Annotated in this window: 48 protein-coding genes (1 of these 48 only partly in view); 15 read left to right on the plus strand and 33 right to left on the minus strand. The window is 61.7% G+C overall.

The genetic code is table 11. The annotated features are described in order from the left end of the window. Positions 1-381: the 5' end (the start) of an ABC transporter permease gene (locus tag HY067_08020; GenBank protein ID MBI3527901.1), read on the minus strand. 420 nt of this gene lie to the left of the window's left edge; 381 of the gene's 801 nt are visible here — the first part of the coding sequence; the start codon lies at positions 379-381; the stop codon falls past the left edge of the window. Next, on the minus strand, positions 378-1175 hold the full coding sequence (locus tag HY067_08025; GenBank protein ID MBI3527902.1) for an aldolase: 798 nt from the start codon (positions 1173-1175) through the stop codon (positions 378-380). The genes HY067_08020 and HY067_08025 overlap by 4 nt, the downstream gene beginning before the upstream one ends. Before the next feature lie 609 nt (positions 1176-1784). Here HY067_08025 and HY067_08030 point away from each other — a divergent pair. The 5 genes from HY067_08030 (at position 1785) to HY067_08050 (ending at position 6727) form a co-directional block, all read left to right on the plus strand. Next, the gene (locus HY067_08030; GenBank protein ID MBI3527903.1) at positions 1785-2783 is read left to right on the plus strand and encodes a Gfo/Idh/MocA family oxidoreductase; all 999 of its coding nucleotides are present in this window, start codon (positions 1785-1787) and stop codon (positions 2781-2783) included. Between the two features lie 12 nt (positions 2784-2795). Beyond that, positions 2796-3185 (plus strand): cupin domain-containing protein, encoded by a 390-nt coding sequence (locus HY067_08035; GenBank protein ID MBI3527904.1) that lies wholly within the window; start codon positions 2796-2798, stop codon positions 3183-3185. A gap of 3 nt (positions 3186-3188) precedes the next feature. Further along, entirely contained in the window at positions 3189-4172 is a 984-nt protein-coding gene (locus tag HY067_08040; GenBank protein MBI3527905.1) for a tripartite tricarboxylate transporter substrate binding protein, read from the plus strand. A 10-nt stretch (positions 4173-4182) separates the two neighbouring features. Beyond that, positions 4183-5370, plus strand: a complete 1188-nt coding sequence (locus HY067_08045; GenBank protein MBI3527906.1) for a CoA transferase — start codon at positions 4183-4185, stop codon at positions 5368-5370. A gap of 196 nt (positions 5371-5566) precedes the next feature. Further along, positions 5567-6727 (plus strand): acyl-CoA/acyl-ACP dehydrogenase, encoded by a 1161-nt coding sequence (locus HY067_08050; protein MBI3527907.1) that lies wholly within the window; start codon positions 5567-5569, stop codon positions 6725-6727. A gap of 43 nt (positions 6728-6770) precedes the next feature. Here HY067_08050 and HY067_08055 read toward each other — a convergent pair whose 3' ends face one another. Then, positions 6771-7400: a hypothetical protein gene (locus HY067_08055; protein MBI3527908.1), complete on the minus strand. Its 630-nt coding sequence runs from the start codon at positions 7398-7400 to the stop codon at positions 6771-6773. Positions 7401-7590: 190 nt separating this feature from the next. On the opposite strand from HY067_08055, the gene HY067_08060 reads away from it, so the two are divergent. Further along, on the plus strand, positions 7591-8283 hold the full coding sequence (locus HY067_08060; protein MBI3527909.1) for an RraA family protein: 693 nt from the start codon (positions 7591-7593) through the stop codon (positions 8281-8283). A gap of 255 nt (positions 8284-8538) precedes the next feature. Here HY067_08060 and HY067_08065 read toward each other — a convergent pair whose 3' ends face one another. The 4 genes from HY067_08065 to HY067_08080 all read right to left on the minus strand — a co-directional run bounded on the left by HY067_08065 (position 8539) and on the right by HY067_08080 (position 12653). Beyond that, on the minus strand, positions 8539-11067 hold the full coding sequence (locus tag HY067_08065; GenBank protein MBI3527910.1) for a glycogen/starch/alpha-glucan phosphorylase: 2529 nt from the start codon (positions 11065-11067) through the stop codon (positions 8539-8541). A 305-nt stretch (positions 11068-11372) separates the two neighbouring features. After that, positions 11373-11789, minus strand: a complete 417-nt coding sequence (locus HY067_08070) for a VOC family protein (protein MBI3527911.1) — start codon at positions 11787-11789, stop codon at positions 11373-11375. Between the two features lie 120 nt (positions 11790-11909). Next, positions 11910-12257: a hypothetical protein gene (locus HY067_08075; protein MBI3527912.1), complete on the minus strand. Its 348-nt coding sequence runs from the start codon at positions 12255-12257 to the stop codon at positions 11910-11912. Between the two features lie 9 nt (positions 12258-12266). Beyond that, positions 12267-12653: a hypothetical protein gene (locus HY067_08080; GenBank protein ID MBI3527913.1), complete on the minus strand. Its 387-nt coding sequence runs from the start codon at positions 12651-12653 to the stop codon at positions 12267-12269. 164 nt (positions 12654-12817) lie between these two features. Here HY067_08080 and HY067_08085 point away from each other — a divergent pair, with 164 nt between their 5' ends. From HY067_08085 to HY067_08110, 6 genes are all read left to right on the plus strand, one after another. Continuing rightward, positions 12818-14668: a diguanylate cyclase gene (locus tag HY067_08085; GenBank protein MBI3527914.1), complete on the plus strand. Its 1851-nt coding sequence runs from the start codon at positions 12818-12820 to the stop codon at positions 14666-14668. Between the two features lie 145 nt (positions 14669-14813). After that, entirely contained in the window at positions 14814-15569 is a 756-nt protein-coding gene (locus tag HY067_08090; protein ID MBI3527915.1) for an SDR family oxidoreductase, read from the plus strand. Between the two features lie 10 nt (positions 15570-15579). Next, a complete protein-coding gene (locus HY067_08095; GenBank protein ID MBI3527916.1) occupies positions 15580-16497 on the plus strand; it encodes a DMT family transporter in 918 nt (305 codons plus the stop codon). A 41-nt stretch (positions 16498-16538) separates the two neighbouring features. After that, positions 16539-16847 carry an antibiotic biosynthesis monooxygenase gene (locus tag HY067_08100; GenBank protein ID MBI3527917.1) on the plus strand — a complete coding sequence of 103 codons (309 nt, stop codon included), beginning with the start codon at positions 16539-16541 and terminating at the stop codon, positions 16845-16847. Between the two features lie 21 nt (positions 16848-16868). Beyond that, complete coding sequence (locus tag HY067_08105) at positions 16869-17807, plus strand: LysR family transcriptional regulator (GenBank protein MBI3527918.1); 939 nt, start codon at positions 16869-16871, stop codon at positions 17805-17807. A 176-nt stretch (positions 17808-17983) separates the two neighbouring features. Next, a complete protein-coding gene (locus tag HY067_08110) occupies positions 17984-19075 on the plus strand; it encodes a galactose mutarotase (GenBank protein ID MBI3527919.1) in 1092 nt (363 codons plus the stop codon). A 42-nt stretch (positions 19076-19117) separates the two neighbouring features. On the opposite strand, the gene HY067_08115 is transcribed toward HY067_08110, so the two are convergent. The 9 genes from HY067_08115 to kdpF form a co-directional block, all read right to left on the minus strand. Further along, a complete protein-coding gene (locus HY067_08115) occupies positions 19118-20332 on the minus strand; it encodes a sugar ABC transporter permease (protein ID MBI3527920.1) in 1215 nt (404 codons plus the stop codon). 14 nt (positions 20333-20346) lie between these two features. Next, positions 20347-21879, minus strand: a complete 1533-nt coding sequence (locus HY067_08120) for an ATP-binding cassette domain-containing protein (GenBank protein MBI3527921.1) — start codon at positions 21877-21879, stop codon at positions 20347-20349. Positions 21880-21961: 82 nt separating this feature from the next. After that, positions 21962-23026: a sugar-binding protein gene (locus HY067_08125; protein ID MBI3527922.1), complete on the minus strand. Its 1065-nt coding sequence runs from the start codon at positions 23024-23026 to the stop codon at positions 21962-21964. Between the two features lie 237 nt (positions 23027-23263). Then, positions 23264-23956 (minus strand): two-component system response regulator KdpE, encoded by a 693-nt coding sequence (gene kdpE / locus HY067_08130; GenBank protein MBI3527923.1) that lies wholly within the window; start codon positions 23954-23956, stop codon positions 23264-23266. Then, positions 23953-26676, minus strand: coding sequence for a two-component system sensor histidine kinase KdbD (kdbD, locus tag HY067_08135; GenBank protein MBI3527924.1), 2724 nt, complete (start codon positions 26674-26676; stop codon positions 23953-23955). The genes kdpE and kdbD overlap by 4 nt, the downstream gene beginning before the upstream one ends. 45 nt (positions 26677-26721) lie before the next feature. Further along, positions 26722-27291, minus strand: coding sequence for a potassium-transporting ATPase subunit KdpC (gene kdpC, locus HY067_08140; GenBank protein MBI3527925.1), 570 nt, complete (start codon positions 27289-27291; stop codon positions 26722-26724). A gap of 22 nt (positions 27292-27313) precedes the next feature. Continuing rightward, on the minus strand, positions 27314-29404 hold the full coding sequence (kdpB, locus tag HY067_08145; protein MBI3527926.1) for a potassium-transporting ATPase subunit KdpB: 2091 nt from the start codon (positions 29402-29404) through the stop codon (positions 27314-27316). Positions 29405-29449: 45 nt separating this feature from the next. Next, complete coding sequence (kdpA, locus tag HY067_08150; protein ID MBI3527927.1) at positions 29450-31258, minus strand: potassium-transporting ATPase subunit KdpA; 1809 nt, start codon at positions 31256-31258, stop codon at positions 29450-29452. Beyond that, on the minus strand, positions 31258-31347 hold the full coding sequence (gene kdpF / locus HY067_08155; GenBank protein MBI3527928.1) for a K(+)-transporting ATPase subunit F: 90 nt from the start codon (positions 31345-31347) through the stop codon (positions 31258-31260). The genes kdpA and kdpF overlap by 1 nt, the downstream gene beginning before the upstream one ends. Before the next feature lie 489 nt (positions 31348-31836). Between kdpF and HY067_08160 the strand changes: the two genes are divergently transcribed. After that, a complete protein-coding gene (locus tag HY067_08160; GenBank protein MBI3527929.1) occupies positions 31837-32511 on the plus strand; it encodes a hypothetical protein in 675 nt (224 codons plus the stop codon). A gap of 77 nt (positions 32512-32588) precedes the next feature. On the opposite strand, the gene ettA is transcribed toward HY067_08160, so the two are convergent. Further along, positions 32589-34250 carry an energy-dependent translational throttle protein EttA gene (gene ettA / locus HY067_08165; protein ID MBI3527930.1) on the minus strand — a complete coding sequence of 554 codons (1662 nt, stop codon included), beginning with the start codon at positions 34248-34250 and terminating at the stop codon, positions 32589-32591. Positions 34251-34728: 478 nt separating this feature from the next. Between ettA and HY067_08170 the strand changes: the two genes are divergently transcribed. Continuing rightward, the gene (locus tag HY067_08170) at positions 34729-35607 is read left to right on the plus strand and encodes an HDOD domain-containing protein (GenBank protein MBI3527931.1); all 879 of its coding nucleotides are present in this window, start codon (positions 34729-34731) and stop codon (positions 35605-35607) included. A 79-nt stretch (positions 35608-35686) separates the two neighbouring features. Continuing rightward, positions 35687-36448, plus strand: a complete 762-nt coding sequence (locus HY067_08175) for a transporter (GenBank protein MBI3527932.1) — start codon at positions 35687-35689, stop codon at positions 36446-36448. Here HY067_08175 and HY067_08180 read toward each other — a convergent pair. The 16 genes from HY067_08180 to HY067_08255 form a co-directional block, all read right to left on the minus strand. Then, on the minus strand, positions 36442-36582 hold the full coding sequence (locus HY067_08180; protein ID MBI3527933.1) for a hypothetical protein: 141 nt from the start codon (positions 36580-36582) through the stop codon (positions 36442-36444). The two genes, HY067_08175 and HY067_08180, sit on opposite strands and share 7 nt — an antisense overlap. 79 nt (positions 36583-36661) lie before the next feature. After that, a complete protein-coding gene (locus HY067_08185) occupies positions 36662-37027 on the minus strand; it encodes a cupin domain-containing protein (protein MBI3527934.1) in 366 nt (121 codons plus the stop codon). A gap of 160 nt (positions 37028-37187) precedes the next feature. Continuing rightward, positions 37188-37604, minus strand: a complete 417-nt coding sequence (locus HY067_08190) for a PaaI family thioesterase (protein ID MBI3527935.1) — start codon at positions 37602-37604, stop codon at positions 37188-37190. A gap of 74 nt (positions 37605-37678) precedes the next feature. Further along, a complete protein-coding gene (locus HY067_08195; protein ID MBI3527936.1) occupies positions 37679-38101 on the minus strand; it encodes a DUF2784 domain-containing protein in 423 nt (140 codons plus the stop codon). 19 nt (positions 38102-38120) lie between these two features. Next, the gene (locus HY067_08200) at positions 38121-39227 is read right to left on the minus strand and encodes an enterochelin esterase (protein ID MBI3527937.1); all 1107 of its coding nucleotides are present in this window, start codon (positions 39225-39227) and stop codon (positions 38121-38123) included. Positions 39228-39285: 58 nt separating this feature from the next. Next, complete coding sequence (locus HY067_08205) at positions 39286-39702, minus strand: PIN domain-containing protein (protein ID MBI3527938.1); 417 nt, start codon at positions 39700-39702, stop codon at positions 39286-39288. After that, a complete protein-coding gene (locus tag HY067_08210; protein ID MBI3527939.1) occupies positions 39695-39940 on the minus strand; it encodes a hypothetical protein in 246 nt (81 codons plus the stop codon). Before HY067_08210 ends, HY067_08205 begins: the two co-directional genes overlap by 8 nt. Before the next feature lie 101 nt (positions 39941-40041). Next, the gene (locus HY067_08215; GenBank protein ID MBI3527940.1) at positions 40042-40626 is read right to left on the minus strand and encodes a phytanoyl-CoA dioxygenase family protein; all 585 of its coding nucleotides are present in this window, start codon (positions 40624-40626) and stop codon (positions 40042-40044) included. Continuing rightward, on the minus strand, positions 40593-41099 hold the full coding sequence (locus HY067_08220) for a hypothetical protein (protein ID MBI3527941.1): 507 nt from the start codon (positions 41097-41099) through the stop codon (positions 40593-40595). The genes HY067_08215 and HY067_08220 overlap by 34 nt, the downstream gene beginning before the upstream one ends. Positions 41100-41211: 112 nt before the next feature. Next, positions 41212-41556 carry a hypothetical protein gene (locus HY067_08225; protein ID MBI3527942.1) on the minus strand — a complete coding sequence of 115 codons (345 nt, stop codon included), beginning with the start codon at positions 41554-41556 and terminating at the stop codon, positions 41212-41214. An 89-nt stretch (positions 41557-41645) separates the two neighbouring features. Next, positions 41646-42779: an ABC transporter substrate-binding protein gene (locus HY067_08230; GenBank protein MBI3527943.1), complete on the minus strand. Its 1134-nt coding sequence runs from the start codon at positions 42777-42779 to the stop codon at positions 41646-41648. A 383-nt stretch (positions 42780-43162) separates the two neighbouring features. Next, a complete protein-coding gene (locus HY067_08235; GenBank protein MBI3527944.1) occupies positions 43163-43921 on the minus strand; it encodes a Sir2 family NAD-dependent protein deacetylase in 759 nt (252 codons plus the stop codon). Between the two features lie 116 nt (positions 43922-44037). Beyond that, positions 44038-44388 carry a helix-turn-helix transcriptional regulator gene (locus HY067_08240; protein MBI3527945.1) on the minus strand — a complete coding sequence of 117 codons (351 nt, stop codon included), beginning with the start codon at positions 44386-44388 and terminating at the stop codon, positions 44038-44040. Further along, a complete protein-coding gene (locus HY067_08245; protein MBI3527946.1) occupies positions 44381-44707 on the minus strand; it encodes a type II toxin-antitoxin system RelE/ParE family toxin in 327 nt (108 codons plus the stop codon). The genes HY067_08240 and HY067_08245 overlap by 8 nt, the downstream gene beginning before the upstream one ends. A 233-nt stretch (positions 44708-44940) precedes the next feature. Next, positions 44941-46020: a hypothetical protein gene (locus HY067_08250; protein ID MBI3527947.1), complete on the minus strand. Its 1080-nt coding sequence runs from the start codon at positions 46018-46020 to the stop codon at positions 44941-44943. 215 nt (positions 46021-46235) lie between these two features. After that, positions 46236-46547 carry a hypothetical protein gene (locus HY067_08255; protein MBI3527948.1) on the minus strand — a complete coding sequence of 104 codons (312 nt, stop codon included), beginning with the start codon at positions 46545-46547 and terminating at the stop codon, positions 46236-46238. Positions 46548-46688 lie beyond the last annotated feature (141 nt).

Consider the following 46688-nt stretch of genomic DNA (forward strand, 5'->3'; position numbering starts at 1 on the left):
GGCGACCTCGGTATTGATCGCGGCGCCAGTGCGCAGCGCGATGAACAGCGCGGTCATCAGCGGCAGGATCTCGATCACCAGGATGCGCACGATCAGTTCGAGCGCATATTCGTACAAACCGTACTTGCGCGCAGTCGTGCCGACGATTTCGATGATCAGAAAACTGAACAGCGCCGCGAACGCGGCGAAACCGGGCAGGATCTCCCAGGCGGTGAAATAGATCTGCTTCTGGACGACCAGCCGCGTCGCCTTGTTGTACGTGGACGGCGACAGCACACCGATGAGAGCGGTCACGGCGAACCGGAATACACGCACCCAGGCATTCAGCCGCTCGGAGAAGCCCTGCCCGCGCAGGGTCAGCCAGGTGTGCAACGCATTCATTGCCGCGGCGCTCCACCAAGTCCACGCACGAACTTCGCCTGTTCCTGCGCGGCGCTGTGCAGCAGGCTGATGTCGTTGCCGGCCAGCACCATGCGAAATCCGAGGCCGAGATAACGCGTGAGCAGTTCCCTGCCGTAGATGCCGCCGAGCGCCGGGATCTTGCCGTGCTTTTTGCACGCGCTCAGCACCGCGTCAAAGGCGGCTTTCACGCGCTCGTGGTCCAACTGGCCGGGGATGCCCATCTCGAGGCAGAGATCGTTGGTGCCGATGAGAAGAACATCCAGGCCCGGAACGGCGGCGATCCGATCGGCGTTTTCGACCGCGCGCGGCGTTTCGATCATCGCGACCACCAGCGTCGCGTTGTCGAGGCCGCCGACCACTTCGTCAACCGGGCGCGAAGCAAAACCGAAATGCGGATAGGCGCCGCCGATCGAGCGATGTCCCAGCGGCGGAAAGCGGAACGCATCGACCATCGCGCGCGCCTGTTCCGGGGTATCGACATGGGGGATGACGACGCCCAGCGCCCCGCCGTCGAGGCAGCGGGCGCCGAGTGCCAGTTCTCCCGCGGGAACGCGCACGAGCGGTGCGATACCCGCATCCAGCGCGGCCACCGATATCTGATAAGCAGTCTCGACCGAAGCCGACCCATGCTCCAGATCGATGAACAGCCAGTCGAACCCGGCGGACTTCATCAGGCGCGCGACCTCCACACCGCGCAGGCCGCGCACGCCCATCCCGATTGCAAGCTCCCCTTTGTCCAGGCGTTCTTTGGCCGGGTTCGTCAGTCGCTGCATTGCCTCTCCCCATAGTTGCCCCGGGCCGTGTGCCCGGGAGCAAGGATGGCAACGATAGCAGAACAGGCTGGCGGCCGGCATCCCACGCATCAGGGGCGTGGCGGTTTATTGAATCGCAGGGGGATCTGTAATACAGGGATCTGCTCTGCGCTAACCTCCGAACAATCGCCAGCCATGGCCAAAGCAATCGGGGCAAACCTGACTTCCGAGCCAGCCGGTCCCTTCACAACCCCGACAGAGATCCCAGACGAACGACAAGTCGCTGCGGAAAGTCCCTGCGCACCGCCTGCCGTTCACTGTTTTACTGCAACGCTGATTGACACTTTGCTTGGGGTCGATCACTGCACGGCAAACGGTACAGACTGCCAAAGGTTTCGGTTTTCTGGGATGCCGCATGGATTGCGCTTCGTCGAGGGTGGTACCTGCCGTTGACCCGGCCTGATGGGTTGTCCCGGTTCCGGGCGGGTACACCACACTACACCGCCTTTCGGGTGGGCGGTCGATTACTTCGACAGCAGAAATGCTGCGGATATCCCTGGTTTGTCCGTTCTTCGAGAATGAGCCCCGTCCAAGGTACACTCTCGGGAAATTTCGCACTCGGGAGAGATGATGAAAAAAGTCGTCTGGGGCGTGCTGAGCACGGCGAAGATCGGACTGCAACGCGTGCTGCCCGGAATGCAGAAAAGTGCCTGTTGCGATATTCGGGCCATCGCATCGCGATCGGCCGATTCGGCACGCAGGGCGGCCAGTGCGCTCGGCATCCCGAAGGCTTACGGAACGTACGAGGAATTGCTGGCTGATCCGGAAATCGAGGCGATCTACAATCCGCTGCCCAACCATCTGCATGTCCCGCTGACGTTGCAGGCCGCGGCTGCCGGTAAACATGTGTTGTGCGAAAAACCGATCGCGCTGAACGCGCAGGAGGCACGGCAGTTGCAAGCGGCCGCGGGAAAAGTGCTGATCATGGAGGCCTTCATGGTGCGCTTCCACCCGCAGTGGCTGCGGGCGCGTGAGCTGGTGCGTAGCGGCGACATCGGACCATTGCGTGCCGTCCAGTTTTTGTTCTGCTATTCCAATTCCGACCCCGCGAACATCCGCAACAAGGCGGATATCGGCGGCGGCGCACTCTACGACATCGGCTGTTATCCGATCACGGCCGGCCGCTTCTTCTTTGAAGCCGAACCGCAGCGGGGCATTGCGCTGATCGATCGCGATCCGGATTTCCGTACGGACCGGCTGACCAGTGCGCTGGTGGATTTCGGCTCCGGCCGCCATCTCGACTTCACGGTGTCGACGCAATGCGCGCCTTATCAGCGCGTGCACTTGTGCGGGACCAAGGGCCGCATCGAAATCCAGATACCGGTGAATGCGCCGCAGGGCGCAAAGACCACCCTGTTCATCGACGACGGTTCATCGCTGGCCGGCGCAGGTATTCGCACGGAGATTTTGCCGGAAAGCGACCAGTACATGTTGCAGGGTGAAGCGTTTTCGCGCGCGGTGCGCGGCGAGATCAGTTTGCCTTACGGCATCGAGAACGCGATCCACGGCATGCGCGTGATCGATGCGCTGTTCCGTTCCGAGCGCAGCCAGCGCTGGGAAGCCGTCTGACGGGAGACTCATATGCCGACTTTCGCGCGCTCGCGCTACTTTGTCCTCGCAACCGATGTGAAGCCCTACAGTCCGGCGAACCACACCGGCACCGTGAACCGCCGGCTGATCGGCCAGGAGAATGTCGGCGCCCGGCAGGTCGAAGTCGTGCTGGGGATGATCGAGAAGGGTCGCGGCGCGTTGCCGCACTCGCATCCCGGGATCGAACAGGTGTGCTACCTCCTTGAGGGCCGGGCTCGCGCCGAGGTCGGCGGGGAGACCTGCGAGATGGAACCCGGCGACTGCTGCTTCTTTCCGCCGGATATGCCGCATGTCTTTACCGCCATCGGCGATCAGCCCGCGAAAGTGTTGGTGATCTATTCGCCGCCGTACGGCGAAGACCCGGACAAGGTGAGGCGCTGACCGATGCCGCACGCACGACGGGACATCGGGTCGCGGATCGCCGCGCTGGTTTTCGCAACCTGGGTGGGGTGCATTCCGTCCCTGTTCGCCGCCGAGAAATATCCTTCCAAGCCGATCCGGCTGGTCATCCCGTTTGCCGCGGGCAGCGCCACCGATGCCGCGGGCCGGATCCTGGCGCAAGCATTGTCGCAACGCCTCGGGCAAAGCGTGATCGTCGACAATCGCGCCGGCGCCAATGGGCAGATCGCCGCCATGCTGGTTTCGCAAAGCCCGGCCGATGGCTATACGCTGTTCATGACCACGAATTCGACGCACAGTGCGAATCCGCATCTTTACAAAAGCCTCCCCTACGATCCGGTCAAGGATTTCGAGCCGATCGCGCGCGTCGGCACGCTTGCATTCATGCTGGTGGTGAACCCCGATCTGCCGGTCGGCAATACCAGGGAACTCATCGCCTACGCCATCGCGCATCCCGGGCAGCTTTCCTATGGCACGGCAAGCACTGCTTCGCTCGTCGGCGCGGAAACCATCAACGCGATGGCTCATACGGAACTCGTCGGCGTCGGCTACAAGGCGAGCCCGCAGGCGATTCTCGACCTGGTCGCGGGACGGCTGCAGCTCATGGTCGCCGACTTCGCCACCGCGATGCCGCAGGTCAGGACCGGCAAGCTCAGGGTGCTGGCAGTCACGACCGCAAAACGCTCGGCCCTGCTCCCCGGCGTGCCGCCCATCGCGGAGACGTTGAAGGGTTTCGACATGACCTCATGGAACGGGCTGTTCGCCCCGGCCGGCACACCGCAGCCGATCGTGGCTCGGCTGGTGCACGAAACCCTGGCCAGTCTCGCGCAATCCGACGTAAAGGACCGACTCGCCGCGATCGGATTCGAAGTGGACCCGCTGGATTCGGTTGCGTTCGGCCGCTACGTGCGCGAGCAGCTCGATACCTGGGGTAAACTCATTCGCGCCGCAAAAATCCAACCCGAATAACACCACGCAAATGCCAGGTCCATTGGAAGGGGTGAAGGTTCTCGACCTCACCACCGTCGTCATGGGTCCGTACGCGACCCAGATCCTCGCCGAACTCGGCGCCGACGTCATCAAAATCGAATCCCACGAAGGCGATAACATGCGCCATCCCGGTCCGATGAAGAATCCGGGCATGGGCTACATGTTTCTCGGCCTGAACCGCGGCAAGCGCGGCATCGTGCTCGATCTGAAAAAACCGGAAGGTCGCGCGGCGCTGCTGCGCCTGATTGCGGATGCCGATGTGCTGATCTACAACGTGCGCCCGCAGGCAATGGCCCGCCTCGGACTTTCCTACGAGGAAGTCGGCAAGCTGAATCCGCGCATCCTTTACGTCGGCGCTTACGGCTATTCGCAGAAAGGTCCGTACGCGGCAAAGGCGGCTTACGATGATCTGATCCAGGGCATCTCGGGCGTGCCCTGGCTGGTGTCGCAGACCGGCGCGAATCCGAACTACGCGCCGGTGAACCTCGCCGACCGGCTGACCGGCCTCCACGCGGTCTACACCGTCACCGCGGCGCTGTTCCAGCGCAGCCGCACTGGCCGCGGCCAGTCGATCGAAGTGCCGATGTTCGAATCCGTCGCGCACTTCGTGCTTGGCGATCATCTCGCCGGATTTTCATGGGATCCGCCGGATGGTGCCGGCGGCTACCAGCGCCTGCTCGCGCGGCGGCCGTATCCGACCAGCGACGGTTACCTGTGCGTGCTGGTCTACAACGACAGGCAATGGAAGAGTTTCCTCGGCGCCATCGGTCGCCCGGAACTGATGCAGGACCCGCGCTACGCCACGCAGGCAAATCGCGCGGCGAATATCCGCGACATCTACGCGTTTCTGGCCGACTTGTTCAGGACGCGCACCACCGCGGAGTGGATGGCATTGCTGGAAAGCATCGACATTCCGGTCGCGCGCATGAACTCGATCGAAGACGTGGTGAACGATCCTCACCTTTCGCAGAGCGGATTTTTCGTGACCGAAGATCATCCAAGCGAAGGGCGGCTCCGCGCGATGCGCACGCCCACGAACTGGTCGGAATCGCAGCCGGGTTCGCCGCGGCACGCGCCGCGACTCGGCGAACACTCCGCCGAAGTGTTGCGCGAGGCGGGTTACAGCGATGGTGAAATTGCGGAACTGGCAAGAAAGGGCGTCACAAAATTGATGTGATGGTCAAGTTTATGCAACGGAGAAAACTCGAGAACCACAAATCTCACCACGAAGAAACGAAGAACACAAAGGAACACGAAGAAATGCGAGATCAGATAGTAGGTTCTCTTCGTGAATCTTCGTGCTCTTCGTTTCTTCGTGGTGAGTCTTTCGATTGGAAGCAGCCCCTGTTCAGGGTCCACTAGCCGCCACCTCGATGGATTTTTCTTTTACTTCCGAACAACTGGCCATCACAGACGCAATTGCGAAGCTGTGCAGGAAATTTGACGCGCAGTACTGGCTGGAGCGCGACCGCAACGGCGGTTTTCCGGAGGACTTTTACCGTGCGGTCGCCGAGGCTGGCTGGCTCGGCGTCGCGATGCCGCAGCAGTACGGCGGCGCCGGACTGGGCATCACCGAAGCTGCGCTGATGATGCAGGCCATCAGCGAATCGGGTGCCGGCTTTTCCGGCGCGTCGGCCGTGCACATGAACATCTTCGGCCTCAATCCCGTGGTGGTGTTCGGAACCGAACAGCAGAAGAGCCGCTGGTTGCCGGCACTGATCCGAGGCGAGCAGAAAGCCTGCTTCGCCGTGACGGAACCCAATGCGGGACTCAATACCGCGAAGATCGCGACCACGGCGCGCCGCGACGGCGAGCACTATATTCTGCGCGGACAGAAAATCTGGATTTCCACCGCGCAGGTCGCGGACAAGATGCTGGTGCTGGCGCGCACCGCCGTAACCAGCGGGAAGCCGACCGACGGCCTGTCGCTGTTCTATACCGATCTGGACCGGCGCTTCGTCGAGGCGCGCGAGATCGACAAGATGGGGCGCAAGGCCGTCGACTCGAACCTGCTGTTCATCGAGGACCTGCCGGTGCCGGCGGACGATCGCGTCGGCGAGGAAGGCAAGGGTTTCGATTACATCCTGCACGGGCTGAACCCCGAGCGCATCCTGATCGCAGCCGAAGCGATCGGCCTGGGCCGCGCCGCACTGCGGCGCGCGGTCGCCTATGCGAAGGAGCGCGTGGTCTTCGATCGGCCGATCGGCCAGAACCAGGCCATCCAGCACCCGTTGGCGCGCTGCTGGATGGAACTGGAAGCCGCGAATCTGATGGTGTTCAAGGCGGCGTCGCTGCATGACCGCGGTGAACCATGCGGGGCGGAATCGAATGGGGCGAAATATCTGGCCGCGGAAGCCTGCTTCCATTCCTGCGAGCAGGCAATGCTGACGCACGGCGGCATGGGCTATGCGAAGGAGTACCACATCGAACGTTACCTGCGGGAAGCGATGATCCCGCGGCTCGCGCCGGTCAGCCCGCAACTCATTCTCTGTTTCATCGCCGAGAAGGTGCTCGGCCTGCCACGATCTTATTGAACGCCCGAGCCCTATTAGACGCCCCGGCCATACTAGAGCGAAATCAGCGGTGACCGAGCAGAACGATCGCCGAATTGATGGACAGGATCAATGCCGCGACCGCAAGGATCCAGCCGGCGGTACGCGGAGAGGACTCGAACCAGCGATCGAGCGGCACGTGCATTTTATCGGCGCCTTTGGCGATCTGCCGCGACGAATACCAGCGGTTTGCGCGCATTTCGAGAGCGCCGAGCGCTCGCGGAAAAAATCCGAGAATGATGCCGATCGCTATCGCCAGTACGCTGCCGACGATTAGCAACGTTGCAAGGCTTTGAATGCCCCAGTGTCCGATGACAGAAAAACGCCTGGCGCCAAATACCGAAGCCACGGCGGCGGCGTCTACCTTCACCACCAGCATGACTATCGAGAATGTCCCGCCGATGATGAAGAGGGCGCCGAACCAGCGCCGGTACTTGTAGACGAACGGTTCGATTTCATGCCGCGCTTCCATCGGCTCGAGCTTCTTCCGCGCCGAGACCCAGCGATTCATCGGACCGAACAGACGGAAAACCCGGACCCGGAAAACGATCAATCCGATTCCCATGCCGACGCCGAAAATGCCCGAAACCAGAAAGAACAGGAAAACGACCGGAACCAGAAGCTGGTCGACCAGGTAATTGTTGAGAAGCGGCATGAGGCCTCCACTCTTGAGGGCAAAACCGTTAACCGTCGACATGGTCCTGCCGCGGGCCACTGACCCGGAGGTCGATCTCTCGGCGCCCGGTCGCGTGCCAAGCGGCAATTCCGCTGGCCGCACTATAAACCAAACTGTTTGTAATAAACTGGCGAGGCCGAATAGCCCGTTTCGTGAGAATTCAATCCAAATGGACACACCTTCCCTTTTTGCGCATCTGCGCCGGTTCGACACCCCTACCATCGCCAACGCGCTGGAGATCGCGCAGGGAAAACGCTCCACCAGCGGTTTTACGCAGCAAACCTACCTGTGCGCGTTTCCGAAACTGCCGGCCATCGTCGGGTTCGCCAGAACTGCAACCATCCGCTGCTCCACGCCGTATGACCCCGCGGTGCGCAGAAAAAACCAGATCGCCTATTACGACTATGTGGCGCAGGGAGAGCAGCCGACGATCGCGGTAATTCAGGACATCGACAGCCAGCCGGGACTCGGGGCGTTCTGGGGAGAAGTCAATACCCATGTCCATTGGGGACTGGGTTGCGTGGGGTCGCTGACCAACGGATCGATGCGCGACCTCGACGCGATGCACCCGCAGTTCCAGTGCTTCGCCGCGACGCTGTCGCCCAGTCATGCCTGGGTGCAGGTCGTCGATGTCGGCAAGCCGGTGGAAGTGCTGGGCCTGGCGGTAGGCAATGGCGACATAGTGCACGCCGACCGGCACGGTGCGATCATCATTCCACGCGACGTACTGGACAAGCTGCCGGCGGCGATCGATCTGATGGCCCGCCGCGAGAAAGTCATTCTCGACGCCGCGCGCAAACCCGGTTTCGGCGTCGCGGCTCTGCGCGAAGCCTTCGCCGCTTCCGACCAGATCAAGCAGTAAAGCTGATAGGCGTGAACCGCAAAGGCGCGAAGGCGCAAAGGAAGGCGAAAGGAAGGATTTCGGGAGTTGGTCTGCCATCCTTCAGAAATTTGACAGCGTTTGGAACGACTTCCGTTATGCATTTTCCAATTCTGTCGCCATGACGGACTGACCAGCGATCAACCCACGCACTTCATTAAGTGTCCCCTGCTTTTCTTTGCGTTTCCTTTGCGCCTTCGCGCCTTTGCGGTTAGTGCCTTGTTAAGGTAGAACCCGCTACTGCAGGAATTTCCCCTTCACATCGTCGCGCGAGAGCATCTTGATCGGCACCTGTTTGGCGTGCCAGATCTGCTCGCAATATTCGCGGATCGTGCGGTCGGAAGAGAATTTTCCGGAGCGCGCCGTGTTCAGGATGGACATGTGCGACCAGCGCTCGCGGTCGGCATAGGCGAGCCCCGCCTCGTGCTGGCAGTCGACATACGAGCGGAAGTCTGCGAGCACGAGGTAGGGATCGTGCAGCAGCAGATTGTCGACCAGCGGACGAAACAGCTCCGCGTCGCCGCGCGAGAAGAATCCCGTGCGAATCAGGTCGATGACTTCGCGCAATTCGGCATCGGCCTCGTAGCGCTCCGACGGACGGTAACCGCCGGCCCACAACTGCGCGACCTCCGGCGCAGTCAAGCCGAACAGAAAAAAGTTTTCCGCGCCCACTTCCTGGCGGATCTCGATATTGGCGCCATCCAGCGTACCGACGGTGAGCGCCCCGTTCATCTGGAACTTCATGTTGCCGGTGCCGGACGCTTCCTTGCCGGCCGTCGAGATCTGCTCGGACAGGTCCGCCGCCGGATAGACACGCTGGCCGCTGCTGACATTGAAATTCGGCAGGAACACCACCCGCATGCGGTCACGCACTGCCGGGTCGCGATTCAGCACGTCTCCCACCGCGTTGATCAGTCGGATGATCAGTTTCGCCATGAAATAGCCCGGCGCCGCCTTTCCGCCGAAGACGAACGTGCGCGGCGGCCCATCGCCGGCGCGGCCGGTCTTCAATCTCAGGTAGTGCGCGATGACGTTCAGAACATTCAGGTGCTGGCGCTTGTATTCGTGGATGCGCTTGACCTGCACGTCGAACATCGAATCGGGGTCGACCACGATGCCGGTCTTGCCCTGCACCAATGCGGCGAACTGGCGTTTGTTATCGTGCTTGATGTCGCGCCACAGCCCGCGGAATCCGCTGTCGCCGGCAAGGGGCTCGAGTTCCCGGAGTCTGCCGAGATCCTTGACCCAGCTCTCACCGATCGTGTCGGTGATCAGTTGCGCGAGCTTCGGATTGGACAGCGCCATCCAGCGGCGTGGCGTGACGCCGTTGGTCTTGTTGCTGAACTTTTCCGGCCACAGCGCATGGAAGTCGGCCAGTACGTCCTGTTTCAGCAGCTCGGAATGCAGATCGGCCACGCCATTGATCGCATGGCTGCCGACGCAGGCGAGATTCGCCATGCGCACATAACGCTCGCCGCTTTCGTCGATGAGGGACAAGCGCGCAATGCGCGCGTCGTCGCCGAAGAAACAGATGCGGGCTTCGTCGAGAAAACGCGCGTTGATTTCATAGATGATCTCGAGATGCCGCGGCAGCAGCTTGCCGAACAATCCGAGCGGCCAGCGTTCCAGCGCTTCCGGCAGCAAGGTGTGGTTGGTATACGCAAAGGTCTTGCGTGTCACCGTCCAGGCCTGGTTCCATTCCATGCCGTTCTCGTCCACCAGCAAGCGCATGAGTTCGGCCACGGCGATCGCCGGATGGGTGTCGTTCAACTGCACCGCGAATTTTTCGTGAAATCGCTCCAGAGGAATCTTCTGTCCGCGCATGATGCGCAGCATGTCCTGCAGCGAGCAGGAGACAAAGAAATACTGCTGTTCGAGCCGCAGTTCCTTGCCCTTCACCGCTTCGTCGTTCGGATAGAGCACTTTCGTAATGTTTTCCGAGACGATCTTGCGGTCGACGGCGCCGTAATAGTCGCCGCGGTTGAACACGGCGAAATCGAAGGATTCGGGCGCTTCGGCGCGCCACAGCCGCAGCGTGTTGGCGGTGTTGGTGTGATAGCCGAGGATGGGGGTGTCGTAAGGGATGCCGATCACGGTCTGCGAAGGCAGCCAGCGAGAACGGAAACGGCCTTGCTCGTCGACGTACGACTCGGTGCGTCCGCCGAGCCTGATCTCCACCGCCCACTCCGGCCGCGGAATGTCCCACGGCGTGCCGAAGCGCAACCATTTGTCGGTCTTTTCCACCTGGCTGCCGTCGACGATTTCCTGCTCGAAAATGCCGAACTCGTAACGGATGCCGTAGCCCATCGTCGGAATCTCGAGTGTGGCCATCGAATCGAGGAAGCAAGCCGCCAGCCGGCCGAGACCGCCATTGCCCAGCCCGGGTTCCTCTTCCTGCTGCAACAATTCGTCGAGGTCCAGACCCAGTTCGGCGACCGCCTGCTCCACTTGTCCGTAGATGCCGAGATTGACGAGATTGTTGCCCAGATGGGGGCCCATCAGGAATTCGGCGGAGAGATAGGCGACGGTGCGCGATTGCTGCCGCGTGTAAGCTTCGGCGGTGCTGACCCAGCGATGCAGCAGTTGATCGCGCACCATGTAAGCGAGCGCCATGTAGTAGTCGCGCCGGGTGGCGAGCGCGGGGAATTTGCCTTGCATATAGAACAGGCTGTCGAGAAATTCCCTCTTCAGCGTTTCCTTGGCTGGCGCGGACCGTTCCTCTGCGATCGCGACTGCTGCCCCTATTTTCGTGACGCCGGCTTGCATCTTTTCTCCATGGATGGAATCGCCCTGTATCGCATCGACAGCCGCAAAAAGCGTGCGCACGCGTCGATGCGGTGCGTGGACTTTTGAAGATTGCCGACCAAGGCGAAGTCCGCGCCGGCGGCGGGTTTGCGGCGAAGAGCCGGAATCACCCCCGGCAATCCGGGGTGGGAGTATGCACCACCGGCGCACAAGGCGTCGGATAGATGCACAGGTACGGTGCATTCCTGCGCCAGGGAAACAACCGATGCGGGAGACGATGTAAGGTTGCGAATCCGCCTAAATAAAAAGTGCTGGCCTCGCAAATGTCATTTCGCGAACAGCATGGCCGGATTTTCGAACGACTTGAACTCGATCGCGTTGCCGCAGGGATCGAGGAAAAACATCGTCGCCTGTTCGCCAGCCTGACCCTTGAAGCGGATGTGCGGCTCGATGATGAACTCGATGCCGGCCGCTTTGAGCCTGTCGGCGAGTTTCTGCCAGGCATTCATCGGCAGCACCAGTCCGAAGTGACGCACCGGTACATTGTCGCCGTCGACCAGGTTGGTGTCCCGAGGGCCGCCATCCGGCGAAAGATGCGCAACGATCTGGTGGCCGTGGAAATCGAAATCGACCCACTCCGGGGATGACCGCCCCTCCGGACAGCCGAGCAATCCGCCGTAAAAAGCGCGCGCCTTGTCCAGGCTGGTGACGGGAAACGCGAGGTGGAATGGCATGACCGGCATGGTGTTGCTCCCGATAAAAACGCAGGGCGCAGTTTACACGCAGAAACTCGCCGCGAGATCCGCCGGCAGGCAAACATCGAGTACGCCGGCGGGTCAGTAACCGCACAACTCAGCGGCTCCTTATCTGGACTCCGGTTTTCGCCGGCGGTAGGCTTCGACATACGGTTCGACATCGCCCGCCTGCACTGCTTGCACGGCTTCGGCGGCGGTACGGTCGATGCGCTGGGTGATGACCTCGATGCCCTGGATGGCCAGCATCTTGGTGTACTTGATGCCCGGATCCTCCCCAGCGAAGCGGATCACATCCGGATAGCGCGTAAAGTCCCGCACCCGGAACGGCTCGCGCGCCCACCAGACCTCCTGCAGATGCGCGATCTCGCGTTCCGCCCCCTTGATGCGGTAGTCGAGCCGGTCGGTGAAGGTGTAGTTGGCGAGCATGGTTTCGCCGATCAGCAGCAGCTCGACCACGACACGTTGTTAGCCGCCGCCTTCGGTAGCAAAGTGCGTGGCGATCTCGTCCGCCTCTTCGGCGTTCAGGACGTCGGCGGCCGCGCCGCCCAATCCTTCACGAAACCAGGCCGGGTCTTCGAGCCTGACGGCGATCAAATCGTCGACAAGTTCCGCGAGTTGTCCTTCCGCGGCCTGCCACTCGGGCGCCGCCGGATTCCAGTCCGGACCCAGCCCCCGGGCGAGCCCGCGGTCGGCGAGCATCGCGCGGATCGCCTTCAGTCCGGCCTGTTTGATGACCACGCAGCCGATCGCGATCGGAATTTCGGGGTCGTGGCTCGCCGCCAGCCGGGCAACGGCCTGGCCCTTCGCATCGTCCGCCAGCGCGGGCATCCCGGCCAGGTGCAGGGAAATCATCAACAGCAAGGTCCCCCGGCAAAGACCGGGTAAAAGCACTCGAATTTTCATGGCTGCAAAGTTTAACGGCATTTGGCCGACAAGTTCGACTTGCCACGAACGGCCAATATCCGCTTAGAATTGCGCCGGGTCGCGTCGCAAACAATATTCGGGTTCCAAACCCCATGCCCTGCCACCTTCTGGTCGCCGTTCTGCTCTCGAGTGTCCTGGCGATACCAGTCCAGGCTGCGATAGCCATCGGCTCCGGTCAGCAGCAGCTTCCGCTGGCGGGCAAGCTGGAGGTCCTCGAGGATCCGTCCCGCAAGCTGACGCGCGAAGACGCGGCCTCCCCCGAGGCATCATCGCGCTTCCACAAGCTGGAGGTCGCAACCGACCTGAATCTCGGCTATTCCTCTTCCGCCTACTGGCTGCGTTTCTCGGTCCTGCCCGCGCAGGATGCCCCGAGAAAATGGCTGCTGGAGATCGCTTACCCTTCGCTGGACAGCGTTGAAGTGTTTGCGCCGGATGAATCCGGGGCCTATGTCCGCAGCGAAGCGGGGGATCATCAGCGTTTCGGTGCGCGCCCGTTCCAGCATCGCAACCTGGTATTTCCGCTGTCGTTCGCATCGGGACAGACGCAGACCATCTACACCCGGGTGGTATCGGACGGCAACCTGACGCTTCCGGTAACGTTGTGGACACCGGAGGAATTGCACCGCAGCGACCAACGCACCTACACGCTGCTGGCCTTGTATTACGGCGCGCTGATTGCGCTGGCGGCCTACAACCTGTTGCTGTATTTCAGTATCCGCGACCGCCGCTATATCGAATACGTGGCATTCGCGCTGTCGATGGCCGTCGGCCAGGCTTCGCTGAACGGCTTGGCCAATCAGTTTCTGTGGCCGGACTTGCCGGTGTGGGGAAACGCCGTCTTCCCCGCCGGGATGGCCGCCACCGGTTTTTTCGGCGCCATGTTCACCCGCAGTTTCCTGGAAACGCGGCGCATCGCGCCCGGACTGGACCGGATCATCCTGATCTGGGTGGTTCTGTTCGCGATCTGCGCTGTCGCGCCGTTCGTGTTGCCCTATCGTTTCGCGGCGGTCATGGTGTCATTGGGCGGCATTACTTTCTCGGCCATTGCGGTCGCGGCCGGCGTGCTGTGCTGGAAGCGCCGCTGTCCCGGTGCGACTTATTTTCTGGTGGCATGGACGCTGCTGCTGCTGGGCGTGGCGGTGACCGGATTGCGCAACTTCGGCTGGCTGCCCACCACCGACCTGACCTCCTACGCTATGCAGATTGGCTCGGCACTGGAAATGCTGCTGTTGTCCTCGGCGCTCGCCAATCGCATCAACGACATGCGCAGGGAAAAAGAAAAGGCGCAGGCGGAGGCCCTGGGCGCGCACCAAGAAGTCGTCCAGACGATGCAGCGCACTGAGCAGGAGCTTGAAGGGCGCGTCTCCGCGCGCACGCGCGAACTTGCCGACTCCAATGCGCGCCTGCAGGAAAGCCAGCAGGCGTTGCACCAGCTCGCCTATCACGACAACCTTACGGGGCTCGCCAATCGCGCGCTGATGGATGACCGCATTGCGCAAGCCATCGAGCGAGCGCGGCGCAATTTATCGATGGTCGCGATCCTGCTGGTGGACCTGGATCGATTCAAGCCCATCAACGACTCGTACGGACACGCAATCGGCGATGAGGTACTCAAGTCGATCGCCATGCGTCTGAAGGAATGCGTGCGCAGTTCGGATACGGTGGCGCGCATAGGTGGCGACGAATTTGTGGTCGTGCTCGATATCCTGCGCTCGACGGACCACGCCGATCGCGTGGGCGCTTCGATCGCCGCATCGCTGGCCAAACCCTTCCCTGTCGGCGGCGAGCAGATCATGATCAGCGCCAGCGTCGGTCTCGCGCTTTATCCGGTGCACGGCATGGACGCGCAGTCGCTCATCAAGAAAGCCGACCAGGCCATGTACCAGGCCAAGATCGCCAGCCGCGAAAAAAGCCAGGCGGGCGGACGCTCCTTCGCAGCCTAGTTCCCGGAAAGTTTTCCCTGCAGTCCGAGCCCCGGTCCGAAGCGGCGCACACGACCCGGCGGGTACCGTGCGGTATCATCTTCCCTCCCGGCAGGTGGTTCGCAGCCCGTCGGCACTTATCAGAACAATTCGAGGAGATCGGGCAATGGCCATACAAAACAAGGTCGCGATCGTTACCGGTGCCGGCAGCGGCATAGGCAAGGCGGCAGCGCTGGCGCTTCTGAAAGCGGGATACAGCGTGGCGCTGGCGGGCCGCCGCAACGACGTGCTGGAACAGGCGGTAAAGGAATCCGGCGCTGGATCGCGGGCTCTGGCGGTGCAGACTGACGTGAGCGACCCCCAATCGGTGAAAGCGCTGTTCGCGAAAGCGAAATCTTCTTTCGGCCGGGTCGACGTGCTGTTCAACAACGCCGGCGTCAACGCGCCGGGTGTCCCGCTCGAGGAACTGACCTTCGAGCAGTGGAAGAACGTGGTCGACATCAACCTGACCGGCATGTTCCTGTGCATCCAGGAAGCATTCCGGATCATGAAGGACCAGAATCCGCGCGGCGGTCGCATCATCAACAACGGTTCGATTTCGGCGCACGCGCCGCGCCCGAACTCGGCTCCTTACACCTCGACCAAGCACGGCGTGACCGGGCTGACAAAATCCGCATCCCTCGACGGACGCAAGTACGACATCGCCTGCTCGCAGATCGACATCGGCAACGCGCTGACCGAAATGGCGGCGAAAATGACCAAGGGTGTGCCGCAGGCCAACGGCGAAATCAAGGTCGAGCCGACGATCGACGTGAACCGCGTCGGCGAAGCCGTGCTCTACATGGCGAAGCAGCCGCTGGACACCAACATCCAGTTCCTCACCATCATGGCCACCAAGATGCCGTTCGTCGGCCGCGGCTGACGCGCCGGACTTGGCCTACCCCGGCTGGTTGTGGATCCCGGTCACCCTGTGGGCGGCCTTTGCGCAGACGTTGCGCAACGCCGCCCAGCGCCAGTTGACGGGCGAACTGGGGACCCTTGGCGCGACATTGGTCCGCTTCCTGTACGGCCTGCCGTTCGCCGCGCTTTGGCTGCTCGCCGTGCACACGGTCGGCCAATACGACTTGCCCGCCGGCAATCTGTCCTTCCTGGGCTGGGTGCTGCTGGGTGCAGTCAGCCAGATCGCCGCTACGGCGCTGTTGCTGCGCGTCATGGCCGAGCGCAATTTCACGCTCGGCGTGGCCTACTCCAAGAGCGAGATCATCCAGGTCGCCGTCTTCGGCTTCGTTTTTCTCGGCGACAGGATCAACATGATCGTGGCATTCGCCATCGCGCTGGGAACGGCCGGCGTGCTGATGCTGGCGCCCGCCGACCGCGAACATCCGCTGCGCGCGTTGCTGACCGGTTGGACGTCGCGCCTCGCACTGCTCGGGCTCGCGTCGGGCACCGGCTTCGCACTGTCGGCGGTGGGATTTCGCGGCGCCGCGCTCGCATTGCAGGGCACGCCTTTCCTGATGGCCGCGGCCTGCACATTGCTGGTCGCGCAGTTCGTGCAGACGCTGTTGCTCGGCGGCTGGCTGTTATTGCGCCACCGGGATGTCGCGATGCGCGTGTTGCGGGCATGGCGCGCGTCGCTGTTCGCGGGATTCATGGGCGCGGCGGCGTCGGCGGGCTGGTTCACCGCCATGGCGATCGAGCCGGTCGCGCACGTGCGCACGCTCGGCCTGACTGAATTGCTGTTCAGCTACGTCGTGTCGCGGCGCGTGTTCCGCGAACATCTGGCGCGCCGTGAATTGATCGGCATCGCGCTGCTCACGCTCGGTCTGATCGTCGTTACGCTGGGCTATTGATCCGCCTTGTTACTTTTCTTTCAACCAGACAGGAACGCCATATGATCCACGTCATCGCCACCGTCGAACTCGCGCCCGGAACACGTGACAAATTTCTCGCCGAGTTTCGCAAGGTCATCCCCGATGTGCTGGCGGAAGCCGGCTGCATCGAATACGGCCCGGCGATCGACGCCGTAACCGACATCCCGATCCAGTTCAAAGTCGGCGCGGATCGCGTGGTGGTCATCGAAAAATGGGAAACCGTCGCCGCGCTCAAGGCTCACGGGGTCGCGCCGCACATGCAGGCTTATCGCGCACGGGTAAAGGATTACGTGCGCGGCATGGAGTTGCGCGTGCTGTCGCCGGCCTGACGCCAGGATCGGCGCAACCGCATGCCGTCCCGCCAGGACGCCTGGTTCATCCGGGTACGCCTTAAACCGCGGCAACTGCTGTTGCTGGTGGCCATCGACGAGCTCGGCAACATCCACAAGGCCGCCGACGAACTCGGCATGACGCAACCCGCGGCCTCCAAACTCCTGAAGGAATTGGAAAGCGCGCTGGAAGTCACGCTGTTCGACCGGCTGCCGCGCGGCATGCGCCCGACCTGGTACGGCGAGATCATGATTCGCCATGCCAGGATGACGCTGGCCAATCTCGGGATTGCGTACGACGAAATCACGGCACTCAAGGCGGGCTTGAGCGGACAGGTGGCAGTGGGATGCATCATGCCCGCCGGCACCGCTTTGTTTCCGCTCACCATCGCCAGGCTGAAATCCCATTACCCGCTGCTGCAGATACGTGTGGAATTGGATTCAAGCGATGCCCTGCTCGCGCAACTTACGGACAGCAAGCTCGACATCGTGGTCGCACGGCTGTTCGAGCATCACGACAAATCGGCATTCAATTTCGAACCTCTCGCGGAAGAGTCGATATGCGTCGCCGCCAGACGCGGGCATCCGCTTACGCGAAAAAGAAAGCTGCAGTTAAGGGATCTCGCAGACCTCAGCTGGATCCTGCCGACCGGGAAAGTGATACGGCACCGTTTCGACATGGTGTTTCGCGGCCTCGGGCTCGCTCCCCCGCAGAACATTGTGATCACGCCCGCATTGCCAGTGACCATCAGCCTGCTTCAACATGCCGATATGGTGGCCGCCGTGCCGAATGAAGTCGTACAACACTACCGCGAACATGGCATGCTGGATCGGGTGCCGATCGATTTTCCGCTCAAGATGGACGCTTACGGAATCATCACGCGGCGCAACCGCCTGCTCTCGCCAGCAGCGCAGATCATGTTGAAAACGCTTCGCGCCACGGCTTCCGAGCTCTACTGAAAATGCCATCCGGCTCTGCCGGCGCATATACCGGATTAGGCATCCCAACGGCCGAATCTTTCATTGGACGGCCATGATCCGCGCTCCTATGATCGGTCCGGCAACAAGTCGCGGCCCGAAATTTCGGAAAGCAACAAGTTCCGATGCGCGCGATTCCAATACCGGACCACAACAACATGGCAATTCGCACCGCGCCGGCAGTCGGCCGCCGCGATCCCGGCATCGACAAGACGCCCTACGGCATGCTCGCAAGCGGCGAGCGTACCGATCTCTTCACGCTTCGCAACGGCAACGGCATCGAGGTGAAAATCACAAACTACGGCGGCATCGTCGTTTCGCTCACCGCTCCGGATCGTCATGGCGACCTTGCCGACGTCGTGCTCGGTTTCGACAGTCTCGACGGCTTCATAGGCAATCGTCCCTACTTCGGCGCCGTGATCGGCCGCTACGCCAACCGTATCGCCGGCGGGCGGTTCATCCTGGGCAACCACAACTACACGCTGTCGACCAATGATGGCGGCAACCACTTGCACGGCGGCTTGCGGGGATTCGACAAAGAACTCTGGAGCACGCGCACTGTGCGACGCAAGGCCGATGTCACGCTGGTACTGCGTTACCTCAGCGTTGACGGCGAGGAAAGCTATCCGGGCAACCTGGAAGTCGAGGTGGCCTATACGCTCACCCGCGACAATGCCCTGAAGATCGAATATCGCGCCAGTACGGACCAGCCCACGCCAGTCAATCTGACCAACCACACTTACTTCAACCTGGGCAGCGGTCCGGACATTCTCGATCACGAACTGAAGCTGTACGCGGATCGCTTTACACCGGTCGATGCCGGCCTGATTCCCACCGGCGAGTTGCGTCCTGTCGGCGGTACGCCCTTCGATTTCAGGACACAGGGACGGATCGGCGCGCGCATCGCAGATGACGACGAGCAGTTGAAGCGGGCGGGAGGCTACGACCACAATTTCATTCTCGCCGGGCAAGCGGGCCGGCTGGGCGTTGCGGCGGAAGTCTACGAAAGGAAAAGCGGACGGGCGCTCAGGGTGCTGACGACCGAGCCGGGGCTGCAGTTCTACTCCGGAAATTTCCTGGACGGCAGCATCGTCGGCAAGAATCGCAAGGCATACGGCCGCCGATCGGGCTTCTGTCTCGAAGCCCAGCATTTTCCGGATTCGCCGAACCAGCCGCACTTCCCCTCGACCATCCTGATGCCGGGTGCGAAGTATCGCCAGACCACGATCTATCAGTTCGCAACGCTGTAGTTCGTCGCTGCAGACGAACGTACTTGCGGCGGCGCCTCCCGGTCACTTGTTCTTGTTGTAGACGTCGATGACGACGGCTGCCAGCAACACCAGTCCCTTGATGACCTGCTGGTAGTCGATGCCCACACCGAGAATCGACATGCCGTTGTTCATGACGCCCATGACGAATGCACCGATCACCGCGCCGAGGACCTTGCCGACGCCGCCGGAGGCTGAAGCGCCGCCGATGAAACAGGCGGCGATGACATCCAGCTCGAAGCCGAGTCCCGCCTTGGGCGTAGCGGTGTTCAGGCGGGCGGCGAAGACCAGGCCGGCCAGCGCGGCGAGGACACCCATGTTGACGAAGGTGTAGAACGACAATCGCTCGGTGTTGATGCCGGACAATCGCGCCGCCTTCTCGTTGCCGCCGAGCGCATAGATGCGCCGCCCGACGGTCGAACGCCGCGTGATGAAGTCGTAGCCGACTATCAGCACCACCATCACGACCAGCACATTGGGCAGACCCTTGTACGACGACAGCGCCCACGCGAAGTAGACGATTCCCGCGGCGAACGCCAGTTGCGTGAGCGCGAAGACCATCAGTGGCTCGGTCTGCATGCCGTGCCTGGCCTGCGCCGCGCGGCCTCGCACCTTGAGTATCACCATCGCCAGCGCGGCGACGATGCCCAACAGCAGCGAGGTCAGGCGCAGGTTCTCGCCGGCCAGCGGGTCGGCGATGAAGCCCGAGCTCAGGCGCTGGAACGTCTCCGGGAACGGCCCGACCGACTGCCCCTGCAGCAGGGCGAGCGCGAGGCCCTTGAACACCAGCATGCCCGCGAGCGTGACGATGAACGACGGGATACGGAAGTACGCCACCCATACGCCCTGCGCAGCGCCGATGAGCGCCCCCGCCGCCAGGCAGACGAGTGTGGCCGGCACATAGTGCCATCCCCAGCTCACCATCAGCACGGCCGCCAGCGCGCCGATGAAGCCGCTGACCGAGCCCACCGACAGGTCGATATATCCGGCGACGATCACCAGCAGCATGCCCAGCGCCATGATGACGATGTAGCTGTTCTGCAGCACCAGGTTGGTCAGGTTCAGCGGCTGCATCAAGGTGCCGTCGGTCATGACCTGGAAGAACACCATGATCGCGACCAGCGACAGGAGCAGGCCGTACTCGCGCAGGTGGCCGCGCAGCCACCCGGTCCCCGGGGCGGCGGAGTCGTGTTTCGATTCTGGCGTTGCGTCCGGCGCGGCGGCGGCTTCGGTTTGCATGGCGTCTCGATGCGTCAGTTGAGTTGATCCCGGACGATGGCCTGCATGATCTTCTCCTGCGTCGCGTCGCCGCGGTCGAACTCGGCGACGAAGCGGCCGTTGTTCATCACGGCGATGCGATCGCACATGCCCAGCAGCTCGGGCATCTCCGATGAGATCATGATAATGCACTTGCCTTCGTCCGCGAGGGCGTTGATCAGCGTGTAGATTTCGTACTTGGCGCCGACGTCGATGCCGCGCGTGGGTTCGTCCAGGATCAGCACCTCAGGGTCGGCGAACAGCCACTTGCTTAACACGACTTTCTGCTGGTTGCCACCCGAGAGATTGACCACCGGCTGGAAAACGCTGGCGCAGCGGATGCGCAGCCGATCGCGGTAGTCTCCGGCCACGGCGTACTCGCGGCCGTCGTCGATCACCCCGGCGGTGGCTACGGCCGCCAGGTTGGCCAGCGTCACGTTGCGCCGTACCTCTCCGCCGAGAACCAGACCCAGCGCCTTGCGATCTTCGGTGACATAGGCCAGGCCCGCTTCGACCGCGCGCGCCACTGAACTGACGTCGATCTCGCGGCCATGCAAACGCACGCGGCCGCTGATGCCGCGGCCCCAGGCGCCGCCGAACAGGCTCATCGCAAACTCGGTTCGTCCGGCGCCCATCAGGCCCGCGATGCCCAGGATTTCGCCGCGCCGCACTGCCAGCGACACGCCCTTGATGACCTCGCGCTCCCGGTGGATCGGGTGGTGCGCACGCCAGTCCTCGACCTCGAAAACGACCGCGCCGATTTTCGGCGTGCGCGGCGGAAAGCGCTCATCCATCTCGCGGCCCACCATCGCGCGGATCATGCGGCTCTCGCTCGCCGAGCCCTGCCGGCAGTCGATGGTCTCGATGGTCGAGCCGTCGCGCAACACGGTGATCGAGTCCGCCACCCTCGCCACTTCATTGAGCTTGTGCGAAATCAGGATGCAGCTGATGCCGTGCGACTTCAGCTCCCGCAGCAGTTCAAGCAGCGCGTCCGAGTCGGTCTCGTTCAGGCTCGCCGTGGGCTCGTCCAGGATCAGCAGCTTGACTTCCTTTGACAGCGCCTTGGCGATCTCGACAAGCTGCTGCTTGCCCACGCCGAGGTCGGTGACGCGCGTTGCGGGCGACTCGTCGAGGCCTACCTTGGCCAGCAACTCGCGCGTACGCGTGAAAGCCCGGCTCCAGTCGATGACGCCGAAATGCGCCGGCTCGTTGCCGAGGAAGATGTTCTCCGCTATCGACAGCAGCGGCACCAGCGCGAGTTCCTGGTGAATGATGATGATGCCGAGCTTTTCGCTGTCGTGGATGCCCTTGAAGCGCCGTTCCCGGCCCTGGAAGATGATCCGGCCGCTGTACTCGGGATACGGGTAGACCCCGGACAATACCTTCATCAGCGTCGACTTGCCGGCGCCGTTTTCGCCGACCACGCCATGGATCTCGCCGCTGTTCACGACCAGATTGACGTTGGCCAGCGCATGGACGCCGGGAAACGTCTTGCCGATGCCGCGCATCTCGAGGATCGTTTCGGACATGATCGGCTGCGATTGTAGTCCCGGACAATACCAAGCCGGCCGGCGCCCCACGGCGCCGGCCGGATAGTCCTGAAGAACGCCGTTACTTTACCTGCGCTTCGGTGTAGTAGCCGCTGCCAATCAGGATCTGCTTCCAGTTGCTCTTGTCCACCGCCACCGGTTTGAGCAGATACGAGGGCACCACCTTGATGCCGTTGTTATAAGTCTTGGTGTCGTTGATCTGCGGCTTCTTGCCGGCGAGCACGTCGTCGACCAGCGCCACCGTCACCTTGGCGAGTTCGCGCGTATCCTTGAATACGGTCGAGTACTGTTCGCCACGCAGCATCGACTTCACCGAGGGGACCTCGGCGTCCTGGCCGCTGACCACGGGACACGGCTGCTGCGCGGTGCAATAGCCCACGCCCTTGAGCGACGACAGGATGCCGATCGACAGTCCGTCGTAAGGCGACAGCACCGCGTGCACTTTCTCCTTGCCGTAGAAAGCCGACAGCAGGTTGTCCATGCGCGCCTGCGCAACGGCGCCGTCCCAGCGTAGCGTGCCGACCTTGTCCATCCCCATCTGCTTGCTGCGCACCACGAGCTTGCCCGAGTCGATATAGGGCTTGAGAACCGACATCGCGCCATCGTAGAAGAAGAAGGCATTGTTGTCGTCCGGCGAACCGCCGAACAATTCAATGTTGAACGGACCTTTGCCGCTCTTGAGGCCCAGCGCGTCGACGATCGAGCCCGCCTGCAGCACGCCGACCTGGAAGTTGTCGAAAGTGGTGTAGTAGTCCACGTTCTTCGAGCCGCGGATCAGCCGGTCGTAGGCAATGACCTTGATTCCAGCGTCGGCCGCTTTCTGCAGCGCACCCGACAGCGTGGTTCCGTCAATCGCGGCGATCACCAGGACCTTTGATCCCTTGGTGATCATGTTCTCGATCTGCGCCAGCTGGTTGGGGATGTCGTCTTCGGCGTATTGCAGGTCGGGAGCGTAACCTTTTTCCTTGAAGTACTTGACCATGCTGGCGCCGTCGGAAATCCAGCGCGCCGAGGACTTGGTCGGCATCGAGATGCCGATGGTGCCTTTGTCCGCGGCTTGTGCCTGCGGCAGGACGACAGCCAGCCCGAGGGCCAGGCCCGCAATCACGGATAGTAGTTTCTTCACGAAATGTCTCCTCTAGTCGATATTGTTTTGCTATGGATTGTTTTGCTACGGTCGCCAGCGATGTCCGCACCACCCTGCCCTTTCGGAGCCGAATGCCCGTGGAACGCGGGAGCGTAAGCGGCCTGATACTAAAGACCTTCAGGATAACGATCTAATGAAATTTTCGGCGTTTGGGATGCTGCTTTTGACATGCCTGAGGGGATTAGCAGCCGTGAATGATCGAACGCAAAAACCAGGTCACTCGCCGGCCAGCCGGTAGCCGACGCCGGTTTCGGTCAGCAGATGGCGCGGCCGCGCGGGATCGTCTTCCAGCTTGTGGCGCAGTTGCGCCATGTAGATGCGCAAGTAATGCGAATGTTCCACATGTGAGGGTCCCCATACTTCCCGCAGCAACTGGCGATGCGTGGTGACCTTGCCCGCGTTGCTCGCAAGCACCGACAGCAGCCGGAATTCGATCGGGGTGAGATGGATCTGCGTGCCGGCCCGGACCACGCTGCGATTGGCGAGATCCACGCGAACGGCGCCGAATGTCACCATGGCTTCACCTTTCGCGCCCGTCGCGCGGCGCCGCAATGAGGCGCGCACCCGCGCCAGCAGCTCGCCAACTCCGAAGGGCTTGGTGAGATAGTCGTCGGCCCCGGCGTCCAGCGCCTCGATTTTGTCCACTTCGTCGGTGCGTGCCGACAGCACGATGACCGGCAACGCGGACCAGGTGCGCAGTTCGCGGATGAAGTCCACGCCATCGAAATCCGGCAGTCCGAGATCGAGGATCACCAGATCCGGCTTGCGGGTGGCGGCCTCGGTCAGACCCTGGCGTCCGGTTTCGGCTTCGAACATGCGGATGCCCTCCGATTCCAGCGCGGTGCGCACGAAGCGCCGGATCTGCTTTTCGTCCTCGACCATGACGACGACCGGCGCGGGCTCCGTCATGTCGTCTCAGCGGGCGACGGGGAAACCGGCTGTTCTTCCGGCGGGCGCGACATTTCCGGCGGCGTGCCCAGCGGCAGCGCAACCACGAAACGCGCGCCGCCGGCGGGAATATTTTCCGCCCAGATCCTGCCACGATGGGCCTCGACAATGGCGCGGCTGATGGTCAGACCCAGGCCGACGCCCGGAGTCGCGGATTCGCGCGGGCCGCGCGCGAACTTCTCGAATATCGTTTCCTCGCTGCCGGGCGCCAGGCCGGGTCCGTTGTCCGCCACGCTGATATGCAGTTCGGCGCCCTGTGATCTTGCCTCGATGCGGATTTCGCTCTGCGCCAGCGTGTATTTGGCGGCGTTTTCGAGCAAGTTGCACAGCACGCGCTCGATCAGCACCGCGTCGAATTCCACCAGAGGCAGATCTTCCGGCAGATCGATGCGTATCGCATGAGAGGCAAGCAGATGTTCACGCGCTTTCACCGCGCTGCCCACCACTTCCTCCAGCGGCTGCCACTGGCGATTGAGCCGCACTTCGCCGGCCTGCAGCCGCGCCATGTCGAGCAGGTTGTTCACCAGGGCGTTCATTCTCACGGCCTCATCGCGGATCGCGCTGGCGATTTCGAGCTGGTTGCCCGAGAGTCCGGGACGCGTCAGCGTCAGCGATTCGGCCAGACCTAGCAGCGCGGTCAGAGGCGTGCGCAAGTCGTGCGACAGTGCGCTCAGGATCGAATTGCGCAGCCGTTCCGATTCGATTTTGACCAGGGCGTCCTGCGCGACCAGTACGTAATGCACGCGCTCCAGCGCGATTGCGATCAGCGCGGCGAACGTCTCCAGCAGGCGCCGCTGTTCCGGGATGAGCAGCAACCTTGCCATCGCCGGCTCCAGCGCAAGAACACCGCGCGTGCGCATCGGCGCGGGCAACGGCGCATAGTGGATGCGGGTGCCGGGCAGGGTGTCGGTAGCGAAGCCGGCCGGCTTGCCGTTGTCGTACACCCACTGGGCAATCGCCAGATCTATGACCGGGGATTCCGCAGCTTCGCCGGCCGCCGGCTCGCGCAAGTGGTCGTGCTCGTCCGGCAGCAGGATCACGGCCTTGGCATGGAAGATTGCCTCGATGTGCCGGTCGCTGATCTGCAGGACTTGTTCCTGCATCAGCACGCCGGACAATTCCCGCGAGAGTTCGTAGAGCGCGCGAGCACGCGTCTCGCGGTGACCGGCCACGCGCGCCTGATAACGCAGTCCGGACGTCAGGTGTCCAATGATCAGCGCCACCGCCAGCATCACGCCGAACACGATCAGGTATTGCGCGTCGGAGACGGCCATGCTGAAACGCGGCGGCACGAAGAAAAAATCGAACGCGCCGACGCTGAGAAATGCCGCCAGGACAGCCGGGCCGCGACCGAAGCGCACAGCGACCAACACCACGGCCAGCAGGAACAGCATCACGATGTTGGCGAGATCCAGATACGGCTGCAACGGCAGCGCAGCCAGCGTGGCGAGCACGCAGGCTGCAGCGGACCACGCGTAGCCTGCGTACAGACCGGAGCGCGCCGCGCCGCCGTCCTCGTCGGCGGCGGACCCGGCAGGACGCGGCGCGGCACCCTCGCCGAGACCGACCTGGACCACTTCGAGGTCGGAGCCCAGCGCGGCGATCCGGTCGGAGAAGGTCCTGGCGAAGGGCAGCGGGCGGCTGCGGCCGATCACCACGCGCGCGAGATTGTGGCGGCGGGCGTACGCGACAATTTCCGCGGCCGGGGACTGGCCGGGAATCGTCGCCGTTTGCGCGCCCAGTTCCTGCGCCAGCTTGAGCACACGCAGGATGCGTTCGCGCTGCGCCTCCGGCAACCGCTGCAGCCGCGGCGTCTCGACGTACACGGCATGCCATTCGACTTCGAGCTGCTTCGCGAGCCGCGCGGTGCTGCGCACCAGTTTCTCCGCGCCCGGTTCGGGTCCGACGCAGGCAAGCAGCGATTCGCGCGTGTGCCAGACGGTGCGGATCGCCTCGTCATGGCGGTAGGCGAGCATCTGGTCGTCTACGCGATCGGCGGTGCGTCGCAGCGCGAGTTCGCGCAATGCGATCAGATTTCCTTTGCGGAAGAAATTGCGGATGGCGCGTTCGGCCTGGGCCGGCATGTAGACCTTGCCCTGCTGCAGCCGCTGCAGCAGTTCATCGGGCGGCAGATCCACCAGCGTGACTTCGTCGGCGCGGTCGAATATCTGATCCGGTACGGTTTCCCAGACCTTGATGCCGGTGATGCCGCCGATCACATCGTTCAGGCTTTCCAGATGCTGAACGTTGACCGTGGTGTAGACGTTGATGCCGGCCGACAGCAGTTCCTCGACATCCTGACAGCGCTTCGGATGACGCGAGCCGGCGGCGTTGTTGTGCGCGAGTTCGTCCACCAGGATGACCGCAGGATGGCGCGCGAGCGCGCCGTCGAGATCGAATTCCGCGAGCCGGGTGCCGCGGTATTCGACAAATCGAGAAGGCAATACTTCGAGTCCATCGAGCAGCGCCGCGGTGTCCTTGCGGCCGTGGGTTTCCACGATGCCGGCCACGACGTCCACCGACTGGGCACGCAACTCGTGCGCCGCGAACAGCATCGCGTAGGTCTTGCCGACGCCGGCCGATGCGCCAAAAAAAATCTTCAGCCGGCCGCGCCTGGCGCGGTCTTCCTCGCGTCGGATCTTTGCGAGCAGTTCGTCGGGATCCTGCCGGTTTTCCGTCATCACATTCCGCCTGCTCCCTATTGTAGAGAGCGGCGGCGGCGCGCACTACCGTATCGCATCGAGCGCGAGATTCAGCCTGAGCACATTCACCCGCGGTTCGCCCAGGAAACCCAGTTGCCTGCCTTCCGTGGATTCCGCGACCAGGGTTCTGACTATTTCCGGATCCAGCTTACGCGCCCTGGCGACACGATTGACCTGATACTCGGCGGCGGCGGGACTGATGTGCGGATCGAGCCCGCTCGCGGACGCCGTCACCAGATCGACCGGCACCGGCGCGGCGTTGTCCGGGTCGGCGTCGCGCAGCGCCTTGATCCGCCCGGCCACGGCATCGGTGAGCGCCGGATTGAGCGGCCCCAGGTTCGAACCGCCGGAGGACGCGGCGTTGTATGGATAGGGCGCGGTAGCGGACGGACGGCTCCAGAAATATTTCGGATCGCCAAACGGTTGTCCAATCAGCGTCGAACCGACTGGCTTGCCGTCGTGCTCGATCAGGCTGCCGGCCGCCTTGCCGCGAAATGCAGCCTGGCCTATCGCGGTCACGAGCAAGGGATAGGCGACGCCGGTGATCAGCGTCATCACTGCCAGCATCGTGACCGCTCGTCGGATATCGCTCAACATGGTATTTCCCTTCGGTTCGTCACGTGGCTCCCAGACCTACCAGGATCAAGTCGATCAGCTTGATGCCGATGAACGGCACGATGATGCCGCCGACACCGTAGATCAGGGTGTTGTCGCGCAACAGGACCGCCGCGCCGACAGGCCGGTAGCGCACACCCTTCAACGCCAGCGGGATCAGCGCAATGATGATGAGGGCGTTGAAGATCACCGCTGAAAGGATGGCACTCGCGGGACTGGCCAGCCCCATCACGTTGAGCGCGTTCAACTGCGGATAGGTGGTGGCGAATGCCGCCGGAATGATGGCGAAGTACTTGGCAACGTCGTTGGCGATTGAAAACGTGGTCAACGCGCCGCGCGTCATCAGCAGTTGCTTGCCGATTTCGACGATCTCGATCAGCTTGGTCGGGTTGGAATCGAGATCCACCATGTTCCCAGCTTCCTTGGCGGCCTGCGTGCCGGTGTTCATCGCCACCGCGACGTCCGCCTGCGCCAGAGCCGGTGCATCGTTGGTACCGTCGCCTGTCATCGCCACCAGCCTTCCGGTCGCCTGATGGTCGCGGATCAGCTTCAGCTTCGCTTCGGGTGTGGCCTCCGACAGGAACTCGTCCACCCCCGCTTCGGCCGCGATCGATGCCGCGGTCAGGCGGTTGTCGCCGGTGATCATCACGGTCTTGATGCCCATGCCGCGCAACTCGGCGAAGCGCTCCTTGATGCCGCCCTTGACGATGTCCTTGAGTTCGATCACGCCCAGAACCTTGGATCCATCGGACACGACGAGGGGCGTCGATCCGTTGCGGGCAATCCGGTCCACTGCTTCACCCACCTCGCGGGAAACCGAACCCCCTTTCAACTCCACCCAAGCGCGGATCGCGTCCGCGGAACCCTTGCGGATTTCGCGCCCTTCGATGTTTACGCCGCTCATTCTGGTATGAGCGGAGAACGGGACAAATGTCGCGCCGAGATTCGCAATATCGCGGCTGCGCACATTGAACTTCTGTTTGGCCAGGACGACGATGCTGCGCCCTTCCGGCGTCTCGTCGGCCAGCGAGGCGAGCTGGGCAGTATCGGCCAGATCCCGCTCACTGACCCCGGCCGCCGGAATGAACGCCGCGGCCTGCCGGTTTCCCAGCGTGATAGTGCCGGTCTTGTCGAGCAGCAGCACGTCGACATCGCCCGCCGCTTCCACTGCGCGGCCGGACGTGGCAATGACGTTGGCCCGCAGCATGCGCCCGATGCCGGCCAGGCCGATCGCGGACAGCAGGCCGCCGATCGTGGTCGGGATCAGGCACACCAGCAGAGCGACCAGCACGGTAATGGTGACCGGATTGCCGGACTTCGCGAGTTCAACACCGTAGATCGAGAACGGCAGCAGCGTCACGGTGGCCAGCAGGAAGATGATCGTCATCTTCACGAGGAGAATGGTGAGTGCGATTTCGTTGGGCGTCTTGTGGCGGCGCGCGCCTTCCACCATCGCAATCATCCGGTCGAGGAACGCCTCGCCAGGATTGACGCTGACGCGCACGATCAGCCAATCGGACAGCACACGGGTGCCGCCGGTGACCGAGGAGAAGTCGCCGCCCGATTCCCGGATCACCGGCGCCGATTCGCCGGTAATGGCCGATTCGTCCACCGATGCCACGCCCTCGATGACTTCGCCGTCAGCCGCGATAGTGTCGCCCGCCTCGATCAGGATGATGTGGCCTTTGCGCAGGTCGGAAGAGGGGGTCCACGTCACCGTCGCGTCGCGCTTCGGCGCGTCGAGCTTCTTGGCGAAGGCGTCGCGCTTGACCGCCCGCAACGCCGCCGCCTGCGCCTTGCTGCGGCCTTCCGCGACCGCTTCCGCAAAATTGGCGAACAGCACGGTAAACCACAGCCAGACCGTCACCGCCAGGATGAAGCCCGCCGGCGCCTCGCCGTGTCCGCCGAGCGCCTGGATGAACAGAATGGTGGTAAGGATGCTGCCGACGTACACCACGAACATCACCGGGTTTCTCCACTGATGTTGCGGCAGCAACTTCACCAGCGAGGCGACCAGTGCCTCCTCAATGATGCTCCTCGTGACGAGAGAGCGGCGCGGCACTTGCCCGGGGGATATCGCTTGGGTTGTCATATCGGATCGACTCCTGTTTCTTTCAGATTCGGCGGCCGGGCGGGACTATTTGCCGCCGTACAGCACGAGGTGCTCGACGATCGGTCCGAGCGCGAGCGCCGGGAAAAAGGTCAGTGCCCCGATCACGACCACTACGCCGATGAGGAAGAAAATAAACAGCGGCGCATGCGTGGGTAGCGTGCCGGCACCGGCCGGGACCTTCTTCTTCGCCACTAGCGAGCCGGCCAGCGCGAGCACAGGCACAATGATCCAGAAACGCGCGAAGAACATGACGATGCCGAGCGCCGTGTTGTAGAACGGCGTGTTGGCCGAGAGACCAGCGAACGCACTGCCGTTGTTGCCGCTCACTGAGGAGAACGCGTACAGGATTTCGGAGAAGCCGTGCATGCCGGGGTTGGCCACGCCCGCTTTGCCCGCCTCCAGCAAGACCGCGACAGCGGTTCCGAACAGGGCGGTGAACAACGGCACCAACACGCCGATCGCGGCCATCTTGACATCGAAGGCCTCGATTTTCTTGCCGAGGTATTCGGGCGTGCGGCCGATCATGAGGCCCGCGACGAACACGGCGACCACGGCCAGCAGCAGCATGCCGTACAGGCCGGAGCCCACCCCGCCGAAGATCACCTCGCCGATCTGGATCAGCCACATCGGCACCAGTCCACCCAGCGGCGTGAAGGAGTCGTGCATCGCGTTCACCGAGCCGTTCGACGCCGCGGTGGTCGCGGTGGCCCAGAGCGCCGAGTTGACGACGCCGAAGCGCGTCTCCTTGCCTTCCATGTTCCCTCCTGCCTGCAGGGGGGACGCCACCTGGTCGACGCCAAGCTTGTCGAGCGCCGGGTTGCCGACCTGTTCGGCGCCGACGCACACCGCGAGCAGCGCCACAAACACGACGGTCATCGCGGCGAGGATGGCCCATCCCTGGCGCGTGTCTCCCACCATCTTGCCGAACGTGTAGCAAAGTGCCGCCGGGATCAGCAGGATGGCGAGCAGCTCGAGAAAATTCGACAGCGGCGTCGGGTTCTCGAACAGATGCGCCGAGTTGGCATTGAAAAAGCCGCCGCCGTTTGTGCCGAGCTGCTTGATGGCGACCTGCGAGGCAACCGGGCCCACCGCGATCGACTGCTCCTTCTGCGTCGCCTTCTCGGTGACCGGGTTGCCCTTGTCGTCTTTGAGCGGCTGGCCGGCGGCGTCGAGCTTGGGATTGTCGTACTCCACCGACTCGACCAGCGGCACCGTCGCGTAAGCCGAGAAGGTCTGCGGCATGCCCTGCCACACCAGCACGAGCGCGAAGACGAGCGACAGCGGCAGGAGGATGTAGAGCGTGCTGCGCGTCAGATCGACCCAGAAATTGCCGATTGCCTGGGCATTCTGGCGCGCGAAGCCGCGGATAAGCGCGACGAGCACCGCCATGCCGGTCGCCGCGGACACGAAGTTCTGCACCGTGAGTCCGAGCATCTGGGTGAGATAACTCATCGTCGACTCGCCGCCGTAACCCTGCCAGTTGGTGTTGGTGATGAAACTGATGGCGGTGTTGAACGACGAATCGGGCGACACGGCCGCCATGTTCTGTGGATTGAGCGGCAGGGAGAGCTGCAGCCGCTGCAGCGCATAGACGGCAAAAAAGCCCAGCACGTTGAAGATGAGTGTCGCCACGGCGTACTGCGTCCAGCGCATTTCCTGCGCGGGGTTCACGCCGCACACGCGGTAAATCAGGTTCTCGACCGGCGCGCCGATGCGATTGAGAAACGCCGGTTGGCCTTCGTAGATGCGCGCCATGTAGGCGCCGAGCGGCTTCGCCAGTGCGATCAGCACGGCGACGTAGAAAGCAAGCTGCAGATAACCGTTGGCAGTCATCAGAATTTCTCCGGCCAAAGCAGGGCGACAAAGAGATAAACCAGGATCGCAACTGCGACCAGTCCGCTCAGGATGTATATCCCGCTCATTTCGGTCTCCTCATCAATTTTTCACAGCCGTGCACGAGCGCAATGCTCAGGGCCACGAAAGCGACAGCGAGTCCGATGTACAGAATGTCCATGTTCACCTCACACACAATTCCCGGATCAGCGTGGCCCGATGCCCGCCCCCGATGGCAGCGGGATACCTTGACGGAGATCAATCCCGGTCATGGCTGCCCCATGAATTTCGGTTGCCATATTAGGAAACGCGGCGTAAAGAAGGCGTAAAGATTCGCCGCGCTGCGCTCAAGAGGGCGTAAGTCCGCTGGAATATCAGTAACGACATGCCGGCCGTCAGCACCGGAAGCGTCCGCCTCCGGCATTCGGCGCATCTTGCCCATTGCCGTGACATTCCAATGCGGGGTGCCCTCATGTCAGAATGAAAAGATGCATTCCACTGAGCATGGCATTTTCAGCGAATGCACACTGGGCACCGAACGTCGAATCACGCCAATGAAGGAAAACGGAGGTTTCGTCATGAAGAGGAACAATCTGGTTGCGGTACTTGCGGCAGTTTGGGCGATTCTCGCTTCCCCGGTATCCCTCGCGGATACGAGCCTCGGACTCCGTGTCGGAACGCTGGGCGGCGGCGTCGAGCTGGCGCATGCATTCACCGAAAAGCTGGGATTCCGCGTCTCTGTCAATGGCCTGAACTACAACACTTCCGAGACCCATGAGTCCGTCGACTATGACGCCAAATTGAAACTGGAATCCGGCCAACTGCTCCTCGACTGGTTTCCGTTCTCCAACAACTTTCGCCTGAGCGCGGGCGCCATGTACAACGGCAACAAGTTCACGCTGGACGGCAAACCTTCCGCGGGCGGAACCTTCACGATTAACGGCACCACGTACAGTTCGTCCAACGTCGGTTCGCTGAACGGCAAGTTCGATTTCAGGAAGGCGGCACCCTACGTCGGCCTGGGGTATGGCCGCCCGATCGGCAAAGGGCTGTCGCTCGCCGCCGATCTGGGCGTGTTGTTCCAGGGCTCACCGCGCTCGACCCTTTCCGCCACTTGCGGGGCGGCAACGCCTGCAGGGCTCTGCTCGCAAATCCAGGGCGACGTCGCGGCGGAGCAGGACAAGCTCGACGACGACATGCACAAGTACCGGTATTACCCGGTGGTATCGATTGGACTTGCCTACGTGTTCTGAAGCGGATTTTTACAATGGATGAAAAACAAACAGGCCCGACGGGCCTGTTTGTTTTTGAAGCACGAGCTTGAGGCCGGCTATTGCAGCGGCTTGAAGCGGATGCGCTTGGGCTTGGCGCCTTCTTCGCCGAGGCGCTTCTTCTTGTCGGCTTCGTATTCCTGGTAATTTCCCGGGAAGAAGGTCCACTGGGATTCGCCTTCGCAGGCGAGGATGTGCGTGGCGATGCGGTCGAGGAACCAGCGGTCGTGCGAGATCACCAGCACCGACCCGGCGAACTCCAGCAATGCGTCTTCCAGTGCGCGCAACGTTTCCACGTCGAGATCGTTGGAAGGCTCGTCGAGCAACAGCACATTGCCGCCGGAGATCAGCGTGGTCGCCAGGTGCAGCCGCCCGCGTTCACCGCCGGATAGATTGCCGACCACTTTCTGCTGGTCGGCACCCTTGAAGTTGAATCGGCCGGCGTACGCGCGCGAAGGCATTTCGAACTTGCCGACGGTGAGGATGTCCTGGCCGTGCGAGATCGCTTCCCACACGGTCTTCTTGTTCTCGAGCGCGTCGCGGCTCTGGTCGACGAACGCAAGTTGCACGGTGGAACCGATGACAACTTCGCCGCTGTCCGGCTTTTCCTTGCCGGTGATCATGCGGAACAGCGTCGACTTGCCGGCGCCATTCGGGCCGATGATGCCGACAATCGCCCCGGGTGGAACGCTGAACGAGAGCTTGTCGATCAGCAGGCGGTCGCCATAACCCTTCGACACTTCCTTGAACTCGATCACGCTGTCGCCCAGGCGCTCGGCCACCGGAATGAAAATTTCCTGGGTTTCATTCTGCTTCTGGTGCTCGTGGGACGATAATTCCTCGAAACGCGCGATGCGCGCCTTGCTCTTGGCCTGGCGCGCCTTGGGATTGGAACGCACCCACTCGAGTTCCTTCTGCATCGCCTTGATGCGCGCCGATTCCTGCTTGGCTTCGACCTCAAGGCGTTGTTCCTTCTGTTCCAGCCAGGAACTGTAGTTGCCTTTCCACGGAATGCCGCGGCCGCGGTCAAGTTCCAGAATCCACTCGGCCGCGTTGTCGAGGAAGTAGCGGTCGTGGGTAACCGCCACCACGGTGCCGGGGAATTTCTGCAGGAACTGCTCCAGCCAGTCGACGCTTTCCGCGTCGAGGTGGTTGGTCGGCTCGTCGAGCAGCAGCATGTCGGGCTTCGACAGCAGCAGCCGGCACAGCGCAACGCGGCGCTTCTCGCCGCCGGAGAGATTGGCGATCTTCGCGTCCCAAGGGGGCAGCCGCAGCGCATCGGCGGCAATCTCGAGCTGGTGTTCGACGTCGGCACCGCTGGTCGCGAGAATCGCTTCGTATTTCGCCTGCTCGGTCGCGAGTTTGTCGAAGTCAGCATCCGGCTCCGCGTACGCAGCATAGATTTCATCCAGCTTCTGCTTCGCCTCCATCACCTCGCCGAGACCTCCTTCGACCGCTTGGCGCACGGTCTGCCCGGGATCGAGTTGCGGCTCCTGGGGCAGATGGCCGATGCGCAGGTTCGGCATCGGGATCGCTTCGCCTTCGATCTCCTTGTCGACACCCGCCATGATCTTCAGCAGGCTGGACTTGCCGGAACCATTCAGTCCCAGCATCCCGATCTTGGCGCCGGGAAAAAAAGATAGCGAGATGTCCTTGAGGATGACGCGCTTGGGCGGGACGACCTTGCCCACGCGCTGCATCGTGTAAACGTATTGAGCCATGATTTGGTACGGGTGGTGTCCGGAAAGGGCCGAATTATGCGGGAAAAACCGGCCAGCCGGAGGCCGGCATCAAAGACGTTCGACGCAAAGGATGCTTTTCAATGCGAGAAGCCATCACGGGTCACTTGCAGTACAGCTGCTTGCGTTCCTCAAACAGTTGGATCTGTGAAGGGTCAGGCGAAGATGCTTTCGGGACCAAACACCAAACGTGAAGGAAAACTTTCTCAAGAATGGGAACGCGGGATCAGGCTTGGTCAATTGCATAAATGATGCGGTCTCACTCACCTAATCATCTTGCCCTCATGGCGTGCGTGGCACATGGCACTAAAGTCTGTCACGCAGGCGCCGATACCCAGTGTGGGTCCGCAGAGGACGGGCCGGATTATCAAGGTTTCCTCGGGCCCTCCTCCCGGGGCTTATCGACAGTTTGTGAATCAAACGGGGCACGGACAAACCACGGAAGCGGAGCCTTAGCCAGATGGAAAGAAGCGAAGCCTTCAAGAACATTGTCGCCGACGCGGCACGGGGAGAATTGAATTTTCCGACATCCGCCAAAGTGGCCCTTCGTGTCAGAGAGGTCCTTGACGATCCGGATTGCGCTCTGGACGAGGCGGTTCGCCTGGTGAAGGCGGAGCCGCTGATGGCGGCTCGGGTCGTCGCGCTCGCCAATTCAATGGCCTTCAATCCATCCGGGCGGGAGATTGCCGATGTCCGCGCCGCCGTGAACCGTCTGGGGTTCAAGGCGGTTCGTGCCGTGGCGGCGGCGGTGGCAACGCACCAATTGGCGGGAACGCCCACCGGACAGGCAAATCGGGATCGGGCGACGAAGTTGTGGGAGCACACGGCACATGTGGCGGCCCTCGCTCACGTCATTGCCCGACGCGTAACGGGGCAGGACCCGGAAACGGCGATGTTTGCCGGCATCGTCCACGAGGTCGGCGGGTTTTACCTGCTGTCTCGCGCCAAGGACTATCCCGGATTGATGGACGGGGAACTGACGGATTGGCTGCAGGGCGATGACGGCGAAGTCGAAGGAGAAGAAGAAGGCAAGGGCGGTAGTGAAGTCGAGATCGGCCGCGCTGTGCTCAGGGCCCTGTCCGTGCCCCGGGCGGTGGTGGACGGCATCGAGGCCATGTGGAAGGGTTACCTGGTCCTGCCCCCGACAACACTCGGGGACACGCTGCTGCTGGCTGACCAACTGTCTCCGGTTCATTCCCCGCTGCATGAGCCGCCGCTTAACGATTGCGAAAACATCACAGCGAATATCGACCTGATCATCGGGCAGGAAACGCTGGTCGGGATTCTCAAGGAGTCGGCCGAACACATGGATTCCCTGATCAGGGCATTGAGGTTCTAGCCCTCAAGCCGAGGGAAATGTCGACCGGAGGCCGCCAATGGGCGACCCCTATTCTCCATAGCCGGAGACTCAATACCCCATGAAAAACGCATCAAGAGCCATCGCCGTCGGACTTGCACTGTGGGCGGGGGCCGTCTTGGCCGATGCGCCCGAGGTCACACCCTATCGCCCCACGGTCTCCAACCCGGCCGCGCTTTCCGCCCCCGGCCTGCTCGAGTTCGAGGCCGGCGTAGCGAGATTGCGAGATGACGCGGGCACCCGGCTGGTCAGTCTGCCCTATCTCTTCAAGTACGCTTTCAGCGAAAACCTCGGCGTGCTGGTGGGCGGCGACGCCTATCTGCGCCAGGAAGACGCCGACGGCAATCGCCTCACGAGCGTGGGCGACACCGTGGCGGCGCTCAAGCTGCGGCGTGAATTAACCGACAGCATGGAGCTCGGGATGGAGGCCGGGGTGCGTTTCCCGACCGCCAAGACCGGCCTTGGCGCCGAGAAGAGCGATTACCTCGTGAACGGCATTTTCAGCGCCGGGTGGGGTGGATTGAGTTTCGATTTTAATCTCGCCTACACCCGGCTCGGATCGGTCGGCTCGGGAGAAAGCCGCGGCGAAATCGGCTGGGCGACGGCGGTCTCCGGCAAACTCGGTGGGCCGTGGGGTTGGGCCGCCGAACTTTCCGGCACGGGGCGGCGCGGCACGCGCGGCAGCACGCAGGCGCTCGCGGCCCTGAGCTACCAACCCACACGCACCCTGGTGTTCGATATGGGCCTGGCCCACGACCTGAACAAGCAGACCGACGAAACGACCGCCTTTGCGGGGTTCGCGATTTTGTTCGACCATCATTGATCCGGCACGGATGTATTCAAGCCTGATTCGCTCGTAAATTCACCGCCACCGCCATTGCGCTCACCAGGCAGAGCGAAGTAGCCGAAATAATCTGCAGGCGTGATCGTTTTCGTTGGCAAAAGGAGTTTCTGCAATATGGTGACCTCTAACGATTAAATTTGCCCGACCCAAGGAGCGTAGCTCCGGGTCGGCTGCGATGACGAGGCAGCATTTCTATATCCACGCCTCGGCGGGTGCAGTCTTTTCCCCACCGGCGTCGCCGGTGTTTACCGTACCCGCAGCTTCAACAAGCATGGCACGGCACTCAGCTTTTGCCGAGGTCTTGTGTTCGACGCCTTTCGGAATAACGAGCAGCTCACCTTTTCTCACGGAAACGTCACCGTCTCGAAAATGAATGGTCATCTCGCCCTCGATCACGATGAACACTTCGTCAGTGTCTTTGTGGTCGTGCCACACGAACTCCCCCTGGAACTTCACCAGTTTGAAATGGTAGTCGTTCATCCGCGCAATGATCTTCGGCGACCAGTGCTCGGAGAACCGCGCAAATTTATCGGCGATGTTGATCGGGCGATATTCCATGCGGTGGCTCCAATCCGGGAGGGTTATCCAGTCATGCTCAGTTGTGGGCTTGCAGTTGGCGGATCAACTGCAGTGCCGGGTTGAGCAGGCCTATGGCTTGAGATAGCATTTCTCCTCTGCCGGAATTCCGTTTCAAGCACTCCAGTGCGGGTCCCGGCGATTACGCGGGAGAACCGGAGGGAAGAATGAGTTGTGTCTGCGTAACGACCCCACATAGCTTTCCCGCCTCGGACTTTATGAGCGTTTGCCACACCATGGTGGTCCTGCCGCGATGGAAGGCGGTGCATTCGCCTATGACCGTCGACCCTGCCGGTGCGCCGCGAATGAACTTTGTGCTTGACTCGATCGTCGTGGTGCGAGCGCCTGCAGGAAGACTCATGAAGGTACCTACCGCGCCAAGCGTGTCGGCGAACGCCATCAACGCCCCGCCATGGAGGATCCCTCCGGTAGTGCACAAATCCGGGCGCACCTTGAGCGAGGCGACGACGCGATCCGTGGACACTTCCGAGAACGCTATTCCCATCAACCCGGGGAAAAGGAGTGCGAACAGCTCTTGAATTGATGCGGGAGTATGCATTGGCGCTCCTGAAAAGGAATGTCCGGCATGAGAGGCAGAGTCCAGCTTACCGGCGGCGTCCGTCCGATGGAAGGTCAGGCATCTTTTTCATTGTTGCGGCGTTTGGAGACCGGTGGGAAGCGCACCCATGTTGCCAGGACGAGCAGGCCAAAGAGGGAATAGCCGACTACGAAAACCCAAGGCGGGGCATCGTAGTACAGGATGCGTTGGAGCCAATGCCCGATGAAGCTGCCGCTGTAGGCAGTCGCATGTGCTTTCGTGCGCAGCCAAAATTCCAGCGTTGTGAACGGACAGGTGACGCCCAGCCAAACCTCCGCTACGACGACGGCGATAGCACCCAGATGTGCGAGCCTGAACCACAAGGCATTGACCCACCGCCAGTTGCGACGGTTGCCAATGACGACGAGGACGAGGCCGCCAACGACGAACACAACAATTGCGACGTGCAGCGCAAGCACGACATCCGCAAGTAACAGATACGGCAGGCTGTCGCGCACGAAATTTCCCGACAACCTCTCAGGGCTTCAACGCCCTGTAGAGGAACGGCAGGCTCGTGTCCATCCGGTAATCGACGTCGGAGTGATCGTCGTCGAATTCCTCGTAGGTGTGACGGATGCCGGCCGCGGCGAGGCGCTTCGACAGGATGCGTGCGCCGTAGTGGATGTGATATTGGTCGCGCCAGCCACAGTCGATGTAGATGCCGCGCAGCGACTTGAGGTTGTCCCGGTATTTCGCGACCAGATTGACCGGGTCGCTCTCGCGCCACTTGCTCCAGCGCTTCTCGATGACCTCGCCCGATTCGAGGTTGAACGGCACGCGAAAGCCGAGCGGCGCTCTTCGGTCTGCGTCGTAGGTAGCGGCCATGCACAGGTTCATGATGCAGTGGCCTTCCGCTGTCGAGAGCTTTTCTTTCTTCCAGACGTGCGCCAGGAAGCGTTGGATGCGCCCGTCGTCCAGGCCTTCGGCGAGGCCTTTGCGGTCCGATTCGCCGCGCGCGTCATAAGCGCCGGCTTTCCGCTTCGGCACACGATGTTTGGCGAGCTCGTTCAGCGTGTTCGGCCAGTCGTGCCAGTAAACGAAATCGAAATACGCGTCGCCGGAATGATCGGCGATGGCACCCCAGTACTTCGCATACTGCATGCCGTGGAGGATCGCGCCGTAGCCGCCGGATGATTTACCGAAGCAGCCGCGATGCTCGCGGCTCGCCAGCGTGCGGAACTCGCAGTCGACGAAGGGAATGATCTCGCGCGTCAGATAGTCCGCATAGTTGCCGATCGCGGACGAGTTCACGTACTGGTTGCCGCCGAGCGCCGTGAAGCAGTCCGGGAAGACGATGATCGCCGGCCCCATCTTCTGCTCGCGAATCAGCCGCGCCGCGCGCTCCGGCACGTTGTCACCGAACGGTTTCCAGTTGGTATGCGACAGACCCGAGCCGGTGAAGCCGACCAGGTCGTAGAGCACCGGGAAGCGGCGCCTGCCCGCGCCCTCGTCATACTGCGGCGGCAGCCACACGGCGACCTTGCGCACATGCGGATCGCCGAGTGGGTTGTCCTGGAGGATCTTCGACGTGTGCTCCAGCGCGACCAGCGTGCCGGCGGGACCTTTAGGGCGTTTGAGGGCCATGGGTGGTCTGGTGATTGGTGAGGTCGTGCGATTGTGGCACGCCGACGCTAAACTCGATTCAACGTTCGAACCACTTGATCAGCTCGAAGCGCTTGCCGCCCTTGAGGCGATATACGCCAAAATCGGTCTTGTCGGTGGTCAGGATATGCCGGATGCCGGTGCGGTTCGCCAGCCAGATCAGCGCTGCGTCGGCAAAATCGATGTCCCGGTCAGCGTATTTCCGGATGGATGAGCCGACTTCGCTATAGGCGTCGACGGGCAGTTCGAGTGTCCGCAGCCTCGGCGATTGAGCCAAGTCGAGAAATTCGATTTTGGCTTCAGCATCCAGGAAAAAGCAGGTTTCTACTATCACCGGGGAGACAGTAATGAGCGGGCCGATTTCCCGCAGAAAAAAAGCCCTCGCCGCGACGTGCAGCGGGTCGCTTTTACGCCCAAGGGCAACGAGAAACCCGGTATCGACGAGTACGTTAGCCACGCTTCCGTTTGCCGCGGAAGCTCTCGCGCAACAGGCGCTTGGTATGGCGTGCCACATCCCCTTGCCGCGTGTCGCAACCAATATACGGATGGCTCAGGCCGACCGTGCCCGATTCGGGCGCCCGCAGCAGCTCCTGCAAGGCAAGTTTTACAGCCTCGCTCTTGGTGAGACGGTGCTTGACGCAGTATTCGGCCAGCTCCTGCTCGACGCGCTGGGGCAGGCGGACGGTGAGAGTCATGCGGGGCCTCCGATGTAATACATTTCCTGAACAATTGTATTACAACAATTTCAGGCCGCCAAGCGCTCGTTTGAAACTACCGTCACCGGTTCCCGCCGAGATCAGACCGAGTGCTTCCATTCGAGATCAAACGGTGCCTCTCCAACATCAGCCCGGAGTTGACGCGCGGCAGCGTCTGTCATGCGCCCATGGCGATGGGAGCCAGGAACAAGTCGCAGGGGTCCATTTTCGAGCCCGCAATCATCAATATGTATGCGAACCGCCAACATCTTTTCAAGCAGCTCGGGTGGTGTCTGAACAAATTGTTCGCCTTCTTTCTCGGACCACCCGCCGAGAGCGGGATGATGGACGCGAGCGCGAACCGGGATGGAAAGATCTTGATGCGATGCGACCGACCAATTGCGCTGCGGGGTCTTGTCGAAAAGCGTGCACTGAACCGCAACCGACGAAATCGGCAAGACGCCCGCATTCTCCAGGCGCGCTCTCACTCGTTTAACGAGCGTGCGGCACAATGGGAGCCCGAGCAGGTTTCTGGTGCCGGCACCGCGCACCTTCACTCGCTCCAGCACACGCGCCATAACTGAAGTCTCGCGTTGAGTGAGAACGTTCGTAACGATGACGTAGCCGTCTTCCTCAAACGTTCCGCAGCCCATCATCGATAAGGAAAGGAATACAACCACTGACATTTGGCAACGGTAACGTTCCATGTGCCCGGAAGATCGTCCATCTTGTACTTGCACTGGCCGTTGACGCCGGCAAAGCGCCCACTCCCACCCGTCAGGTGCAATGTACCTTCGTCCGAGGTACCAGGATCGCCCGATCGGCGTTCGAAAAGAAGCAGCAGGGTGTCTTCCGGTGAGAATGTCGCGACACCATCCGCTTCCAAATCGAGCCCGGAAGGTGTTTTCTTCGAGAAACCGGCATATTGAACCGTTGCGCTGGCGCCTTCGACAAACGGGCGTCCGCTACTGTGGATAAACGTAACGGTGCCGTTCCCTCCCCTTGCCGTGACGGTCGTATCCCCCATTTGAACGGCGTACACGTTCGAAGTGGCCGAAAGAACGATATCGACCGTGCCGCTTTCCGCATGGCCTGGCACCGACGCGAGAGAACAAAGCCCCGCGGCGACGAAACACACGAATCCATTGTTTTTCTTCATGGGCTCTTCCCACTCATTGTTCAGTCGAAACGTGATCTGCGAAAATGGTCAGGATGTACCTGAAAGAAGGGTGCCGCGACCCGAAAGAGTCAGTCCAGACTCGGGTGGCAATCTAACTGGTCCGGCCGGTTTTCACGAACTCGAGAGAGGTCCGAAACAGTGGGAGATGCTTCTCGTATTCGGCGATCTCGGCGCAATTGATCTGTATCCATTCCCTCGTACTTGCGACACCACCGGGCTGAAACGGAACGACATCGTTTCTTGAGAACTGTAATTCAGTCGCGGCGGCAACTGGCAGACGCAATCCGATGCCGTCGCCGCTGATGCAGGCGAACATCTTGTCGCTGACGAAATAGGCGTCCAGACCATTGATTTTTCTTGCGCTGACGCCCGGGAGGTTGAGAAGGAGAGCGTCGATCTGCGCCTTGCGATCGGACTTAGTGGTATCGGTAGTCACAGGAAATAAGTCGGGTTGTCATGAACAGAACGATTGAATCATATACGCCAAATCCTAAGGCTGCAGGCACGACGCGACGAACAGCGAATTCACTCGACCGGGAAATCGACTCGCTTGATGAACACGATCTTTCCGCCCTCATTCTTCACCACGTTGTAGCCGTGGACGCCGTCGCCTCTGGCGTCGAACTCGTACGTACCTTCCAGGCCCTTGTAGCCTTTGATGGCGAGGATCGCCTTGCGGACGGCTTCGGGTTCGGTGCTTTTCGCGTTGTTCATGGCTAACGCGAGGATATGCAGCGCGTCGTAGGCCCAACTGGCAAAGTTGTCCGGATAGATGCCGTAGCGCTCGCGATATCTCCTGGTGAATTCACGCGCCGCCTCATTGGCGTCCGCGTTGAAATCGGCGACTGCGTAACTGCCGTACAGCGCTTCGCCCGCCAGATTTCGGGTTGTTACTGCGGCCGTGGTCGGCGATCCTATCCATTGAATGTTCACGCCAAGCTGGCGCAACTGCTTCGCAAAAATCGCCTGATCGGCCGGAACCGTCATGTAGGTTCCGAGCACCTCGGCGCCGGATTTCTTGATGGCGAGGACGACCGGAGCGAAGTCCTGCGAGTTGCTGGTGTAACCCTGATCGAGGATGGGAGTGGCGCCAAGCGCTTGCAACGCCTCGGTGAGCGCCTTCGCACCGCCCTGCCCGAACGCGTCGGTGGCATGGACGATCGCCCACTTCTTGAGCTTCAGCGTGTTGACGCCGAAGTCCGCGATGACTTTGGACGAGTACAGGTCGTTGGGTCGGGCACGGAACACCCACTTGTTGTCGATGCGCGTGAGGCTGGGGTCGGTGCCGCCGATCATGGTAGGAATGCCGGCTCTCGCGATCGCCGGCGAAGCCGCCTGAATCTGCGTGCTCGCAATCGGCCCTACGATCCCTTTGATCTCGGGATTGGTAAAGAGTTTGGTGAGCGCGAGAACCGTACCGGGATTTGTGCTGGCGTTGTCTTCGATGTGCAACTCGACTGGACGCCCCAGTATGCCGCCCGCCTTTTTGATGTCTTCCAGGGCGAGTTGCAATCCGTTGACCTGGAAGGTCCCCCATTCGGCGTATGGCCCGGTCAACGTGCTGACTACGCCGATTTTGATGGATTCCGCAGCGTCCGCGCCTGCGGAAAGCAACAGCGACGCGCAAAACGCCAGAGCAATATGGAATTGCATACGCATCCTCCCGCTCGATGTTTTATTTGGTAGCAGCCCACCCTGGTGGGCCCTGCCCCAGAGCATACCGCTGTCGCCGCTTAAATGTTGGGCTGCCGGTGACCCGAGTCACTCGCGCCGCGGCGATCGCCCGATCCTCAAACACGACTCCCACCGGCCGCACGCGCATCCTCTTCCGAGTTGAGGTACCCGTCGACTTTGAAAACAGAACAACGACGCGAGTGACCGGTATTAGCCGTTGGCAGATATACATACGCACTAGGACAACTCAGGGCATCGGACTTGATCGCAAGCACTACACATTGCCTTCGTCCTGCTTCCTTTGCGCCCTCTCTTTTTCCCTTTGCGTCCTTTGCGTCAACGCTCCTGAACGTCGGCCCCCTGGCCGGCTAAGGCTTTAGCAGTTGCGGCAGCATCGCGCCGATGGGCTCACGGAACACGGCGTCGGCCATCCCGTCGAAAGGCGTCGGTTCAGCGTTCAGGATCACGATCTTTGCACCTCCGGCGCGCGCCGCCGTCACCGCACCGGCGACCGGGTAAACCTGCAGGCTGGTTCCGACCGCGAAGAACAGATCTGCCTCTCCTGATGCGCGCATCGCGCGCTCGATCAATTCGGGTACCAGTACCTGGCCAAAGGAGATGGTGGCGCTCTTCAGAATGCCGCCGCAGTCGCGGCACGGCGGATCTTCCTCGCCGGCGCGCACGCGGTCCAGCGCCTTCTGCATCGGTGCGGTCATGCCGCACGCCATGCAAATCACTTTGCGCATCGTGCCGTGAACCTCGATCACCTTATCCGGCGAGTTACCGGCCATCTGGTGGAGCTCGTCGATGTTCTGCGTGATCAGCGCATGCAATTTACCGCGCTTCTCGAGCGCTGCAAGCGCGCGATGGCCGGCGTTGGGTTTTGCGCTCCAGGCCGGGTGCTCAATGCGCGCCTTCCAGGACGCCTTGCGCACCTCCGGATCGGTCATGTAGTAGTGGATGTCGGATAGCTTCTCGGCCTTGGGGTTCTTCGTCCATACGCCCTGCGGTCCGCGGAAATCGGGAATCCCCGATTCGGTCGAGATGCCCGCGCCTGTAAGCACGACGACACGCGCCGCCTGGTTCACCCAGCCTCGCACCTTTTCTATTTCCGCCGGATTGCGCAACGGATGACCTCCATTGGGATTATTGGCCCCAATTCAGTATCCACGATCCGGGCTGCCTCTCAGCCTGAACCTGTTCTCTCACGGTTTGAGAGCGCCCGTATGATGCTGTCCAAGACTTAAGGCGAGCGGCGCGCCGTCGTCTTTACGGTGCGTCCACTTGACCGCGTGGTTACCCGGCGCTCTTCCTTCACAAGGCGAATTTCGACTTTGTACCCGATGGCCTTCGCGTACCGTTGCAGAGTGAAGATCGATGGTGAGTGCTTGGGTTCGGCGGACTCCAGGCGGGCAATAGCGGATTGGGTGGTGCCAACGCGTTCGGCTACCTGCGCCTGCGTGAACCCTGCCTCGGTCCGCGCCTTCAACACTTGGTCGAGAAACGCGAACTCTTCGGCCAATTCGTCGTAGGCCTTTTTCACTTCAGGGCGGGCAAGCGCCCGTTTCTTGAACTGTTTGAGCGAGCTAGTCATCTTCAATATCCTTCATTCTCTGCCGCGCGATCTCGAGTTCCTTCCGCGGTGTCTTGTCCGTCTTCTTCACGAAATGGTGAAGAAAAACGATCCGACGGACGACGACGGTGCAGTAGAACACTCTTGCAATGCCTTCCGCGGACTTGATCCGGAGTTCGAACAGGCCCCCACCCATGGCCCGGGTCTGGGGCATGCCCAGATCAGGACCATAAACCTCCATTCGTTCCGCGTACCGCAAAAACCGGGCGACAAACCCGGCCGAAAGCGCAGAGATCTCCGCCTCGACACGGTCGCTGTAGAAGGTGACGGTCCAACTCACAGTGAGACTATAGCATATCCGCTATACAGAAAGATAGCCTCATACAAAGGGTGCCAGAAACCACTCACCCCTTTAGCGACTCGTATCTGAATTGGAGAAAGGCGTTCGCTTCACTATTGGAAACCCATAATTCGCGCGGCAGGCTTGACTCGGTCCCACTCTGCACTTCTTCTGCACGATGTAGCATCATTGTAAGTTCTGATTTTGAGAGTCGATTGTCACCTGGCCCGTCGCTATTTGATGTGCTTCACCAATTGCCTCGGTCCGACTTCCCCACCGTACACATTGCCCTTCGCATCCACCGCCAGACCTTCCGCCGCGCTGGTTCCCTCCATCTCGAGCGGATCTGGGATACGGTACAGGACACGGCCGTCTTTCAGGCTTCCGATTCGAATTCCCCGCTTCCATCCAGGGTGGGCTGCGAATGGAAGTCCGTTCGATTCGGAGTCCGCGACATAGATCATGTCGTCACGCAGGTAGATGCCGCTTGGACGGCTGAACTGCGCCCATTCGGCAATGAACGCCCCGTCCTGATCGAGAATCTGGATGCGCATGTTCCCCCGATCGGCGACGAATAGCCGCCCCTGGGAATCCATAGCGATATCGTGAGGCGTCTTGAATTCGCCCGGCACCGATCCCCACCGGCCAAAAGATTTGACGAACTTGCCATCCTTGGTGAATTTCGAGATGCGCCCGACGCTTTCCGGACCTTGCCCGGGATATTGCCCCGAATGCCCCTCTGCGATGAAGATGTCGCCGTTGGGCGCGGTGACGACACTGGTCGGTTCGTTCAAGGCCTGCGGCGGATTCCCCGCGACGCCTGCAGTACCGATTGTCAGCAGCACCTCGCCGTCCGGGCTGAATTTGACCACGACATGGCCCTTCGCCTTTTCATCCGGGTTCTTCTTGCGCTCCCGATCGTTGGCGCTTCTCCCGTCGACGACCCACACATTGCCATCCGCATCCACATAAATCTTGTGCGGGAAAATGAACAAGCCGGCGCCAAAACTCTTCAGAAGTTTTCCGGATGAATCGAACTTGAGGATCGGTGCTACGGTGGAACCGGCGCAGCTGTCGTACGCGAACGGGGATTCTCCAGGGGGGATGTCGGGATTCGCGCCGCACCGATTTGCCACCCAGACGGATTCCCCATTGTTGTCGATCGCGACTGCGTTCAGCGCTCCCCAAGTCCTCCCCTCGGGAAGATCTCCCCACGGTGCGATAGTTTGGTATGGACTGGGAAGGTCATTCGTCGGCTGGAGATCGCTTTCCCCGTATGAGCTGGCGCCGCACAGCGTCATTGCGGCAATCATCGCAATCAGTAACATCGATCGTTCCTTGTCTGGCATGAGACTACTCCTCGAAAAACTTGTCGCTTAGGGAGTTCAGGTCAGGCTTGGGATCTTGCATTATTTATGCAACATACCAAGCTTGAACCCCCCATTCGCCCTCATTCTCCCTTTCTCACGCTCCGTCCGTCTGTGCGCGGCCTAGCCAAGCGGCGGCGGGTTTGCTCGCTTCGTCTGATTCAGCGCGTGTCTTTCGAAAGGAGAAACTTGAGTGCCATCACAGGCCATTTCCCATGATCGTCGCCGAATTTAGCGAGCATGGAACCGGTGACGAATTGCGCTGCGGTGGTATGCCTGGCCGGACTGCTATTCACGCCGAAAATATGGAATGGGACGAATTGATCTTTGGTATATCTGACGCCTTCGTAAGCTACGTGGATTGAGCCGTCTTCGAGCTCTACGAGTTGGGCGTCAGTATTGATGCTGATAGCCGAAGGCATCGTTGCGTCTTTGTCTATGGGGAAAGCCGGGACAGGCTTGGCATATTGCATTATTTATGCAACATCCCAAGCCTGATAATCATCTAGCCGCCTCCTACGAAGGGGCGTAGCGTCGTGATGGCAAGAGTAGTCATGACGGACGACCCGACGAGGAGGCAGCGATGAAACTATACGGCGGTATTGATCTGCATT

It is taken from the genome of Betaproteobacteria bacterium, assembly GCA_016194905.1.
Lineage (GTDB): Bacteria > Pseudomonadota > Gammaproteobacteria > Burkholderiales > JACQAP01 > JACQAP01.

Excerpts from the sequence above, each read along its gene's own strand:
- HY067_08025 (MBI3527902.1), bottom strand. The coding sequence starts at position 1,175 with ATGCAGCGACTGACGAACCCGGCCAAAGAACGCCTGGACAAAGGGGAG.
- HY067_08030 (MBI3527903.1), top strand. The coding sequence starts at position 1,785 with ATGAAAAAAGTCGTCTGGGGCGTGCTGAGCACGGCGAAGATCGGACTG.
- HY067_08035 (MBI3527904.1), top strand. The coding sequence starts at position 2,796 with ATGCCGACTTTCGCGCGCTCGCGCTACTTTGTCCTCGCAACCGATGTG.
- HY067_08040 (MBI3527905.1), top strand. The coding sequence starts at position 3,189 with ATGCCGCACGCACGACGGGACATCGGGTCGCGGATCGCCGCGCTGGTT.
- HY067_08045 (MBI3527906.1), top strand. The coding sequence starts at position 4,183 with ATGCCAGGTCCATTGGAAGGGGTGAAGGTTCTCGACCTCACCACCGTC.
- HY067_08050 (MBI3527907.1), top strand. The coding sequence starts at position 5,567 with ATGGATTTTTCTTTTACTTCCGAACAACTGGCCATCACAGACGCAATT.
- HY067_08055 (MBI3527908.1), bottom strand. The coding sequence starts at position 7,400 with ATGCCGCTTCTCAACAATTACCTGGTCGACCAGCTTCTGGTTCCGGTC.
- HY067_08060 (MBI3527909.1), top strand. The coding sequence starts at position 7,591 with ATGGACACACCTTCCCTTTTTGCGCATCTGCGCCGGTTCGACACCCCT.
- HY067_08065 (MBI3527910.1), bottom strand. The coding sequence starts at position 11,067 with ATGCAAGCCGGCGTCACGAAAATAGGGGCAGCAGTCGCGATCGCAGAG.
- HY067_08070 (MBI3527911.1), bottom strand. The coding sequence starts at position 11,789 with ATGCCGGTCATGCCATTCCACCTCGCGTTTCCCGTCACCAGCCTGGAC.
- HY067_08080 (MBI3527913.1), bottom strand. The coding sequence starts at position 12,653 with ATGATTTCCCTGCACCTGGCCGGGATGCCCGCGCTGGCGGACGATGCG.
- HY067_08085 (MBI3527914.1), top strand. The coding sequence starts at position 12,818 with ATGCCCTGCCACCTTCTGGTCGCCGTTCTGCTCTCGAGTGTCCTGGCG.
- HY067_08090 (MBI3527915.1), top strand. The coding sequence starts at position 14,814 with ATGGCCATACAAAACAAGGTCGCGATCGTTACCGGTGCCGGCAGCGGC.
- HY067_08100 (MBI3527917.1), top strand. The coding sequence starts at position 16,539 with ATGATCCACGTCATCGCCACCGTCGAACTCGCGCCCGGAACACGTGAC.
- HY067_08105 (MBI3527918.1), top strand. The coding sequence starts at position 16,869 with ATGCCGTCCCGCCAGGACGCCTGGTTCATCCGGGTACGCCTTAAACCG.
- HY067_08110 (MBI3527919.1), top strand. The coding sequence starts at position 17,984 with ATGGCAATTCGCACCGCGCCGGCAGTCGGCCGCCGCGATCCCGGCATC.
- HY067_08115 (MBI3527920.1), bottom strand. The coding sequence starts at position 20,332 with ATGCAAACCGAAGCCGCCGCCGCGCCGGACGCAACGCCAGAATCGAAA.
- HY067_08120 (MBI3527921.1), bottom strand. The coding sequence starts at position 21,879 with ATGTCCGAAACGATCCTCGAGATGCGCGGCATCGGCAAGACGTTTCCC.
- kdpE (MBI3527923.1), bottom strand. The coding sequence starts at position 23,956 with ATGACGGAGCCCGCGCCGGTCGTCGTCATGGTCGAGGACGAAAAGCAG.
- kdbD (MBI3527924.1), bottom strand. The coding sequence starts at position 26,676 with ATGACGGAAAACCGGCAGGATCCCGACGAACTGCTCGCAAAGATCCGA.
- kdpB (MBI3527926.1), bottom strand. The coding sequence starts at position 29,404 with ATGACAACCCAAGCGATATCCCCCGGGCAAGTGCCGCGCCGCTCTCTC.
- kdpA (MBI3527927.1), bottom strand. The coding sequence starts at position 31,258 with ATGACTGCCAACGGTTATCTGCAGCTTGCTTTCTACGTCGCCGTGCTG.
- kdpF (MBI3527928.1), bottom strand. The coding sequence starts at position 31,347 with ATGAGCGGGATATACATCCTGAGCGGACTGGTCGCAGTTGCGATCCTG.
- HY067_08160 (MBI3527929.1), top strand. The coding sequence starts at position 31,837 with ATGAAGAGGAACAATCTGGTTGCGGTACTTGCGGCAGTTTGGGCGATT.
- ettA (MBI3527930.1), bottom strand. The coding sequence starts at position 34,250 with ATGGCTCAATACGTTTACACGATGCAGCGCGTGGGCAAGGTCGTCCCG.
- HY067_08170 (MBI3527931.1), top strand. The coding sequence starts at position 34,729 with ATGGAAAGAAGCGAAGCCTTCAAGAACATTGTCGCCGACGCGGCACGG.
- HY067_08175 (MBI3527932.1), top strand. The coding sequence starts at position 35,687 with ATGAAAAACGCATCAAGAGCCATCGCCGTCGGACTTGCACTGTGGGCG.
- HY067_08185 (MBI3527934.1), bottom strand. The coding sequence starts at position 37,027 with ATGGAATATCGCCCGATCAACATCGCCGATAAATTTGCGCGGTTCTCC.
- HY067_08190 (MBI3527935.1), bottom strand. The coding sequence starts at position 37,604 with ATGCATACTCCCGCATCAATTCAAGAGCTGTTCGCACTCCTTTTCCCC.
- HY067_08200 (MBI3527937.1), bottom strand. The coding sequence starts at position 39,227 with ATGGCCCTCAAACGCCCTAAAGGTCCCGCCGGCACGCTGGTCGCGCTG.
- HY067_08210 (MBI3527939.1), bottom strand. The coding sequence starts at position 39,940 with ATGACTCTCACCGTCCGCCTGCCCCAGCGCGTCGAGCAGGAGCTGGCC.
- HY067_08215 (MBI3527940.1), bottom strand. The coding sequence starts at position 40,626 with ATGTCAGTGGTTGTATTCCTTTCCTTATCGATGATGGGCTGCGGAACG.
- HY067_08220 (MBI3527941.1), bottom strand. The coding sequence starts at position 41,099 with ATGAAGAAAAACAATGGATTCGTGTGTTTCGTCGCCGCGGGGCTTTGT.
- HY067_08230 (MBI3527943.1), bottom strand. The coding sequence starts at position 42,779 with ATGCGTATGCAATTCCATATTGCTCTGGCGTTTTGCGCGTCGCTGTTG.
- HY067_08240 (MBI3527945.1), bottom strand. The coding sequence starts at position 44,388 with ATGACTAGCTCGCTCAAACAGTTCAAGAAACGGGCGCTTGCCCGCCCT.
- HY067_08250 (MBI3527947.1), bottom strand. The coding sequence starts at position 46,020 with ATGATTGCCGCAATGACGCTGTGCGGCGCCAGCTCATACGGGGAAAGC.
- HY067_08255 (MBI3527948.1), bottom strand. The coding sequence starts at position 46,547 with ATGCAATATGCCAAGCCTGTCCCGGCTTTCCCCATAGACAAAGACGCA.